General features: G+C 50.3%; 46 protein-coding genes, 1 tRNA gene, 3 rRNA genes and 1 other annotated feature (2 of these 51 only partly in view). Of the genes, 4 read left to right on the top strand and 46 right to left on the bottom strand.

The features are described 5' to 3' along the window. The 25 genes from tuf to MHI42_RS23655 form a co-directional block, all read right to left on the bottom strand. Window positions 1-93, bottom strand: partial view of an elongation factor Tu gene (tuf, locus tag MHI42_RS23775; protein WP_039298612.1) — the beginning only. Its footprint begins 1098 nt before the window's first position; 93 of the gene's 1191 nt are visible here — the first part of the coding sequence; the start codon lies at window positions 91-93; the stop codon falls past the left edge of the window. Between the two features lie 109 nt (window positions 94-202). Continuing rightward, window positions 203-2281 (bottom strand): elongation factor G, encoded by a 2079-nt coding sequence (gene fusA / locus MHI42_RS23770; RefSeq protein ID WP_042140137.1) that lies wholly within the window; start codon window positions 2279-2281, stop codon window positions 203-205. Between the two features lie 47 nt (window positions 2282-2328). Further along, window positions 2329-2799 (bottom strand): 30S ribosomal protein S7, encoded by a 471-nt coding sequence (rpsG, locus tag MHI42_RS23765; protein WP_020427074.1) that lies wholly within the window; start codon window positions 2797-2799, stop codon window positions 2329-2331. Window positions 2800-2844: 45 nt separating this feature from the next. Continuing rightward, window positions 2845-3264 (bottom strand): 30S ribosomal protein S12, encoded by a 420-nt coding sequence (rpsL, locus tag MHI42_RS23760; protein ID WP_020427075.1) that lies wholly within the window; start codon window positions 3262-3264, stop codon window positions 2845-2847. Between the two features lie 134 nt (window positions 3265-3398). Then, window positions 3399-3650: a ribosomal L7Ae/L30e/S12e/Gadd45 family protein gene (locus MHI42_RS23755; protein WP_039298604.1), complete on the bottom strand. Its 252-nt coding sequence runs from the start codon at window positions 3648-3650 to the stop codon at window positions 3399-3401. Window positions 3651-3828: 178 nt separating this feature from the next. Then, entirely contained in the window at window positions 3829-7440 is a 3612-nt protein-coding gene (gene rpoC, locus MHI42_RS23750) for a DNA-directed RNA polymerase subunit beta' (RefSeq protein WP_171720460.1), read from the bottom strand. A gap of 112 nt (window positions 7441-7552) precedes the next feature. Continuing rightward, window positions 7553-11098 carry a DNA-directed RNA polymerase subunit beta gene (gene rpoB, locus MHI42_RS23745; protein ID WP_039298596.1) on the bottom strand — a complete coding sequence of 1182 codons (3546 nt, stop codon included), beginning with the start codon at window positions 11096-11098 and terminating at the stop codon, window positions 7553-7555. A gap of 429 nt (window positions 11099-11527) precedes the next feature. Next, window positions 11528-12124, bottom strand: a complete 597-nt coding sequence (locus MHI42_RS23740) for a class I SAM-dependent methyltransferase (protein WP_039298593.1) — start codon at window positions 12122-12124, stop codon at window positions 11528-11530. Window positions 12125-12257: 133 nt separating this feature from the next. Next, the gene (gene rplL / locus MHI42_RS23735) at window positions 12258-12617 is read right to left on the bottom strand and encodes a 50S ribosomal protein L7/L12 (protein ID WP_039298590.1); all 360 of its coding nucleotides are present in this window, start codon (window positions 12615-12617) and stop codon (window positions 12258-12260) included. 63 nt (window positions 12618-12680) lie between these two features. Further along, window positions 12681-13184, bottom strand: a complete 504-nt coding sequence (gene rplJ / locus MHI42_RS23730) for a 50S ribosomal protein L10 (protein WP_039298586.1) — start codon at window positions 13182-13184, stop codon at window positions 12681-12683. Between the two features lie 64 nt (window positions 13185-13248). Then, window positions 13249-13401, bottom strand: a sequence feature (ribosomal protein L10 leader region). A 68-nt stretch (window positions 13402-13469) separates the two neighbouring features. After that, a complete protein-coding gene (gene rplA, locus MHI42_RS23725) occupies window positions 13470-14162 on the bottom strand; it encodes a 50S ribosomal protein L1 (protein ID WP_039298583.1) in 693 nt (230 codons plus the stop codon). Window positions 14163-14243: 81 nt separating this feature from the next. After that, window positions 14244-14669, bottom strand: a complete 426-nt coding sequence (gene rplK / locus MHI42_RS23720) for a 50S ribosomal protein L11 (protein ID WP_020427083.1) — start codon at window positions 14667-14669, stop codon at window positions 14244-14246. 75 nt (window positions 14670-14744) lie between these two features. Then, window positions 14745-15278 (bottom strand): transcription termination/antitermination protein NusG, encoded by a 534-nt coding sequence (gene nusG / locus MHI42_RS23715; RefSeq protein ID WP_020427084.1) that lies wholly within the window; start codon window positions 15276-15278, stop codon window positions 14745-14747. A 21-nt stretch (window positions 15279-15299) separates the two neighbouring features. Further along, window positions 15300-15491: a preprotein translocase subunit SecE gene (secE, locus tag MHI42_RS23710; RefSeq protein ID WP_020427085.1), complete on the bottom strand. Its 192-nt coding sequence runs from the start codon at window positions 15489-15491 to the stop codon at window positions 15300-15302. Window positions 15492-15511: 20 nt separating this feature from the next. After that, complete coding sequence (rpmG, locus tag MHI42_RS23705) at window positions 15512-15661, bottom strand: 50S ribosomal protein L33 (protein ID WP_074086515.1); 150 nt, start codon at window positions 15659-15661, stop codon at window positions 15512-15514. A 364-nt stretch (window positions 15662-16025) separates the two neighbouring features. Further along, window positions 16026-16670, bottom strand: coding sequence for an RNA polymerase sporulation sigma factor SigH (sigH, locus tag MHI42_RS23700; RefSeq protein ID WP_020427086.1), 645 nt, complete (start codon window positions 16668-16670; stop codon window positions 16026-16028). A gap of 138 nt (window positions 16671-16808) precedes the next feature. Further along, complete coding sequence (locus tag MHI42_RS23695; protein WP_039298569.1) at window positions 16809-17330, bottom strand: NYN domain-containing protein; 522 nt, start codon at window positions 17328-17330, stop codon at window positions 16809-16811. A gap of 2 nt (window positions 17331-17332) precedes the next feature. After that, a complete protein-coding gene (rlmB, locus tag MHI42_RS23690) occupies window positions 17333-18094 on the bottom strand; it encodes a 23S rRNA (guanosine(2251)-2'-O)-methyltransferase RlmB (protein ID WP_171720461.1) in 762 nt (253 codons plus the stop codon). A gap of 60 nt (window positions 18095-18154) precedes the next feature. After that, entirely contained in the window at window positions 18155-18592 is a 438-nt protein-coding gene (locus tag MHI42_RS23685; RefSeq protein ID WP_342420847.1) for a Mini-ribonuclease 3, read from the bottom strand. Continuing rightward, the gene (cysS, locus tag MHI42_RS23680; RefSeq protein ID WP_342420846.1) at window positions 18589-19995 is read right to left on the bottom strand and encodes a cysteine--tRNA ligase; all 1407 of its coding nucleotides are present in this window, start codon (window positions 19993-19995) and stop codon (window positions 18589-18591) included. Before cysS ends, MHI42_RS23685 begins: the two co-directional genes overlap by 4 nt. A 52-nt stretch (window positions 19996-20047) precedes the next feature. Next, window positions 20048-20740 carry a serine O-acetyltransferase gene (cysE, locus tag MHI42_RS23675; protein ID WP_039298562.1) on the bottom strand — a complete coding sequence of 231 codons (693 nt, stop codon included), beginning with the start codon at window positions 20738-20740 and terminating at the stop codon, window positions 20048-20050. A gap of 519 nt (window positions 20741-21259) precedes the next feature. Then, entirely contained in the window at window positions 21260-22723 is a 1464-nt protein-coding gene (gene gltX, locus MHI42_RS23670; RefSeq protein WP_340985158.1) for a glutamate--tRNA ligase, read from the bottom strand. 55 nt (window positions 22724-22778) lie between these two features. Then, window positions 22779-23267, bottom strand: a complete 489-nt coding sequence (gene ispF, locus MHI42_RS23665) for a 2-C-methyl-D-erythritol 2,4-cyclodiphosphate synthase (protein WP_171720466.1) — start codon at window positions 23265-23267, stop codon at window positions 22779-22781. After that, window positions 23264-23962, bottom strand: a complete 699-nt coding sequence (gene ispD / locus MHI42_RS23660) for a 2-C-methyl-D-erythritol 4-phosphate cytidylyltransferase (protein WP_171720467.1) — start codon at window positions 23960-23962, stop codon at window positions 23264-23266. Before ispD ends, ispF begins: the two co-directional genes overlap by 4 nt. 94 nt (window positions 23963-24056) lie before the next feature. After that, window positions 24057-25145, bottom strand: a complete 1089-nt coding sequence (locus tag MHI42_RS23655) for a PIN/TRAM domain-containing protein (RefSeq protein ID WP_171720468.1) — start codon at window positions 25143-25145, stop codon at window positions 24057-24059. 211 nt (window positions 25146-25356) lie between these two features. Here MHI42_RS23655 and MHI42_RS23650 point away from each other — a divergent pair, with 211 nt between their 5' ends. Next, window positions 25357-25752, top strand: coding sequence for a hypothetical protein (locus tag MHI42_RS23650; protein ID WP_039298549.1), 396 nt, complete (start codon window positions 25357-25359; stop codon window positions 25750-25752). A 122-nt stretch (window positions 25753-25874) separates the two neighbouring features. Here MHI42_RS23650 and pssA read toward each other — a convergent pair whose 3' ends face one another. The 12 genes from pssA to MHI42_RS23590 form a co-directional block, all read right to left on the bottom strand. Next, window positions 25875-26615, bottom strand: a complete 741-nt coding sequence (gene pssA / locus MHI42_RS23645) for a CDP-diacylglycerol--serine O-phosphatidyltransferase (protein WP_039298546.1) — start codon at window positions 26613-26615, stop codon at window positions 25875-25877. 65 nt (window positions 26616-26680) lie between these two features. Next, window positions 26681-27757, bottom strand: coding sequence for a DNA integrity scanning diadenylate cyclase DisA (disA, locus tag MHI42_RS23640; protein ID WP_039298543.1), 1077 nt, complete (start codon window positions 27755-27757; stop codon window positions 26681-26683). A gap of 13 nt (window positions 27758-27770) precedes the next feature. Next, window positions 27771-29138 (bottom strand): DNA repair protein RadA, encoded by a 1368-nt coding sequence (gene radA / locus MHI42_RS23635; RefSeq protein ID WP_039298540.1) that lies wholly within the window; start codon window positions 29136-29138, stop codon window positions 27771-27773. 222 nt (window positions 29139-29360) lie between these two features. Next, window positions 29361-31838: an ATP-dependent protease ATP-binding subunit ClpC gene (clpC, locus tag MHI42_RS23630; protein ID WP_171720469.1), complete on the bottom strand. Its 2478-nt coding sequence runs from the start codon at window positions 31836-31838 to the stop codon at window positions 29361-29363. Between the two features lie 36 nt (window positions 31839-31874). Further along, window positions 31875-32939 (bottom strand): protein arginine kinase, encoded by a 1065-nt coding sequence (locus MHI42_RS23625; protein WP_039298534.1) that lies wholly within the window; start codon window positions 32937-32939, stop codon window positions 31875-31877. A gap of 29 nt (window positions 32940-32968) precedes the next feature. After that, on the bottom strand, window positions 32969-33493 hold the full coding sequence (locus tag MHI42_RS23620; RefSeq protein WP_342420845.1) for a UvrB/UvrC motif-containing protein: 525 nt from the start codon (window positions 33491-33493) through the stop codon (window positions 32969-32971). Between the two features lie 30 nt (window positions 33494-33523). Then, window positions 33524-33985 (bottom strand): CtsR family transcriptional regulator, encoded by a 462-nt coding sequence (locus tag MHI42_RS23615; protein WP_039298529.1) that lies wholly within the window; start codon window positions 33983-33985, stop codon window positions 33524-33526. 362 nt (window positions 33986-34347) lie between these two features. Continuing rightward, window positions 34348-35520 carry a GNAT family N-acetyltransferase gene (locus MHI42_RS23610; protein WP_342420844.1) on the bottom strand — a complete coding sequence of 391 codons (1173 nt, stop codon included), beginning with the start codon at window positions 35518-35520 and terminating at the stop codon, window positions 34348-34350. Window positions 35521-35954: 434 nt separating this feature from the next. After that, a 5S ribosomal RNA gene (gene rrf / locus MHI42_RS23605) occupies window positions 35955-36071 on the bottom strand. A gap of 124 nt (window positions 36072-36195) precedes the next feature. Next, window positions 36196-39123 (bottom strand): 23S ribosomal RNA (locus MHI42_RS23600). A 216-nt stretch (window positions 39124-39339) separates the two neighbouring features. Continuing rightward, window positions 39340-39415: transfer RNA gene (locus MHI42_RS23595), tRNA-Ala, on the bottom strand. A 103-nt stretch (window positions 39416-39518) separates the two neighbouring features. After that, window positions 39519-41076, bottom strand: a 16S ribosomal RNA gene (locus MHI42_RS23590). Together the 16S, 23S and 5S rRNA genes with 1 tRNA gene alongside form the textbook arrangement of a ribosomal RNA operon. Window positions 41077-41478: 402 nt before the next feature. Between MHI42_RS23590 and MHI42_RS23585 the strand changes: the two genes are divergently transcribed. The 3 genes from MHI42_RS23585 to MHI42_RS23575 all read left to right on the top strand — a co-directional run bounded on the left by MHI42_RS23585 (window position 41479) and on the right by MHI42_RS23575 (window position 45652). Beyond that, window positions 41479-42729: an MFS transporter gene (locus tag MHI42_RS23585; protein WP_342420843.1), complete on the top strand. Its 1251-nt coding sequence runs from the start codon at window positions 41479-41481 to the stop codon at window positions 42727-42729. Between the two features lie 183 nt (window positions 42730-42912). Next, window positions 42913-44187 carry a molybdopterin-dependent oxidoreductase gene (locus tag MHI42_RS23580; protein WP_342420842.1) on the top strand — a complete coding sequence of 425 codons (1275 nt, stop codon included), beginning with the start codon at window positions 42913-42915 and terminating at the stop codon, window positions 44185-44187. Between the two features lie 193 nt (window positions 44188-44380). Next, window positions 44381-45652 carry an alkaline phosphatase gene (locus MHI42_RS23575; RefSeq protein WP_342420841.1) on the top strand — a complete coding sequence of 424 codons (1272 nt, stop codon included), beginning with the start codon at window positions 44381-44383 and terminating at the stop codon, window positions 45650-45652. A gap of 82 nt (window positions 45653-45734) precedes the next feature. Here the strand turns inward: MHI42_RS23575 and ligA are convergent, their stop codons facing one another. From ligA to rfbB, 9 genes are all read right to left on the bottom strand, one after another. Beyond that, window positions 45735-47747 carry an NAD-dependent DNA ligase LigA gene (gene ligA, locus MHI42_RS23570; protein ID WP_342420840.1) on the bottom strand — a complete coding sequence of 671 codons (2013 nt, stop codon included), beginning with the start codon at window positions 47745-47747 and terminating at the stop codon, window positions 45735-45737. 76 nt (window positions 47748-47823) lie between these two features. After that, complete coding sequence (gene pcrA, locus MHI42_RS23565; RefSeq protein ID WP_342420839.1) at window positions 47824-50187, bottom strand: DNA helicase PcrA; 2364 nt, start codon at window positions 50185-50187, stop codon at window positions 47824-47826. Between the two features lie 249 nt (window positions 50188-50436). Continuing rightward, on the bottom strand, window positions 50437-51147 hold the full coding sequence (locus MHI42_RS23560; protein ID WP_342424794.1) for a heptaprenylglyceryl phosphate synthase: 711 nt from the start codon (window positions 51145-51147) through the stop codon (window positions 50437-50439). A 219-nt stretch (window positions 51148-51366) separates the two neighbouring features. After that, on the bottom strand, window positions 51367-52233 hold the full coding sequence (locus tag MHI42_RS23555) for a phosphatidylinositol-specific phospholipase C/glycerophosphodiester phosphodiesterase family protein (RefSeq protein ID WP_342420838.1): 867 nt from the start codon (window positions 52231-52233) through the stop codon (window positions 51367-51369). Between the two features lie 123 nt (window positions 52234-52356). Next, window positions 52357-53757: an undecaprenyl-phosphate glucose phosphotransferase gene (locus MHI42_RS23550; protein WP_042217960.1), complete on the bottom strand. Its 1401-nt coding sequence runs from the start codon at window positions 53755-53757 to the stop codon at window positions 52357-52359. Next, a complete protein-coding gene (locus MHI42_RS23545; protein WP_039307141.1) occupies window positions 53754-54707 on the bottom strand; it encodes a glycosyltransferase family 2 protein in 954 nt (317 codons plus the stop codon). Before MHI42_RS23545 ends, MHI42_RS23550 begins: the two co-directional genes overlap by 4 nt. 334 nt (window positions 54708-55041) lie before the next feature. Beyond that, entirely contained in the window at window positions 55042-56055 is a 1014-nt protein-coding gene (locus tag MHI42_RS23540; RefSeq protein WP_342420837.1) for a glycosyltransferase family 2 protein, read from the bottom strand. A 435-nt stretch (window positions 56056-56490) separates the two neighbouring features. Then, window positions 56491-57351 (bottom strand): dTDP-4-dehydrorhamnose reductase, encoded by an 861-nt coding sequence (gene rfbD / locus MHI42_RS23535; RefSeq protein WP_342424793.1) that lies wholly within the window; start codon window positions 57349-57351, stop codon window positions 56491-56493. A gap of 8 nt (window positions 57352-57359) precedes the next feature. Then, window positions 57360-57671: the final stretch of a dTDP-glucose 4,6-dehydratase gene (rfbB, locus tag MHI42_RS23530; protein WP_342420836.1), read on the bottom strand. It continues 711 nt past the right edge of the window; the window shows 312 of its 1023 coding nt (coding positions 712-1023); its start codon lies beyond the right edge, outside the window; its stop codon occupies window positions 57360-57362.

Raw genomic sequence — 57671 nt, 5'->3', positions numbered from 1 at the left:
TGCAGCAGTCAGAGTTGTTTTACCATGGTCGACGTGACCAATAGTACCAATGTTAACGTGCGGTTTGTTACGTTCAAACTTTGCCTTTGCCATTTGAACAGTTCCTCCTTAATGTGGGGTTCCTTATATTTGAGCCGCCCGCCTACATGCAATTCTTAGATGACTTATGTGATATACCCGGACGGCAAGTTAAAAATGATGATTATTCTCCGCCTTTGTTCTTGGCTACGATTTCTTCAGCAATGGATTTAGGTACTTCTTCATAGTGAGAAAGTTCCATTGAGAATACGCCGCGTCCTTGAGTACCGGAACGAAGTGTAGTGGAGTATCCGAACATTTCGGAAAGAGGTACCTTTGCACGGATAATTTGCGCACCGCCACGGGAATCCATACCTTCGATCCGTCCGCGTCTGGAGTTCAACATACCCATTACATCGCCCATGTATTCCTCAGGAACAGTTACTTCCACTTTCATGATTGGCTCAAGCAGGACAGGTTTACACTTGTCTTTAGCTGCTTTGAGTGCCATCGAGCCGGCGATTTTGAACGCCATTTCGTTGGAGTCAACATCATGATAGGAACCATCTACGATGGTAGCCTTAACGTCAACAAGCGGGAAGCCTGCAATAACGCCGTTTTTCATTTGCTCTTCAATACCGGCAAGTGCAGGAGCGATGTATTCTCTAGGAACAGAACCACCGACAACTTTACTTTCGAACTTGCTGCCAGTACCCGGCTCGAGAGGTTCAAATTCAACCCATACGTGACCATACTGACCGCGACCGCCGGATTGGCGAACGAATTTACCTTCAACGCGTGCTGGTGCTTTGAATGTTTCACGGTAAGCAACCTGTGGTTTACCCACGTTGGTTTCTACCTTGAATTCGCGGCGCATACGGTCGATGATAATATCCAGGTGAAGCTCACCCATACCTGCCAGGATAGTTTGGCCAGTTTCTTCATCAGTGTGAGCACGAAGAGTAGGATCCTCTTCAGTCAACTTTCCGAGAGCTACGCCGAGCTTATCTTGGTCAGCTTTGGTTTTTGGTTCAACTGCGATTTCGATAACCGGATCAGGGAAGTTCATGGACTCCAGGATAACCGGATGTTTCTCGTCGCAAAGGGTATCGCCGGTACTTGTGTCCTTCAGACCAACGGCTGCCGCGATATCACCGGAATACACAATGGAGATTTCTTGGCGGCTGTTCGCATGCATTTGCAGGATACGGCCGATACGCTCACGTTTGTTCTTGGTAGCGTTAACTACATAAGAACCGGATTCCAGTACACCGGAGTATACGCGGAAGAACGTAAGTTTACCTACATAAGGGTCTGTCATGATTTTAAATGCCAGTGCTGCGAATGGTTCTTCATCCGAAGAGTGACGAACCGCTTCTGTACCGTCATCCAGATGACCTTGAATAGCCGGTACATCCAGTGGGGATGGCAAGTAATCAACAACAGCATCCATCATGAGCTGAACACCTTTGTTACGGTAGGAGGATCCAACAATTACAGGGAAGATTTTAACATCACATACGCCTTTGCGCAATGCTGCCTTAATCTCATCCACTGTGATTTCTTCGCCTTCCAGATACTTCATAGTCAGATCTTCGTCAAGTTCTGCAACCTTCTCGATCAACTCGAGACGCAGTCCTTCAACTTGTTCCAAATAATCAGCAGGAATATCAGTAACTTCGATGTTCTGTCCCAGGTCATCCTTGAACATGTGAGCTTTTTGCTCAACAAGGTCAATGATACCCGTGAAGTCGTTCTCGGCACCAATTGGCAATTGAATTGCAATTGCGTTGGCTTGCAGGCGGTCACGCATGCTGTCGATAACGTTCAGGAAGTCTGCACCGATGATATCCATTTTGTTCACATAAGCGATACGGGGAACGCCGTAACGGTCAGCCTGTCTCCATACGGTTTCAGACTGAGGCTCTACGCCCTCTTTCGCACTAAATACACCAACTGCCCCATCCAATACACGAAGGGAACGTTCAACTTCAACAGTGAAGTCAACGTGCCCAGGGGTATCAATAATATTGATGCGGTGGCCCTTCCATGCAGCGGTCGTAGCAGCGGAAGTAATCGTAATTCCGCGCTCCTGTTCTTGTTCCATCCAGTCCATTGTAGCAGCGCCCTCGTGAACTTCACCGATTTTGTGCGTACGGCCTGTGTAGAAAAGAATCCGCTCAGTAGTGGTAGTTTTACCAGCATCAATATGTGCCATGATCCCGATATTACGTGTATTTTTTAAGGAGAACTCTCTTGACATGAAATGGATCTCCTTTCAAAATAGAAGTTATTTGAACGGCTATAATCCTACCAGCGGTAGTGAGCAAACGCTTTGTTCGCTTCAGCCATTTTGTGCGTGTCTTCACGTTTCTTAACGGAAGCGCCTGTGTTGTTGGAAGCATCGATAATCTCAGCCGCCAAACGTTCTTCCATAGTCTTCTCACCGCGGTTGCGTGAGTAGTTTACAAGCCAACGTAATCCCAAAGCAGTACGTCTTTCAGGTTTAACCTCGATAGGTACCTGGTAGTTAGCACCGCCGACACGACGAGCTTTAACTTCCAATACAGGCATGATGTTCTTGATGGCAGCTTCGAAAACTTCCATCGGTTCTTTACCTGTACGTTCCTGAATCAACTTGAATGAATTGTACAAAATGCTTTGAGCGACACCTCTTTTACCACCCAGCATAATACGGTTGATCAAACGAGTAACCAACTTGCTATTATACAATGGATCTGGCAATACATCTCTCTTAGTAACTGGACCTTTGCGTGGCATGGATATCCCCCTTTCTTAAATGGTTATTATTCGGATATGCTTGTCTTATTTCTTAGCCTTAGGACGTTTCGCACCATATTTGGAGCGAGCTTGCATCCGGTTAGCAACACCTGCAGTATCAAGTGCACCACGAACGATGTGGTAACGAACTCCTGCAAGGTCCTTAACTTTACCTCCGCGCAGCAATACTACACTGTGCTCTTGAAGGTTGTGTCCGATACCCGGAATGTAAGCAGTCACCTCAAGACGGTTCGTCAAACGAACACGGGCATACTTACGAAGTGCTGAGTTTGGTTTACGTGGAGTCATTGTGCCTACACGAGTGCACACACCGCGTTTCTGCGGGGCGCTCAAATTTGTAGCCTCACGCTTGAGGGCGTTGAACCCTTTTTGAAGAGCGGGAGATTTGGATTTTTCGATTTTGGCTTGACGGCCTTTACGAACCAGTTGATTAATAGTTGGCATGTTGTGCCACCCCCTTCCTGAAATGATAGTCAATTTACAAACATTAAGTCCACAGACCCAGGTGGTTCATAAAAAGACAAATGAAAAGTCCTTGCTGCCGAAGTGTACCCCGGTACAAAAACGTTCTCTTGTTGCTATTGTTTTAAGACGGCTGCCATAGCAGCACCAACTTCTATACCGCAGGCCTTGCCCAAATTCAGCATGGTGTCCACATATGTGACCTTCACACCTTGTTTGCCGCAAAGCATAACAATTCTGGAAGTAAGCCGTTGATCTCCGTCCTCCGCCACATAGACTTCTGCGGCTTGGCCCAACTCCACCGCCTTGACGGTTTGTTTGGAACCGATCTTGACCTGAGCATCCTGTAACCCTCTATCATCAGTCATGAAAAACATTACCTCCACTGAACAAGAATGACAAGGCTACTCACGCACCTTAGACATATTAGCATCCTCAGCACACGATGTCAAGAAAAACAGCAATAATTTTATTAATATTCATAACAGACAGCCGCGTCACGCAAGGTTATCACGTGACGCGAATGCTGAATGCGATGATTATTTATTACTCAGCTGGAACCGTTTCTAAAGCGGCTTGCTTGCTTTCTTCATTCGGATCACTAAGCTTAACATTACGGTAACGATTCATACCTGTACCTGCAGGAATCAGCTTACCGATGATAACATTTTCTTTAAGACCGAGCAACTTATCCACTTTACCCTTAATTGCTGCATCCGTCAAGACACGGGTAGTTTCCTGGAAAGAGGCCGCAGACAGGAAGGAGTCTGTTTCCAGAGAGGCTTTGGTAATACCGAGCAGTACCGGTTTGGCAACTGCAGGTTCTTTACCAGACAGGATAGCTTCCTTGTTGGCTGCTTCATATTCATGAATATCCGCAAAAGCACCCGGCAGGAGAGTGGTATCTCCAGCATCGATAATACGGATTTTGCGCAGCATCTGCTTAATCATAACTTCAATGTGCTTATCATTGATTTCAACGCCCTGGTTACGGTATACACGCTGTACTTCTTGCAGAATGTAGTTCTGTACCCCGCGGATCCCTTTGATACGCAGCATTTCTTTAGGGTCGATAGAACCGTCTGTCAATTCATCGCCGGCTTCAATCTCCTGGCCTTCACTGACACGCAGACGGGAACCGTAAGTGATGGAATACGTCTTGGACTCAGCTTCACCCTGGACTTCAATTTCACGACGGTCCTTGGTTTCACGGATTTCCTTAACTACCCCGTCAATTTCACTGATTGTAGCCTGACCTTTAGGGTTACGGGCTTCAAACAACTCCTGGATACGCGGCAGACCTTGCGTGATATCATCTCCGGCAACACCGCCGGTATGGAACGTACGCATGGTAAGCTGTGTTCCTGGTTCACCGATGGATTGTGCGGCAATAATACCGACAGCTTCCCCGATTTCCACGAATTTACCTGTTGCCAGGTTACGTCCGTAGCATTTCTTACAGACACCGTGACGGGCACGGCAGCTCAATACAGAGCGGATCTGGAGCTTCGTAATACCGGAATTCACAATTTCTTCAGCCTTGTCGGAGTCAATCAGATCGTTACGGTGAACGATGATTTCCTTCGTCTCCGGATGACGGACAGTCTCGAAGGAATACCGGCCTTCAATACGGTCGTAGAGATCCTCGATAACTTCCTTCCCATCTTGAATCCGGCTGACGGTGAAGCCTTTATCGGTACCGCAATCTTCTTCACGAACGATTACGTCCTGCGCCACGTCAACGAGACGGCGTGTCAAGTACCCGGAATCCGCTGTACGCAGCGCTGTATCGGCCAGACCTTTACGCGCTCCGTGAGTGGAGATAAAGTACTCGAGGACAGTCAGACCTTCACGGAAGTTCGCTTTGATTGGCAATTCGAAAATCCGGCCCGAAGGTGTAGCCATCAGACCACGCATACCACCAAGCTGAGTAATCTGCGATTTGTTACCACGCGCTTTGGAGTCGACCATGAGCATGATGGAGTTGAAACGGTCCATCGATTTCAGCAGGACGTTCGTAAGTTCATCCTTAGTCTTCGACCAGATCTCGATAACACGGTCATAACGTTCATCATTCGTAATCAGACCACGGCGGTATTGATTCGCAACTACATCAACCTTGGCTTCGGATTCTTTAAGAATTGTAGCTTTTTCCTCTGGCACGATAACGTCTGATACGGCAACCGTAACACCGGAACGTGTAGAGTACGTAAAGCCGAGTTGCTTAATTTTATCCAGAATCACAGAAGTTTTGGTAGTGTGATAGGTTTCGAAGCAGCGGGCAATAATGAGGCCCAGATATTCTTTACCTACAGCACTTGCTTCCGGAGCAGCCATGATCAGTTCGCGGATATTCGCGCCTTTTTCATAGATGAAGTACTTTTCCGGTGTACCCTGCAGCAGGTTTGTTTTGGTAGCTTCGTTGATGTATGGGAAGCTGCTTGGATAGATTTCGTTGAAGATAATCTTACCTACCGTTGTAATCAGCAATGCATTCTGCTGCGCTTCTGTAAAGTTGGTTTTACCCAGTGCCTTAACAGGAATAGCAACACGCGCATGCAGACCAGCGGTTCCGCGTTGGTAAGCTGAAACAGCCTCGTTCACGGTACGCAGAATCATGCCTGTTCCTTTTTCTTCATTGTTATCCATCGTCAGATAGAACGTACCAAGGACCATATCCTGGGAAGGAGTAACAACCGGCTTACCATCTTTAGGGTTCAGGATGTTACCGGACGCCAGCATGAGGATACGGGCTTCAGCTTGAGCTTCAGCGGATAGAGGAACGTGTACCGCCATCTGGTCACCGTCAAAGTCGGCATTGTAAGCCGTACATACGAGCGGGTGAAGACGGATCGCGTGACCTTCTACCAGAATCGGTTCAAACGCCTGTATACCCAGTCTGTGCAGCGTAGGGGCACGGTTCAGCAGAACCGGATGCTCTCTGATTACTTCTTCAAGTACATCCCAGACCTCAGGACTTACGCGCTCAACCTTACGTTTCGCGCTCTTGATGTTGTGGGCAAGGCCCTTGTTAACCAATTCTTTCATTACAAACGGTTTGAAGAGTTCCAGCGCCATCTTCTTCGGAAGACCGCATTGGTACATCTTGAGGTAAGGTCCTACGACGATAACGGAACGTCCGGAATAGTCAACGCGCTTACCGAGCAAGTTCTGGCGGAAACGTCCTTGTTTACCTTTCAGCATATGGCTGAGCGATTTGAGCGGACGGTTACCAGGACCTGTTACAGGACGGCCGCGGCGGCCATTGTCGATCAGGGCATCAACAGCTTCCTGGAGCATCCGTTTCTCATTCTGCACGATAATATCAGGAGCGCCGAGATCCAGCAGTCTCTTCAGACGGTTGTTACGGTTAATTACGCGGCGGTACAGGTCATTAAGGTCAGACGTAGCAAAACGGCCGCCATCGAGCTGAACCATAGGGCGAAGCTCCGGAGGAATAACCGGGAGCACATCCATGATCATCCAGTCTGGCTTGTTGCCGGAGTTGCGGAAAGCCTCAATAACTTCCAGACGTTTGATCGCCCGGTTACGGCGCTGGCCTTGGGCCGTGCGCAGCTCTTCTTTGAGGAATTCCAGTTCTTTATCGATATCGATATCCTGAAGCAGTTTTTTGACGGCTTCAGCACCCATGCCAGCCTGGAACCCGTAGCCGTATTTCTCACGGTAGCTGCGGTATTCTTTTTCAGACAGCAGTTGTTTCTTCTCCAGAGGAGTTTCACCCGGATCGGTTACAACATAAGATGCAAAGTAGATAATCTCTTCGAGCGATCTTGGAGACATATCCAGTGCCAGACCCATACGGCTCGGAATACCTTTGAAATACCAGATATGAGATACCGGAGCTGCCAGCTCGATGTGGCCCATACGTTCGCGGCGGACTTTAGCGCGGGTAACTTCCACGCCGCAGCGGTCGCACACAACACCCTTATAACGGACGCGTTTGTATTTACCACAGTGACATTCCCAGTCCTTTTGCGGTCCAAAGATGCGTTCGCAAAAAAGACCCTCTTTTTCCGGTTTCAAAGTACGATAGTTAATGGTTTCCGGTTTTTTTACTTCTCCGCGGGACCAAGAACGAATTTTTTCCGGGGAAGCGAGCCCGATTTTCATAAATTCAAAATTGTTAACGTCCAACAAGGAGCAACCCTCCTTAACCTATATCCTGATTTAGTACCACAGCCCTCTCTTGACGGTAAGTCAACAGAGGGCGCGGTCCTTTGTGTAATGAAATTAGTTTCTTGCTGGTGAACTACTCTATGCCGACTTCTGCGCCTTCTAAATTGAGGCTCAGCTTGTCGCCTGACGTCTCGTCCTCATCGTCCAGTTCCTTCATCTCGATCTCCTGCTCGTCACCGCTAAGGATTTTGACATCCATACCCAGCGACTGCAGTTCCTTGATCAATACCTTGAACGATTCCGGAACACCCGGTTCTGGAACATTTTCACCTTTGACGATGGATTCATACGTTTTCACACGGCCGACCACGTCATCGGATTTCACGGTCAAAATTTCTTGCAGTGTATACGCCGCGCCGTAAGCTTCAAGCGCCCACACTTCCATTTCCCCGAAACGCTGTCCGCCGAACTGAGCTTTACCGCCCAGTGGCTGCTGTGTAACGAGTGAGTAAGGACCTGTAGAACGGGCATGAATCTTATCGTCAACCATGTGCGCAAGCTTGATCATGTGCATAACGCCGACAGTAACTTCACGCTCGAAGCGCTCGCCTGTACGTCCGTCATACAACACAGTCTTACCGTTACGCTGCATACCGGCTTCTTCCATCGTATCAAACACGTCATACTCACGGGCTCCGTCGAATACAGGAGTAGCTACGTGGATACCCAGACGCAGTGCCGCCATACCGATATGGACTTCCAGCACCTGTCCGATGTTCATACGTGAAGGTACGCCCAGCGGGTTCAGGACAACCTGTACCGGTGTACCGTCCGGAAGGAACGGCATATCTTCTTCTGGCAGAATACGGGCAACGACACCCTTGTTACCGTGACGTCCGGCCATCTTGTCACCTTCAGAAATCTTACGTTTCTGAGCGATGTAGACACGAACCAGCTGATTCACACCAGGAGGCAGCTCATCGCCGTTCTCACGGGTGAACACCTTAACGTCAACGATAATACCATCACTACCATGCGGAACGCGCAAGGAGGTATCGCGGACTTCACGGGCCTTCTCACCAAAGATAGCGTGCAACAGGCGTTCTTCAGCAGTCAGTTCAGTTACACCCTTCGGAGTAACTTTACCTACAAGAATATCGCCAGCGTTGATTTCCGCACCGATACGGATAATTCCGCGCTCATCCAAATTGCGGAGCGCCTCTTCACCAACGTTTGGAATATCACGCGTGATCTCTTCAGGTCCCAGCTTGGTGTCACGGGCTTCGGATTCGTATTCCTCGATATGAATCGAAGTGTATACATCTTCCTTAACCAGCTTCTCACTCAGCAGGATCGCATCCTCGTAGTTGTAACCTTCCCAAGTCATGAACGCAACGACTACGTTACGGCCAAGAGCAAGTTCGCCCATTTCTGTGGAAGGTCCGTCTGCAAGAATGTCACCTTTCTTAACAATATCGCCACGTTTAGCCAGCGGACGCTGATTAATGCAAGTCCCTTGGTTCGAACGCATAAATTTGTGTAATTTATATTTAACGATATCGCCTTTAACTTCCTTGCCTTCAACTGCCTCTACACGGCGCAGCCAGATTTCATTGGCAGAGGAGCGTTCGATAATACCGTCATATTTGGAGACAATACATACGCCCGAATCCTTAGCGGATTTATGTTCCATCCCTGTGCCGACAAGCGGAGCTTTCGGAATCAGAAGCGGAACGGCCTGCCGCTGCATGTTCGATCCCATCAGTGCGCGGTTGGAGTCATCATTCTCAAGGAACGGAATGAGCGCCGTAGCGACCGACACAACCTGCTTAGGTGAAACGTCCATGTAGTCAACACGGTTACTAGGCATTGTAGTAATGTTATCTGAATCTTTGTTGTAACGGACGATAACCATGTCTTCCTTAAATGTACCATGCTCATCAATCTGTACATTCGCCTGGGCAACTACATAGTTATCTTCTTCATCGGCAGTCAGGTAATCGATTTGTTCTGTAACCTTGCCAGTCTTTGGATCCACCCAACGATACGGAGCTTCAATAAAGCCGTATTCATTGATGCGTGCAAAGGTAGACAAGGAGTTGATCAAACCGATATTCGGACCTTCCGGTGTTTCGATAGGACACATACGGCCGTAGTGACTGTGATGTACGTCGCGGACTTCAAAGCCTGCGCGTTCACGTGTCAGACCGCCGGGTCCGAGTGCCGACAAACGACGTTTGTGTGTAAGTTCAGCAAGCGGGTTCGTCTGATCCATAAACTGGGACAGCTGCGAACTACCGAAGAACTCTTTGATGGACGCGATAACCGGACGGATGTTGATCAGTGCCTGCGGTGTAATCGCATTGGCGTCCTGAATCGACATTCTCTCCCGCACCACGCGCTCCATACGGGACAGACCGATACGGAACTGATTCTGCAGCAATTCACCAACAGAACGCAGACGGCGGTTACCCAAGTGGTCGATATCATCTGTATTGCCGATACCGTGCAGCAAATTAATAAAGTAGCTGATTGAGGATATAATATCAGCCTGGGTAATATGCTTGACCGACTTGTCAATGTTGCCATTGGCGATCAGCTTGATAATCCGGCCTTCTTCAATTGGCGAGAATACGTCAATGGTCTGCAGCGGAATATCTTCACTGTCCATAACCCCGCCGGTAACACGGTAGTTCTTGCCAGCTACATTCTTCTCGAAATAAGGAATCAGCTCATCAAGCAGGCGGCGGTCAACCATCTGGCCGGATTCTGCCAGGATTTCTCCTGTAGATTCATCAACCAAAGGCTGTGCCAGACGCTGATTGAACAGACGATTCTTGATATGCAGCTTTTTATTGATTTTGTAACGGCCTACATTGGCCAAATCATAACGTTTCGGATCAAAGAAACGTGCGACCAATAGGCTCTTGGCATTGTCAAGTGTCGGTGGTTCGCCCGGACGCAGACGCTCGTAAATTTCAATAAGCGCCTTCTCCGTGGAGTCCGTGTTGTCTTTATCCAGCGTATTGCGAATATATTCATCATTGCCAAGCAGTTCCAGAATTTCAGCATCACTGCCGAAGCCTAGAGCACGCAGAAGCACGGTTACCGGGATCTTACGGGTCCGGTCGATACGGACATACATGATGTCCTTAGCGTCGGTCTCCAGCTCCAGCCAAGCTCCGCGATTCGGAATTACTGTGGCGGTGTAGGTTTTTTTGCCGTTCTTATCCACTTTTGTGCTGAAATAGACGCTTGGAGAGCGAACCAACTGGCTGACAATAACCCGTTCCGCACCATTGATAATAAAAGTGCCGGTTTCCGTCATCAGCGGGAAATCTCCCATGAACACTTCCTGCTCTTTGACCTCACCGGTCTCCTTATTGATGAGACGCACCTTCACACGCAGAGGAGCCGCATATGTCACGTCCCGCTCTTTAGCGTCGTCAACCGTATACTTCGGTTCACCCAGGCTGTAATCAATGAACTCTAGTACCAAATTCCCTGTGAAATCCTGGATCGGCGAGATGTCCTGGAACATTTCCCGCAATCCTTCCTCCAAAAACCAGTCATAAGATTTTTGTTGGATCTCGATCAGGTTCGGGACCTCGAGTACCTCGTTAATTCTCGCATAGCTCCGCCGAGTGCGTCGACCATACTGAACAAGATGTCCTGCCAACTTTACTCACCCCTCATGTCTACTCACTTAAAAATTGATTGCGAACCCTTGTTTGGACCCGTATAATGGAACCATAACACAAGGATTCAGCCATAAATACAGAAAAGCCCCTTATCGAAATCTTTCGAAAAAAGAGCGCATCTATCCACGGCCAAAATACTCCTTATCCAGTAGATTTGCCCAAAACGTGCGTATTATACGTCACCAAGCAACAGTTTATGCGCTATTATCTATTGTCCCGGCGACCTTCGCCGTGACAGGAACATAGAGAACGGAATTCGCAAAAACCTGCCGTACGGCATGCGCTTACCGGGCGACAATATATCACTTGACATTTCAGCAAACTAAAGACATGGAGCCTAGCTTAATACTGACATTTTATAATAATAACACTATCAACATTGCATGTCAATAAGTATTAATATTTTTTTACTTCTTCGCTCTGATAATGCGATAACCCTTGTCTTTCCCCACTTCTTCCACATCCGAGAACAAGCTTTCCAGCTTGGCGGCGGCCGATGGTGCGCCCTGCTTCTTCTGGATGACTATCCACAGACTTCCACCCTCATTCAAATGCGCATGTGCCTGCTCAAAAATCTCATGAACTACAGCCTTGCCTGCACGAATTGGCGGGTTGGTAAGAATCACATCGAATGTACGCCCCTTCACCGCAGACAATACATCACTTTCCATAACCGTAACATTGCGGATTCCGTTATGCTGCGCATTCTCGCGGGCAAGCTCTACCGCACGGCTGTTGATATCAATCATCGTCACATGTCCCTTGGGAGTGAGGAGTGCTGCACTAATCCCCATAGGGCCGTAACCACAGCCAACATCTAGCACCTCTGCCCCATCCGGAATTTCCATTGCTTCGATCAGAACTCGGCTGCCATGATCAATATCCCCTTTGGAAAAAACACCGGCGTCGCTTGTAAAGCGGAGGCTTTTGCCTCTCAGTACCGTATCGATGCTGCGTCTGTCATGACGTGCTTCCGGCTGCTGCGAGTAATAATGCTGCGACATACAATCCTCCCTTTCACTTGGCTCTAATATACAAAGCATATCTTATAGAGCAACCCCCTTGAACAAGTTCAAGGGGGTTGCAAGAACCGGAAAGAATCACTTCATATCCGGGGCAGTACCAACTTAAATCAAATTATTTTACTTCTACAGAAGCGCCTGCTTCTTCCAATTTCGCTTTAGTAGCTTCTGCTTCTTCTTTGCTTACTTTTTCTTTGATTGCTTTTGGAGCGTTGTCTACAACGTCTTTAGCTTCTTTCAAGCCAAGACCTGTGATTTCGCGAACGATTTTGATAACGTTGATTTTGGAAGCGCCAGCGCCTGTCAAAATTACGTCGAATTCGGATTGTTCTTCTTCAACAGCTGCTACTGCGCCGCCAGCTGCTACTGGAGCTGCTGCAGTTACGCCGAATTCTTCTTCGATTGCTTTAACCAGGTCGTTCAGTTCCAATACGCTCATGCCTTTAATTTCTTCCAAGATTGTTTCTTTGCTCATGATTGAACCTCCATTATATTTGAATTGGTTTGTGGTATTGATTATGAAGCTAGAAGCAAAGGCTTACGCGCTTTGTTCTTCTTTTTCAGCAACAGCTTTAACTGCAAGCGCGAAGTTGCGGATTGGAGCTTGAAGCACGCTAAGCAGCATGGACAGCAAACCATCGCGGGATGGAAGCTCAGCCAGTGCTTTCAGTTGGTCAGCGTCGATAACGCGACCTTCTACAACGCCGCCTTTAAGTTTCAGAGCGTCGTTCTTCTTAGCGAAGTCGTTCAAAATTTTGGCTGCTACTACCGCATCAGTTTCACTGAAAGCGATCGCTGTAGGACCAGTCAGGACAGCGTCCAGATCAGTCAACTCAGCCGCTGCAGTTGCACGGCGAAGCAATGTGTTCTTCAGGACTTGAAAATCAACGCCAGCTTCACGAAGCTGCTTACGCAGTTCAGTCACTTGCGAAACGTTCAATCCGCGGTAGTCCGCAACAACAGTAGAGATACTGTTCTGCAGTTTGCCAGTTACAACATCAACTGCATCCTGTTTAGCTTGGATTACTTTTGCATTTGCCAATTGTATACACCTCCTGAAAATTTATGTGACGGCGATTCTTCCGGAGAATCCGCGCCGTTCCTACGCAGGCATTAGAAAAGCCTCCGCAGATTCACGAAGGCTTGATAAAACGGAAAGCAGTCAGGCGAACCTGTTACTTTTTGTTTCTATCACAACACCTCGGTAGGAAATTAAGCCCTACGGCACCTACTGTCTACGGTAAGCATATTCGAATTCAAGATTGATCACCTTAATGTTCACAACTGTTATAGATTATCAAAGATGACTCAAAGAGTCAACCCTTAATTATCTGAAAGCAGCTGCGTTCACGCGAGCGCTAGGTCCCATTGTGGACGAAATAGCGATGCCTTTAAGGTATACACCTTTAGCAGCAGCCGGTTTCGCACGGTTCAGAGCGTCGATGAGGGATTTAAGGTTCTCGTTCAGTTGTTCAGCGTTGAAAGACACTTTGCCGATTGGCGCGTGAATTTGACCCGCTTTGTCAAGACGATATTCGATTTTACCGGCTTTAATTTCTTGAACAGCCTTGGTAACGTCGAAAGTAACTGTACCTGCTTTAGGGTTAGGCATGAGGCCTTTACCACCGAGCAGACGACCCAGTTTACCGACTTCACTCATCATATCAGGTGTAGCTACGCAGACGTCGAATTCAAACCAGCCCTGTTGAATTTTGTTGATCATATCAGCATCACCAACAAAATCCGCGCCAGCAGCTTCCGCTTCTTTCGCTTTTTCACCTTTTGCAAATACAAGCACGCGTTGAGTTTTGCCTGTGCCGTGAGGCAGGACAACAACACCACGAACAGCTTGGTCTTGTTTACGCGGGTCTACACCCAGACGAACTGCTGCTTCAACGGTTTCGTCGAATTTAGCAGTTGCTGCCTTTTTCACAAGCTCTACAGCTTCTGAAGGCTCGTAAGTTGCTTCGCTGTTGATCAGCTTAGCAGATTCTTGGTATTTCTTACCATGTTTAGCCATGAAAATGTTCCTCCTTTGTGGTGTTAGCGGAAATTCCTCCCACATATTGCGGTCATGAATGACCGGTTCATCGAATACATATTAGTCTTCGATTGTGATACCCATACTGCGGGCAGTACCTTCAACCATACGCATTGCAGCTTCGATAGATGCAGCGTTCAGATCGGGCATTTTTGTTTCAGCAATTTCACGAACCGCTGCGCGGCCGAGTTTTGCTACTTTCTTCTTGTTTGGTTCACCGGATCCCTTTTCTACTTTTGCAGCGATGCGAAGCAGAACAGCAGCCGGAGGAGTTTTAGTGATGAAGGTAAATGAACGGTCTTCAAATACTGTAATTTCAACCGGGATGATCAGGCCAGCCTGGTCGGCAGTACGAGCGTTGAATTCCTTACAGAATGCCATGATGTTGACACCTGCTTGACCTAACGCCGGACCTACTGGAGGCGCTGGATTCGCTTTCCCTGCAGGAATCTGCAGTTTCACCATTTTAATAACTTTTTTAGCCATGAGTGACACCTCCTTGCGTAAATAGTGGTATTCGAATGCTAAACAGCATTCTCCCACAAGAAACCCTTGCGCTTGTTATATCTTCTCCACTTGAGTGAAATCCAACTCGAGCGGGGTTTCCCGTCCAAACATGTTGACATGTACCTTGATCTTGCTTTTGTCTGCCAAAATCTCTTCCACGGAGCCCACAAAATTCGCAAACGGACCGACCATAATACGTACGGATTCCTTAATTTCGAAATCAATCTTCGCTTTAGGTTCAACCATGCCCATATGCTTCAGAATTTGTTCAACCTCTTCAGGGAGCAGAGCGGTAGGCTTGGACCCCGAACCAGTTGAACCGACAAATCCGGTAACGCCCGGCGTATTGCGGACTACATACCAGGAATCATCAGTCTGAACCATTTCGACCAAAACGTAACCAGGGTAAACTTTGCGCATGACAGTTTTTTTCTTGCCATCCTTGTTTACCAGCTCTTCTTCCATAGGAACAAGAACGCGGAATATTTTGTCTTCCATGCCCATGGACTCAACGCGTTTTTCCAAATTGGCCTTGACCTTATTCTCATACCCGGAATAGGTATGAACGACATACCATCTTTTTTCCATATCAAGCCACCTGGGACCTCTCTAAATAATCGCTTCAATCACAGCGGAAATACCGATGTCCAGAACCCAGAAGTAAAGAGCGATAACTACAATTGTACCGAGAACGATCAATGTATAGTTTTTCAGTTCCTTACGGCTAGGCCAGCGAACCTTTTTGAGTTCACTCCAGCTCTCAGTGAAAAAGGAAAACAAAGACTTGAAACTACGTTTCACGCCGACTACACCTCCAAAGACTATCTGGTTTCGCGATGAGGAGTTTGCTCGTTACAAAACTTGCAAAATTTCTTCATCTCCAAGCGGTCGGGGTGATTTCGCTTGTTTTTGGTTGTTGCATAGTTTCTTTGTTTGCAACTTGTACAAGCCAAAGTGATAATTACCCGCATGATATGCACCTCCCGAAGACGTACTTCTAACCGTTAAATTAGAAGACGCAAATATTGATTCAAAAAAAAAGCCGCGAATTTAGGCCTACCTAAAACACTTTAGCATAATATCATTGCCCGTGTCAACGAAAGAATTCCCCCATCGCACTGGGTATTCCGGGTGGTGTAGCTGGTGCCGTACATAATCTTTGGTCTTGAGTATTCCTTCATCACTCGCTGTCTTCACTACCATTATGGATCATTCCGCCATGGTATAAACCTGCAGCCTACTGTTGTCTGAACAAATTACACTTCCATCACGCCGAAATCTTGCGGGACACTAAAAAAAGACTCGAGTTCCGAGCCTTTCTAGTTCATTATATCATTAATTGTCACGCACTTCCAGATATCTTTCCAACTTACGCTTCACTCGCTGCAGAGCATTGTCAATAGACTTCACATGCCGCTTCAAGTCCTCAGCAATTTCCTGATAGGACCGTCCATCCAGATAGAGCATCAGAACCTTGCGTTCCAGATCACTAAGGATCTCCGCCATCTTATCTTCCAGTCCGATGAACTCCTCCTGGTTGATAATCAGTTCTTCAGGATCAAGCACCTGCGTTCCGCAAATCACATCCATCAGCGTCCGGTCGGAATCCTCATCATAGATGGGTTTGTCGAGCGAGACGTATGAATTCAGCGGAATATGCTTCTGGCGGGTCGCCGTCTTAATGGCAGTTATAATCTGTCGGGTGATGCACAGCTCGGCAAACGCCTTGAACGAGGAAAGCTTGTCCCCCTTGAAGTCACGAATTGCCTTATATAAGCCAATCATGCCTTCCTGTACAATATCTTCACGATCTGCCCCGATCAAAAAATAGGAACGAGCCTTGGCACGTACGAAATTACGGTACTTGTTGATTAAATGTTCCAATGCGCCACTGTCGCCACCACGGAAGATCTCGACAATTTCTTCATCACTTATGAAATCATACTCGGATAGCATTAATTCCTTGAGGTCGACACTCACCAAGAATCCCCCCGGCTGCAACGCAAGACACATCGTTACTTCGCGAAATATAGGATCAGTATATATTATGTTACCTTACAACGTCAACCGAAGATTGTCCAAAAACAATCTTCTATAACATATTATGGCATTTCTTAATTACTGTCTGCGCCAGTCTTCGAGACGTTTCCGCGTTTCCGGAGGCAGCTTGTCTTCCAGGGAGTGACGGGTGCTGCTTACACTTCCCGGTTCAATAGCCTTTTTAACCTGTTTATGATTCTCTTCAATCTCCAGCCTCAGTTCTCTTGCCGAGATCCGGAGTGCCCCTTGCGCAAAAACAACATGCTGCTCCACAAAATCGCTGGTCGCCACAGAAATCTGTCTGCGGCGGTGAGTGAATTCTCCCACCAGCCGCTCAATGCACTCATCTGCCGTTTCCTTTTCCTTAGTGAAGAAGACCTGGACTTTCCCCTGTACGAACGACCGTCCAAGTCCCGGCACACGGTATGCATCGAATACGGCTATGACGCGCAGCCCGGAGAATGCCTGATAATCGGCCAGCATATCGAGCAGCCGGTCGCGTGCCCCCTGCATGCCGGTCTGCGACAGCGCCGCAAGTTCCGGCCAGCCGCCGATCATGTTGTATCCGTCCACGAGCAGTATATCGCGCCAGTCTGCCATAGTTATCCCTGTTCTTGCCGGCGGCGGAGCACCTCGTACATAATTACACCGGCTGCCACGGAAGCATTAAGAGAGTTGATTCTTCCCGCCATCGGCAGCTTCAGCAGCACATCGCATTTTTCACGGATAAGGCGGCCCATTCCTTTATTCTCATTGCCGATAACCACTGCTACCGGTCCGGTGAAAATATCAGATCCGAAGAGATTCTGATCCGTATCCACATCGGTTCCAACCACCCACACCCCAAGTTCCTTCAGGCGGTCTATCGTCTGGCCCAGATTGGTTACGCGTGCAACAGGCACATATTCCACTGCACCGGCAGAGGTTTTGGATACCGTTGCTGTAATCTGCGCAGAACGCCGTTTCGGTACAATGACTCCATGCACACCGGTGCAGTCGGCCGTACGCAGAATAGATCCCAGGTTATGAGGGTCCTCAATTTCATCCAGCAAAAGAAGAAAAGGCGGTTCCCCTTTGGCTTCAGCAGCCGCAAGAATATCAGCAACCTCTGAGTAGGCAAACGGTGCCGCCTGCGCAACCACCCCTTGATGCTGAACTCCCGGCGCGAGCTGATCGAGCTTCCGCTTATCTACATGCTGAATTACAATTCCTGCTTTGCGGGCTTCAGCGACGATAGGTGCCGTTAAGTGCTTTTGTGCAGTTTCGGCGATCCATATTTTGTTCAGTGTCCGGCCGGCACGAAGCGCTTCAAGGACTGAATGCTTGCCCGCCAGTATTTCCTCTTCCGTTCTCAATTCTTCCATGTTCATGTCTCCTGTTCTAAGTACCCATATATAACTATAAACTCCGCGGCTTATTTAAACTCACTTGCTCCGGTTCGACATGTATTCGATGCTGCTGTGAACAAGCTCCTGGATTCTCGCCTGCTGTCCTGTATAATACAAATGCCCGATCAGGCATTCAAAAGCAGTCGCGTGGCGGTATTCCAGCACATCTGCGTTTTTGGGAATTGTGCCGGACTTGGCATTGCGCCCTCGTCTTACCACATCCTTCTCTTCCTCCGTGAGCACCGGCTCAAGGTAGGCAAGAATTGTGCTCTGGGCTTTGGCCGAGACCAGTCCCGTTGCCGAGCGGTGCAGATGATTCGGACGCAGATTGGGCAGCGAAATCAGATACTGCCGCACAGCCACTTCATAAATGGCATCTCCTGCATACGCCAGAACAATCGGCGAGAGCAAACGGGCCGGCTTGGACGGTTCGTACGGGAACCATGCGCTGTTCAGATCAAACTGCCCGCTCATTTACGCCGCCACCGCATTCCCTGTGGAGTGTCTTCCAGCAGGATGCCCAGGGCATTCAGCTCATCGCGGATTTCATCGGACCGGCTCCAGTTCTTATTCTTGCGCGCTTCAGCGCGTTCAGCAATGAGACGCTCAACCTCTTCACTGGCAACCTCTTCATCGGCCTCCGGAGTAAGTCGCAGTACTGAATTCATCTCGGCAAAAGCCTTCAGCAGTGCTGCAAAGTCTGCGGAATGAGCGTCATTATCAGCGAGCGTCAAATTGGCCAGGCTTACCCAGTCAAACAGAGCGGTAATCGCATCCGGCGTATTGAAATCATCCTGCATTCTGGCATGGAAATTGCCAACAATAGCTGCCAGGCGTTCCACGATCTGTGGACTTGCCGCTCCCTCTGCCCCGTCCGTATCCAGTTCAAGGCGATGCTTCACATTACCCGCTGCCGTAGTGATGCGCTCCACGCTTTTCTCAGCAGACAGCAGTGCTTCCTCCGAGAAGTTCAGCTGATTGCGGTAATGGCTTGAAAGCATGAAATAACGGATAGTCCCCGCTTTGAAGCGTGCACGAATATCCTTCACAAGCAGACCATTTCCAAGTGATTTCGACATTTTCTCATCACCAATGTTCAAAAATGCGTTGTGCATCCAATACTTCGACAGCGGCTCACCCGTCAGCACTTCTGTTTGCGCGCATTCGCACTCATGGTGCGGGAACTTCAAATCCTCACCGCCGCCATGGATGTCGATCGTTGTACCCAAATATTCGCGGACCATTGCCGAGCACTCAATATGCCAGCCCGGACGCCCTTCTCCCCATGGACTGGACCAGTGTACCTCACCCGGCTTGGCTGCCTTCCAAAGCACAAAATCCTCCTGGTTCTCCTTGCGAGAATCCACCTCAACACGGATACCAAAGCGCAGTTCCTCCAGATTCTGGCCTGACAGCTTGCCATAATTGGCAAACTTGCCGGTCCGGTAGTACACATCTCCGCCGTTCTCGTAAGCATATCCCTTATCCTCAAGCTCCTTAATGAACTCAATGATCTTGTCCATGCTCTCTGTAACGCGCGGATTCATGGTTGCCGGCTTTACACCAAGTCCGGCCAGGTCTTCCTGATAGGCGGAGATGAACATTTCCGCAACCTCAGCTACAGTAATGTTCAACTCTTCCGCTTTGCGGATCATTTTATCATCCACATCGGTAAAGTTCGTCAGATAGCGGACTTCATTGCCAAGGGCCTCCAGGTAGTTGCGGACCATATCAAAAACGATAACCGGTCTGGCATTCCCGATATGCATATAGCCGTAAACGGTTGGACCGCATACATACATTTTTACTTTACCAGGTTCCTGCGGTATGAATTCTTCCTTGCTCCGTGTCATTGTGTTATAAATCTGTACAGCCATTCTGTTCCCAATCCTTTCTGTTCCCCCTGGATTCTCTTGAATCTCCATATGGTTATATTTCATAATCGCCGATATACTGCTGGCTCTCCAGCCGCCGCTGTTCCTTCTTCTGCTTGTCTTCGGACCCCATCTGCTCGCGCAGCTCTTCGATTTCCTTCTGCAGGAAACGCAGGGAATCAATCAGCGGATCCGGCATCTGGGTATGATCCAGCCGGTCGGATACACGTTCCCCGTTGCGCTTAACCACGCGTCCGGGATTTCCTACAACGGTGCTGTTGCTGGGCACTTCGCGCAGAACCACTGAATTGGAGCCGATATTGCAATTATCGCCGATTCTAAACGATCCCAGTACTTTGGCACCGGAGCCGATGACAACATTGTTGCCGACGGTAGGATGGCGTTTGCCCTTTTCTTTCCCTGTCCCTCCAAGTGTGACCCCCTGATAGATAATGACATCGTCACCAATCTCACAGGTTTCACCAATGACTATACCCATTCCATGGTCGATGAACAACCGGCTTCCGACAACCGCACCCGGATGAATCTCCACTCCGGTCATAAATCTGCTCATCTGCGATACGATGCGTGCCAGTGTAAACCAGCGGCGTTTATAAAAAGAGTGGGCAATCCGGTGTGCCCAGATGGCATGAAGTCCGGCGTAGGTGAAGACAACCTCGAACTTGCTGCGGGCAGCGGGATCGTTGTCGAATACTGCCCGAATGTCCGACTTGATATGCTTAAACATCACGGTTCCCCTCTTCTTTGACTTCCCCACCTCCTGTTTACAGGTGCGCAAAGGAAGATAGTGTCTTCAGCCCACTTGCTCTATTCATCTGTATGCTGTGAGCATTCAATCGGTATCCTTATATTTCAACAAAAAACGCCCCTGCAGCATTATGCTGCAGAGACGTTTAACCGTGGTCCCACTCTGCTTGAACATACGCACAATCAGACTGCCGTTAACTTCGCGGCAGGTGCATGCGGTGTTCCTCTTGGCGTCTGTAACGGCAACGTCCCCGACACAGTCTACTGTCCCCTGACAGACAGGGACGCTCAACCGTGCAGCTCACAGGTGCATGTTCAGCGGCAGACAAATGAATAACTCCCAGCCTGCAAGGGAAATCTCCCTCCGCGGTTATTCTCTCTGGCAATTGCCCGTATACGCGTACTTTTCCTGATCACAGCTATTATTAGTTATTATATTCTTCTATCTTAGCGAAAAGCCGCAGGGCTGACAAGGGGTTCTACCCTCATATCCCCCGGTTTATGCGCCTTTGATCTGCGATTTCAGACGTTCAATGACCCGGTCCCGGCCAAGCAGCGCGATGGTCGCATTCAAATCACGGCCATGCATCTGACCGGTCAGAGCGACACGGATCGGCATAAACAGCGCTTTACCTTTGTGTCCGGTTTCTTTCTGGACTTCTTTGATCAGCACAGCCATATTGGCAGCGCTGAAATCGTCAGCAGCTTCCACTTTAGCGAGAAAAGCGGACAGCACTTCAGGAACCTGGGCTTCGGCAAGTACTTGTGCCGCTTCCGTCTCCAGTTCCAGATGGCTGCGGAAGAAGAGCTCGGAGAGCCCCACAATATCCGAAGCGGAGTTCATCTGTTCCTGATACAGCGCAACCAGGCTTTCTGCCCAGATCTGCTGCTCATCACTCAGAACCTCCGGCAGACGTCCCGCCTTCTGCAGATGGGGGATAGCAAGTGCCGCGATCCGCTTAGGATCGGCATGCTTGATATAGTGATTATTGAGATGTGCCAGCTTGTTCGTATCGAATACAGCCGGGCTCTTCGACAGACGGTCGGCAGTGAAGATCGAGATCAGCTGTTCCTTGCTGAAGATCTCCTCCTCACCTTCCGGCGACCAGCCCAGTAATGTGATGAAGTTGAAGAGCGCTTCCGGCAGATAGCCAAGCTGGTCATACTGCTCGATAAACTGAATAATCGATTCATTCCGTTTGCTCAGCTTCTTGTGGTCATCGCCGACAATCAGTGTCATGTGGCCGAACAGCGGCGCTTCCCAGCCAAGAGCTTCATAGATCATGAGCTGACGCGGCGTGTTGGAGATATGGTCTTCCCCGCGCAGCACATGGGAGATGGCCATCAAATGATCATCTACAGCTACAGCGAAGTTATAGGTTGGAATACCATCCTTCTTCACGATGACGAAGTCGCCCATTTCTTTGGTGTTGAACGAAATGCTGCCTTTAACGATATCATTGAAGGTATAAGTACGGTCTTCCGGAACCAGGAAACGGATGCTGGCAATACGGCCTTCCGCCTCATAGGCAAGGCGCTGCTCCTCCGTCAGATTACGGTGTCTGCCGGAATAACGCGGGGTTTCGCCGCGTGCAGTCTGTTCCTCACGCTCTGCTTCCAGCTCCTCTTCCGTACAATAGCAGCGGTAAGCAAGGCCGCGGTCCAGCAGATCCTGCCAGTAGACACGGTACAGATCCAGACGTTCTGTCTGGCGGTAAGGGCCATATTCGCCGCCTACATCTACGCTCTCATCCCAATCCATTCCCAGCCATTTCAAATACTTCAGCTGGCTTTCTTCGCCTTCTGCGATATTACGCTTAAGGTCTGTATCTTCGATCCGGATAATGAATTTGCCGCCCAGATTGCGGGCGAACAGGTAATTAAACAACGCCGTTCTGGCATTTCCGATATGTAAATGTCCCGTAGGGCTCGGTGCGTAACGCACCCGGACTTGATCCGTCATGGGTTTCCCTCCGCTTCATATTGGTTAAAATTAGGCTGTTGTTACTTCAGCCATCTCAAGATGATATCACATCTTGGAGCAGACAGACAATAGATTGTGCGGCAATTCCTTCTCCGCGTCCGGCGAAGCCGAGCTGCTCGGTAGTTGTCGCTTTTACATTGACCTTTGAGAGATCCGCATCCAGTGCACGGGCAATAACCTCGGTCATTTGCGGAATATAAGGCGCCATTTTGGGTTTCTGGGCAATGATGGTCGAATCTATATTTCCCAGCCGGTAGCCCCGTTCACGGGCAAGCGCCCATACATGCTCCAGCAGCTTAAGGCTGTCTGCATCCTTGAAGGCAGGATCGGTATCTGGAAAATGTCTGCCGATATCCCCCAGTCCAAGCGCCCCAAGTATAGCATCGCTAACTGCATGCAGCAGCACATCCGCGTCAGAGTGTCCCAGTAATCCCTTCTCATAGGGAATAGTCACTCCGCCAATAATACACGGCCTTCCTTCCACCAGCTGATGCACGTCAAATCCTTGTCCTACAGCGATCATCTCTGTTCCTCTCCCCTGCTTCTTTCTGTGAATTCAGCGAAATCCAGGTCTTCCGGTGTCGTAATCTTAATATTCCTGTAGCTTCCTTCTACTACAGAAACGGTAATTCCGCTGCGTTCCGCCAGACTGGAGTCATCTGTACCGAGGAAGCCGTCACGCTCTGCCTCGTCATAGGCTGACATCAGTTCGGACAAACGAAAAGTCTGCGGGGTCTGAATCGCCCACAGACTTCGCCGGTCCGGCGTAGACAGCACATTGCCTTCGCCATCCACCTGCTTGATCGTATCCTTAACCGGAACTGCAAGCACAGAGGCTCCGGCAGATCTGGCCCGTTCGTAACAAGCTTCAATCTCACTGCCCTGTACGAAAGGCCGGACACCATCATGTACCATTACCCAGGTGGTCGTAAGTTCTCCCAGTCCCCGGCGTACCGAGTGCTGGCGTTCAGCCCCTCCCGGAATAACAACAGACACCTTGTCCAGCTTGTAGGCCTGTACCCATTGCCGGCAGCGCTGCACATCTGCTTCACCGGTGACAAGCACGATTTCAGAGATGAGTTCGTGCTTCTGGAATACCTCCAGGGTATGCACGATAATCGGTTTGCCCTGAAGCAGCAGATATTGTTTGCTCTCTGCCGTTCCCATTCGTGTCCCTCTGCCTGCCGCCACTATCACGGCGCCCACACTGTTTGACATTCTTTCGGCTCCTGTCTTTCACGTATATCCCCATCATAACGTGTTTGGACGGCATTTCCAAGCCTATAAGACCGCTCCAGGGGCTGATTTACCCTTATTGCGCTTTTTCCAGCAGCTTCGGTTTGGCAAAAATCATCCGGCCTGCGGAAGTCTGTAGCACACTGGTAACCAGAACCTCCATCGTAGTGCCGATATAATCACGGCCGCCTTCCACGACAATCATGGTGCCGTCGTCAAGATAAGCCACGCCTTGTCCATGTTCTTTGCCGTCTTTGATCACCTGCACAATAATTTCCTCACCAGGCAGAACCACCGGCTTCACCGCGTTGGCCAGATCGTTAATATTCAGTACCGATACGCCCTGGAGCTCGCAAACCTTGTTGAGATTGAAGTCATTGGTGACAACCTTGCCATGCAGCACCTTAGCCAGCTTGACCAGCTTGCTGTCCACTTCGGAAATCTCCTCGAAATCACCTTCGTAGATCAGTACTTTGACATCCAGCTCTTTCTGAATCTTGTTTAGGATATCAAGCCCTCTGCGTCCGCGGTTGCGCTTCAGCAGATCTGACGAATCCGCGATATGCTGCAGCTCCTCAAGAACAAACTCGGGAATAACGATGGTTCCTTCAATGAAACCCGTTTTGCAGATATCGGCAATCCGGCCATCGATAATAACACTCGTATCAAGAATCTTATGCTCCTCAGGTCCCCGTCCCTCCGGTTCAGCGGAACGCCCCCAGCGTCCGGTAGTCCATAGCGAAGCCAGCTCTTCCTTCTTCTCCAGCCCGATCCGCAGGCCCATATAACCCAGAGCCAGGGTTGCTGCCACCTGCAGCAGCTCTCCAGCCTTGCCCAGCCAGGCCATGACTGGATACAGCAGCAGTGACAGCAGCAGACCTCCTGTAAGCCCTGCAGCGCCTGCAGCGAGTTCGCTCATCGGTATACGCGAACAATACTGAACCGCCTCCTGCAGTTTTGTACTCGCCCAATCCGCGCATAACGTCCCCGCAAACAAAAAAATAATGGCACCCAGCACCGCAAACAAAATGCTTCCTTCCACGGGCAAGCTATCACCCAGTTTTCCCATGCCCTCCGGGAACCCTCTTTCTGCCGCATGATATAGCGAATAACCGGACCAGGCTCCACATAACCCGGCAAGCGTCAAAATAATCTTTTTCCACATAACCAGCACCTCCTTCTATTCATCCAAAAATGATCTATACCTCACCAGTATGTTCCAATTTTTAGGACGATAATCCGGGGAGCCGTTATTTTTTATGAAGCCATTAATTTCCTGGTCTGCAAAGCCTGCCGTAAACTTCTATTCCTTGTTGAAAACAGGGGAGGCCCTGGCATATAATGAACTCAATTACGAACCCAGGGGTGAATGGAAAATGAGCGCACCAAGTTTACAGGCTTTCCAGGATCAAGTTTCCGAACTGCTGCTCCGTCACCGCAGTCTTCTGGATGTAATGTCCAAGAATGGACAGAGCAGTGCATCCGTCAACCGAGCTGTCGTCAAATCCATTACGGAATGCGGCTGCATTCAGCTTCACGCAACCAAGCAGGTCTTTGAACCGGCTTTGGGACTTGAACAAGCCAAAGAGCTTGCCGGAACCCATCTTGAAGGTGAACTGTGTGAGAACTGCCGGGAGGTCATTGCCTCAGAACTGGGCCGCGAGCTGTTCTATATGTCTGCACTTTGCAATTTGCTCGATATTAATATGGACGAGGTTGTGTCTAAGGAATCGCAAAAATGCGCTACACTCGGATTATTTAACTTGTCCTAGCAAGGCAGCCCGCGCTCTCCTTCATCCGTTACCAATGCAGAAAAGGCTGTGCCTTCTCCTGAGTCAGGGAGGGCACAGCCTTTTTTGTATAGATAAAAAAAGTAATAAGTGCGCAATTAGGACTATCCGTTCTTGGAATGATACACCTTATCTTCCGCATGTCTCTTCCTGCGGCGGCGTTGACGGCGGGCTGTCAAGAGGCCCAGACTCTGTCTGAACCCGTATAGGGCATATAACGCAAGCAAAGCAAAGATCAGCTTAGCAATCTGTTCAGGGAAAACAACAGCAACCGCTACAGCGATCACAATTACTACAGGGGCACCTATAACTGCCTTTTTGGGGAAGCCGATCTTCTTGAAGTTAGGGTACTTCACCGTGCTGACCATCAGGTAAGACAGCAGCAGGGTAGCGACAATCATAAACGGTGCAGATACATCTTTATGAAAAAGTGCCAGCGTGGCCAGAACGCCACCTGCAGCAGGAATCGGCAATCCTACAAAATATCCCGGAATCCCCGGGCGGACATTAAACCGGGCCAGACGCAAAGCTCCAAACACCGGGAAAATCGCTGTAATAGTCCATCCTAATGCAGAGTTTAAATCCTGCAGACTTGTGAGATACATAATCAGCGCTGGTGCAACGCCGAAAGATACTACATCGGATAAGGAATCCAGCTCCTTGCCGAACTCACTCTCACACTTCAGCGCGCGCGCAACACGGCCATCGAGCCCGTCGAGCAACATAGCGATAATCACCATGATAGCGGCCATGCTCAGCTTACCGTCAAACGCCATCATGATACCAAACATTCCAAGCATCAGATTACCGATGGTAAAAAGACTCGGAATTGATTTTTGTATCATTTCTTCACCTCAATTTTCCTACTTTGAACTTCATGGGTTCCCAATATTACGTGATTGTATGTTATTTACATTTGCCTGTCAATAAGAACTTGTTTCTGGAGCCGCTTGAGTCCGTCCTGAATATTGCGTGCGCGGACCTCGCCAATGCCGTCCACCTCATCAAGTTCAGCAATGCTCGCCGTCATCAGATTAGGCAGCATTTCAAAGCGTTCCACCAGATTGTGGATGATCACATTCGGCAGCCGCGGAATTTTGTTGAGCAGACGGTAACCGCGCGGAGTTACGGCTTCCTCAGATGCAATAGCCGTGGAGGAATAGCCCAGCAAGCGGGCAATATGGTTGTCATCCATCAATTCATCGTCACTGCTTCGCTTCAGCCCGGCGATAATTTCGCGGATTTTGTCCTCCTGCTCCTCTCTTGCATAGTCTCTGTACAGAAGCCAGGCTTCTTCCTCTGTATTTCCGACCAGTTCTTCCATCTGCATGCTGATCAGCCGGCCTTCATTGCCGAGTTCGTTAATATAACGCTTAATTTCCATTTTGATCCGCAATACCATTTCTACCCGCTGGATCACGCCGACTACCTCAGCCACCGTCACAAGCCCCTCATATTCGGCAGCAGAAAGGTTAGTCAACCCCTGTGTCAGCACGGCTTTGTACTTCTCTAAGGTCTGAATCGCCTGATTGGCTTTGGCCAGAATCGCGCCGATCTCCTTAAGCGCATAACGGATTGAACCCTGATACAGGGTGATTATATTCCGCCGCTGGGAAATGGAAACAACCAGTTTGCCGGTCTGTTTAGCCACCCGTTCAGCGGTCCGGTGACGGATACCTGTCTCGATGGATGAAATGGAGGAATCGGGGATCAGCTGGGTGTTGGCATACAGAATCCGCTTCAGATCCTCACTCAGGATGATCGCTCCGTCCATTTTGGCCAGCTCGTATAAATAATTGGGTGAAAAATCGCAGTTAATGGAGAATCCGCCATCGACAACTTCCATCACTTCCGGACTGTATCCGACAACAATAAGTGCCCCGGTCTTCGCACGCAGCACATTCTCCAGCCCCTCCCGGAAAGGTGTTCCGGGTGCGGCCATTCTAAGCAGATCATTCATATTATCTAATGGATTGTATTCTTTCATGTCCCTGTGCCCCCTAATCTAACGCGACCGCTAGTGCATCTGCTACGGTGCTGACGCCTATAATCTGGATATCCTGCGGATGCTTCCAGCCTTTCATGCTTTTCTCAGGCATAATTACCCGCCGGAAGCCGAGCTTAGCGGCCTCCTTCACCCGCATCTCTGCGCGTGACACCCCTCTCACCTCGCCGGTAAGTCCTACCTCCCCAAAAAACACATCATACGGCTTGGTCGGAATATCCCGGAAGCTGGAAGCAATACTGATGGCGACCGCCAGATCCACCGCCGGCTCATCCAGCTTAACACCTCCGGCAACATTGAGGTAAGCATCCTGATTCTGCAGGAACATGCCCATCCGCTTCTCCAGAACAGCAATGATCAGCGCCATTCTCTGATGATCCATACCTGTGCACATTCTGCGGGGCGAAGGGAAATGGGTTGCTGCAACCAGCGCCTGTAATTCAACAAGCACCGGTCTTGTACCTTCCATGCTGGCTACAACCGCGGAACCGGCCACTCCGAGCGGCCGTTCAGAAAGGAACAGCTCGGAAGGGTTCTCCACCTCGGTAAGGCCAACCTCACCCATCTCGAAAATACCGATTTCATTGGTTGAGCCAAAGCGGTTCTTCACCGCCCGCAGCAACCGGTACGTATGATGACGTTCTCCTTCGAAATAGAGCACACAATCCACCATATGCTCCAGCATCCGTGGACCGGCAATTGCGCCTTCTTTCGTTACATGTCCTACAAGTACCGTTGCGATTCCACGGATTTTGGCAATCCGCATAAATCTTGTCGTACATTCCCGCACCTGTGTTACACTGCCTGGCGCACTGGTCACTTCAGGCATAAACACGGTCTGGATCGAGTCGATGACCAGAAACTGCGGCTTAATCTGCTCGATTGCTTCTTCAATGCTCTCCATGTTCGTCTCACACAGAACATACAGTTCCGCCGACAACGCCCCGAGGCGGTCAGCCCGAAGCTTGGTCTGGCGCACCGATTCTTCCCCGGAGATATACAGAACGCGGAGCCCCTGGGTTGTAAGGGCGTGAGATGTCTGCAGCAGCAGTGTGGACTTCCCGATTCCGGGGTCGCCACCGACCAGTACCAGCGAGCCGGGTACGATACCGCCGCCAAGCACACGGTTAAGCTCTCCGATGCCTGTCAGGATACGCGGCTCTTTGTCACTTTCTATATTTATGATCGATTGCGCCTTTTCTTTACTCTGAAAAATAGGTGCATTCATGCCTTGGGTTTTGACTACGCTTTCCGTTTCTTCCACCATTGAGTTCCATTCCTGGCAGCCCGGGCATTTCCCGAACCATTTCGGTGATTCGTAACCACATTCGGTGCAGAAAAATTTTGTTTTTGGTTTGGCCATGTGCGCTCCTAACGGTCCGAACTTGCTAAAATTGCGGATAATTTTCTCTTAATCAAAGTTTACCATTTCTGCACACTGAACGAAAGGTCACTTAAGATCTACTTTTCGTTTGCGTCCTCCTTAACCTGCCTGATTCAGGGCAGAATTAATCACTCCGGACATATAAAAGCTCCCGCCCCTCTATACGGAGGAGCGGGAGCTTTGTTTCATATTGCTGGAAAATTATTCGGTTTCGACTTCCTTCTCTTCCTTCTCCAGGACGACCTCAGCCGGCACTTCCACTTTGGTTACTACAAGCTCGCCGTTCACCTCATCAATGTTGAGGGAATCACCTTTCTTAATGTTGCCCTTAAGCAGCTCTTCGGAAAGGCGGTCTTCGATGTGCTTCTGAATCGCCCGGCGGAGCGGGCGGGCACCGAAGGCCGGGTCATAGCCCTCTTTGGCCAGGAACGCCTTGGCGCCGTCGGTAAGCAGGAAGTCTACATCATATTCACGCAGACGCTTGCGCAGCTCCTCGGACATCAGGGTAACGATCTCGGCGATATGCTTCTCATCCAGAGAGTGGAAGACAATAATCTCGTCGATCCGGTTCAGGAACTCAGGGCGGAAGCTCTTCTTCAGCTCTTCCATTACCTTGCCCTTCATATTGCCGTAATCGGCACCGGCATCCTGTACCGCGGTGAAGCCCAGAGTCGAATTCTTGCGGATCGCTTGTGCACCTACGTTAGAGGTCAGGATAATTAAGGTATTGCGGAAATCGACTACACGGCCTTTGGAGTCGGTCAGACGGCCGTCTTCCAGTACCTGCAGCAGAATATTGAATACTTCAGGGTGAGCCTTCTCAATCTCATCCAGCAGGACCACGGAATACGGTTTGCGGCGTACCTTCTCAGTCAGCTGTCCGCCTTCTTCATATCCTACATAGCCTGGAGGCGCTCCGACCAGACGGGAGGTAGAGTGCTTCTCCATGTACTCCGACATATCGATACGGATTACCGCATTCTCGTCACCGAACATGGCTTCGGCAAGTGCCCGTGCCAGCTCGGTTTTACCGACCCCGGTTGGACCGAGGAAGATGAAGGAACCCATTGGACGTTTCGGATCCTTCAGACCCGCACGTGCCCGGCGGAGAGCCCGGCTGACAGCCTTAACGGCTTCGTCCTGGCCGATTACCCGTTCATGCAGTATTGATTCCATATTGAGCAGACGGTCGGTTTCCTCTTCCTTCAGCTTGCTGACCGGAATGCCGGTCCAGCTGGCAACCACCTGTGCGATATCCTCAGGCGTAACCTGGGAGTCCGTACGGCCCTGCTTCTCTTTCCACTGGTTCTTCGTGGTATCGAGCTCTTCACGGATCTTCTGCTCGGTATCGCGCAGCGCTGCAGCCTTCTCAAATTCCTGGCTTTGTACAGCGGAATCCTTCTCCTTGCGGATATCATCCAGACGCATTTCGAGTTCCTTCAGATTCGGCGGGATGGTGTAAGAGTTAAGTCTTACCTTGGAGCCTGCTTCATCAATCAGGTCAATCGCTTTGTCCGGCAGGAACCGGTCAGGGATATAGCGGTCGGACAGCTTCACAGCTTCCACAATAGCTTCATCCGTAATCTTCACCCGGTGATGGGCTTCATAACGGTCCCGAAGACCGAATAAGATCTGTACAGCTTCTGCAGGAGAAGGCTGATCCACCGTAATTGGCTGGAAGCGGCGTTCAAGTGCAGCGTCTTTCTCAATATATTTGCGGTATTCATCAAGCGTTGTGGCACCGATGCACTGCAGTTCACCACGGGCCAGAGCGGGCTTCAGGATGTTGGAGGCATCAATTGCACCTTCCGCACCACCGGCTCCGATCAGGGTATGCAGCTCATCGATGAAGAGCACGATATTGCCTGCCTGGCGAATCTCATCCATGATTTTTTTGAGGCGGTCTTCGAACTCACCGCGGTATTTCGTACCGGCAACTACAGAACCCATATCCAGGGTCATTACGCGTTTGTCGCGCAAGGTTTCCGGAATTTCATTATTGATGATCTTTTGGGCCAGGCCTTCAGCAATTGCTGTTTTACCAACCCCTGGCTCACCGATCAGTACCGGATTATTCTTGGTACGGCGGCTGAGCACCTGAATAACACGTTCAATTTCCTTGCTGCGGCCGATAACCGGGTCGAGGTTGCCGTCCTTGGCATAGGCAGTCAAGTCACGGGCCAGACCATCCAGCGTTGGTGTGCTGACATTAACCGGAGCACCGCTATGGCTGGAAGTGGCTTCACTGCTGCCCAGAAGCTGCAGCACCTGCTGACGGGCCTTATTCAGGCTGATACCGAGATTGTTCAGCACACGGGCAGCTACGCCCTCTCCTTCACGGATGAGTCCGAGCAGGATATGCTCAGTGCCCACATACGTATGACCCAGCTTGCGGGCTTCGTCCATAGACAGCTCGATAACTTTTTTGGCACGAGGAGTATAAGCGATGTTGGTCGGTTGTTCCTGACCTCTGCCAATCAGCGTTTCCACTTCATCCTGAATCTTCTCAAGACCCAGACCGAGTCCGATCAGTGCCTTGGCGGCAATGCCGTCCCCTTCACGAATCAGTCCGAGCAAAATATGTTCTGTCCCAATGTTGTTGTGTCCCAAACGAACGGCTTCTTCCTGCGCCAGCGCCAGCACCTTTTGTGCGCGTTCCGTAAATCTTCCAAACATCATATCTCCTGCACCTCCACGGATAATATATATCTATAATTAATGTTGTGATCCCAGTGTTTCCCGGAGCAGCTTTGCCCGGTACATATCGCGTTCGGTGGACGAAAGCTCGTCGCCGAACAGCTTTTGCAGAAAGCCCGGCTGAGTCTTGACATTCAGCTCATTAAGCACTGAAATCGAAGGCCCTTCCAGTATCCCCAAATCCACACCAAGCCTTAGATCGGAGAGCCGCTGTGCAGACTCTTTAAGCTCCATCACAGCCGCGTAGGCTAGAATCCCGTATGAACGTTTGATGCGGTCGGTAATCCGCAGTGCGGAATCCACAAGCAGGCGTTCACGCGCGTTCCGCTCATGCTCTATAATCTGGGTAACTACGCTGTGTAGATTCTCAATAATCTCATTCTCGGTCTGGCCAAGCGTAATCTGGTTGGAAATCTGAAAGATATTCCCTACTGCTTCGCTGCCTTCACCATAAATTCCTCTAACGGTAAGACCGACCTGATTAACAGCGGATAGAATCCGGTTAATCTGATGGGTCATAACCAGTGCCGGCAGATGAACCATTACCGAGGCTCTGAGCCCGGTTCCCACATTGGTGGGACAACTGGTCAGGTATCCTCTGCGGTCATCAAAAGCGTAATTGACAGCAGCCTCAAAGATATCATCAATGGCTGTTGCCCTTACCCAGGCTTCTCTGACCTGCAGACCCGGAAACAGGCATTGAATGCGGAGATGATCCTCCTCGTTGATCATAATGCTGACTGACTCGTCCTCATTAAGAATGACTGCTCCGCCTTTGGAATCATCAGCCAGATTAGGACTGATCAGATGCTTCTCCACCAGTACTTTTTTATCCAGCTCATCGAGCTCATCCAGCCTCAGCAGCTGAAAGTTGCCGAAATCCGCAGAGGCTTCTCCCTGAAATACAGGAGCAAGCTGCTCCAGCACCTCTTCCGACTGCTGCGCAGACGCCAATAGCGGGAAGGGAAGGTGCTCCAGATTACGGGCGATACGCATACGGCTGCTGATAACAATCTCGGAATGACTCCCGCCGCAGCGCATCCAGTCACTAAGTGCTTGTTCGGTAAACCGGAGACTTGACATGTGGAATCCCCTCCTATATATCAAAGACTTTACTCTTGTGGCATTTCTTTTTCAAGTTTGCGGATCTGATCCCTCAGCGCAGCTGCAGTTTCAAACTCCTCCTGCATAATGCTCTGCTGTAATTCCTGCTTCAGCTCATCAATTTGGCGTTTACACATGATCTGTGCACCCGCCCGTTTGGGAAGCTTGCCCACATGGGCCGTACTTCCGTGTACCCGTCTGAAGAGCGGGTCCAGCGTGCTGTCAAAATATTTGTAGCACGAGCTGCAGCCGAACCGTCCAAGCTTGCTGAACTGTGAATAGGTCATACCGCAGTTCTCACACTGCAGCCCCTGCACAGTCTGTGCGGCCTCTGACTTGCCCTTGCCTGCGCTCTCCAGATCAAGCAGCCCGGAAAGCAAGCTGTGTATGGAGAATCCTCCGGCAGTACCGGGGATGAGCTCCCCCTTTTCCCGCGCACAGCTTTCACAAATATGAAATTCTGTCTTCTCTCCGTTCACGATCTTCGTGAAGTGGAGTGTAGCCGGTTTGACCCCGCATTCCTGGCATAGCATGAGCGGTGTCCCTCCCTCACATTTTGAAAATTATTTGCCTAACAAAGAGATTAGCATGGCCTTCATTAGCTTGGCACGAATCTCATCCCGGTACGGCAGATTAACCGTCAGGCATTCCCGGGAAACAGCGGACCGCATAAGACACGCTTCACGCTTGGAGAGAAAACGGGCCTCCTCCAGCTGATAAATCAGTCCTTCGGCGGAATTCTGGTCAATATCATTCCCTATTGTGGAGTTCAGATGTGCATACAGTGCCACATTCTGAGGCAGCTCGAAGCGCTGAATCCGGATATACCCTCCACCGCCGCGTTTGCTCTCCACTACATATCCCTTTTCCAAAGTAAAGCGTGTACTGATGACGTAATTGATCTGCGACGGGACACAGGAGAACTGGTCCGCCAGATCATTGCGCTGAATTTCCACCGTACCTTCGGGACTTTCATGCAAAATATTCTTCAGATATTGTTCAATAATATCGGAGATATTACGCATCACTCATCCTCCAGTGTGTAAGCCTTGGTTAAGCTTGTGCTGTGTCAACGTCCGCCGTCCATACATAGCTCTAAAGAATTTAACCCGGGGACTGAAGTGCGAATCGGCTGCAACAGCCTTCGTACTTAGCCTGACCACCAACTGTTACAATTCTAAGAACACTGCTGTCGAGCTCGCGTTGACTTTGACTTTCTTTGACTTTTTTCATATTATAACATATTCTCACTGAATTCCAAGTGGTTGCTCTTATTTTTTACTTTTTAGCCGTATTGTATTCCGAATAGCTCACGGATCCCATTGCAAGGGGATATGTATATTAGGCTCTCCTGCTTCTAATGTAAGCGGAAGAGCCTTCAGGTTTGTCAGAAAAAATCAAATAAAGCCGTTTGCGCCTGCGGGATCAGCTTCTCCAGCCAATCTACAGCTTCATGCGTTCCGGATAACTGTCCATACCGGGCCATTTCAACTGGACGTCTGTATCCCATCAAAAGTACGGTAAGTGTACCAATACTGCATATAAGATCAGCGTTTGATCTGTCCCCCTGGATCTGAGTAAATGATACCTCCCCATGTTCAGCTACTGTCCAACGCCACAGGCCGTTATTCCAGGGGGCATGCTCATCTTCAATATAAAGCAGCCGTTCCCGGATACCGCTCAGCGCATGGAAAGACAAATTCTGTATAAAGGCTTGGGCGTTGACAATGCGTGCCATGAAGTACGGATAATTCTCCTGGGCAATCCGCGGGTCGGGAAGCAAATACGGCAGAATGTCATCAGAGGGAACCAGCTTCAATGAAGCTCCGGTGATCATCGAGTCATGGTTAGCCAGAAATGTCCACAGCCCTTGGCGGGCCTTCTCATTCAGATAGACAAATTCATCGATGACCAGTTCTTTGTTCACTATTTTATACAGCACATACCCTTCCGGTTCACCCTGCTGCGAATAAAATACACACTGATGTGTATCTTCATCGAGTACTTTTTCCTTCCACCATTCCTCCGTACGCTGCAGTGTGCCGTTGTACCGGGCTGCAAATGAGACATACAGCTGTTGCAATACTCCAATATCAGCCGCGCCGCGCTTCACAGAGCCCTGTATTTCAGCCTTCCGCGGAAATTTATCCACAGGTATGTTGTATTTCTTATATTCACAATAGATCTCCCAGCCAAATTTACGGTAAAAGGGGATTAAAAACGGGTGCAAAAAAGACAGTGTTTGCCCCGCTTCGTTCATGGTTTGCAGCGTATGGGTCAACAGCTTGGCCACATATCCCTGCCTGCGGTTCTCCGGCCACGTGGCTACACCCGCAATTCCGCCCATAGATACGGGCTTGCCCTGTATGTATGCCTGAAGCGGAAGAAGTACCAGCTTGGCACTTAAACTTGTTCCTTCAAATACTCCCCATATTTGATCCGGTTTGAACTTCGCTCTGGCGTGTTCCCTGTCTTCTCCGGACACCTTGTACTGGAAAGCATATTCAGACAAGCCTAAGCCTTCTTCAAAATCATCTGCATGCAATTGCCTTATTTCCATGCTGCTCACCCCGTTAATGAATTTATAGAGATAGAGTTCAATGGTTGCTCAGATTGAGTATATCAAGCAAATTGTCCAGAAGCTAATGAGGTACAAAAATAGCCCGTGAACAAAAGTTATCCACAGGTTTTGTACAGTAAAACAAAAAACCGGAAAGAGTTTCTTCCCGGCAAAAATTAGTTATCCACGATTCATATTTATCTATCCACAAAATTCACTTTTTATCCACAAAAACAGTGGATTACTTAGGTTTTCTCTTGACTCATTCGCCTGAATATGCGTTTTAGTCCACATTATCACGGAAAAGACTTCTTCCTGAAATTGTATCCACATGTGCGTAAGTTTTCAGCAGTTACTGAAATTTATCCACAGCTTTTCCACAACCCTGCACAAACCAAAAAGCCACTGTCGATTGCTCAACAATGGCTTCATGTGCTTGGCGGCGTCCTACTCTCCCAGGACCCTTCGGTCCAAGTACCATCGGCGCTGGAGGGCTTAACGGTCGTGTTCGGGATGGGTACGCGTGGAACCCCTCCGCTATCGCCACCAAACATGATTTTTCGAAGCTTCCGCTTCTCGAAATCGCTGCAGAAAATATCAAACCATAGGTTTAACATCCTGCCAGGCTTGATCGCCTGAAAACTGAATCCGAAACGAATCTGCGCTCTAAGAAATTTGGATAAGCCCTCGACCGATTAGTATTGGTCAGCTCCATGCATTGCTGCACTTCCACCTCCAACCTATCTACCTCGTCGTCTTCAAGGGGTCTTACTAATTGGGAAATCTCATCTTGAGGGGGCTTCACGCTTAGATGCTTTCAGCGCTTATCCCGTCCGTACGTAGCTACTCAGCCATGCTCCTGGCGGAACAACTGATGCACCAGCGGTACGTCCATCCCGGTCCTCTCGTACTAAGGACAGCTCCTCTCAAATTTCCTGCGCCCACGACAGATAGGGACCGAACTGTCTCACGACGTTCTGAACCCAGCTCGCGTACCGCTTTAATGGGCGAACAGCCCAACCCTTGGGACCTACTTCAGCCCCAGGATGCGATGAGCCGACATCGAGGTGCCAAACCTCCCCGTCGATGTGGACTCTTGGGGGAGATAAGCCTGTTATCCCCAGGGTAGCTTTTATCCGTTGAGCGATGGCCCTTCCATGCGGTACCACCGGATCACTAAGTCCGACTTTCGTCCCTGCTCGACTTGTTGGTCTCGCAGTCAAGCTCCCTTATGCCTTTGCACTCTTCGAATGATTTCCAACCATTCTGAGGGAACCTTTGAACGCCTCCGTTACTCTTTAGGAGGCGACCGCCCCAGTCAAACTGCCCGCCTGACACGGTCCCCGTACCCGATTAGGGCACTAGGTTAGAACCTAGATACGATCAGGGTGGTATCCCAACGGCGCCTCCGCAGAAGCTTGCGCTCCTGCCTCTACGGCTCCCACCTATCCTGTACAGATCGTACCCAAATTCAATATCAAGCTGCAGTAAAGCTCCATGGGGTCTTTCCGTCTTGTCGCGGGTAACCTGCATCTTCACAGGTATTAAAATTTCACCGGATCTCTCGTTGAGACAGCGCCCAAGTCGTTACGCCATTCGTGCGGGTCAGAATTTACCTGACAAGGAATTTCGCTACCTTAGGACCGTTATAGTTACGGCCGCCGTTTACTGGGGCTTCGGTTCACAGCTTCGGATTGCTCCTAACCACTCCCCTTAACCTTCCAGCACCGGGCAGGCGTCAGCCCGTATACTTCGCCTTGCGGCTTCGCACAGACCTGTGTTTTTGCTAAACAGTCGCTTGGGCCTTTTCACTGCGGCCCCCTCGGGCTATTCACCCTACCGAGGCACCTCTTCTCCCGAAGTTACGAGGTCATTTTGCCGAGTTCCTTAACGAGAGTTCTTCCGCGCGCCTTAGAATTCTCTTCTCGCCTACCTGTGTCGGTTTGCGGTACGGGCACCTTCTCCTGGCTAGAGGCTTTTCTTGGCAGTGTGAGATCATGACCTTCGCTACTACAATTTTCGCTCCCCATCACAGCCCAGCCTTATCGATGTGCGGATTTGCCTACACATCAGCCTCACTGCTTAGACGGACACATCCATCAGTCCGTGTCACTACCCTCCTGCGTCACCCCATCGCTCATAGCGGATTACGGTGGTACAGTAATTTCAAACTGTTGTCCTTCGACTACGCCTTTCGGCCTCGCCTTAGGTCCCGACTTACCCTGAGCGGACGAGCCTTCCTCAGGAAACCTTGGGCTTTCGGCGGATCAGATTCTCACTGATCTTTTCGTTACTCATACCGGCATTCTCACTTGTATGCTGTCCAGCGCTCCTTACGGTACACCTTCAACCTACATACAACGCTCCCCTACCCCAGATGCAAAGCATCTAGCCATAGCTTCGGTGGTGTGTTTAGCCCCGTTACATTTTCGGCGCAGAGTCACTCGACCAGTGAGCTATTACGCACTCTTTCAATGGTGGCTGCTTCTAAGCCAACATCCTGGTTGTCTGTGCAACTCCACATCCTTTCCCACTTAACACACACTTGGGGACCTTAGCTGATGGTCTGGGCTGTTTCCCTTTTGACAATGGATCTTAGCACTCACTGTCTGACTCCCGGCAAGAAGTTAATGGCATTCGGAGTTTGACTGAGCTTGGTAACCCTTGCGGGCCCCGCACCCAATCAGTGCTCTACCTCCACCACTCCATTCACCGAGGCTAGCCCTAAAGCTATTTCGGGGAGAACCAGCTATCTCCGAGTTCGATTGGAATTTCTCCGCTACCCCCACCTCATCCCCGCATTTTTCAACATGCGTGGGTTCGGGCCTCCAGTGCGTGTTACCGCACCTTCACCCTGGACAGGGGTAGATCACACGGTTTCGGGTCTACGTCCACATACTAAATCGCCCTATTCAGACTCGCTTTCGCTGCGGCTCCGGCTTCTCACCTTAACCTTGCATGTTAAACGTAACTCGCCGGTTCATTCTACAAAAGGCACGCCATCACCCATAGATCGGGCTCTGACTTTTTGTAAGCACACGGTTTCAGGTTCTATTTCACTCCCCTTCCGGGGTGCTTTTCACCTTTCCCTCACGGTACTGTTTCACTATCGGTCGCCAGGTAGTATTTAGCCTTAGCAGATGGTCCTGCTGGATTCATACGGGGTTTCACGTGCCCCGCACTACTCGGGATCCGTCTCGGAGAGAACACAGTTTAGGCTACAGGGCTTTTACCTCTATCGCGGGCCTTTCCAGACCTCTTCGCCTACCATATTCCTTTATAACTCCATGTGAGACGTCCCACAACCCCAAGAGGCAAGCCCCTTGGTTTAGGCTGTTCCGCGTTCGCTCGCCGCTACTGACGGAATCACTATTGTTTTCTCTTCCTCAGGGTACTTAGATGTTTCAGTTCCCCTGGTCTGCCTCTGCATTTCCTATGTATTCAGAAATGAGTAACTGCGAATTACCACAGCTGGGTTTCCCCATTCGGACACCCCCGGATCAAAGCTTGCTTACAGCTCCCCGAGGCAGTTTCGTTGTTCGCCACGTCCTTCGTCGGCTCCTGGCGCCTAGGCATCCTCCGTGTGCTCTTATTAGCTTAACCAATGCGTTTTCCGTTAGGAAAATCGCTAGCATGACTAATAACTATTTCAACTTGTTTACACAAGTTTCAGCTAAAAGATGTTCTAAAACGCAAATTCGTTTCGGTATCCAGTTTTCAAGGATCAAGATGCTGTAATCACAGGACAAACACGGTTGTGTCGTTCGAAATTACAGACGATATTGAAGTTTTTAGACATAACAAATTGATGAAGTTTGTTGGTGGAGCCAAGCGGGATCGAACCGCTGACCTCCTGCTTGCAAGGCAGGCGCTCTCCCAGCTGAGCTATGGCCCCGCAAATTCCATCAAAACCGAACAAATGGATACGCGTTAAGTATCTTTTGGAAGCTTTAGCTTCCGATTTGAATGTTTCCATTGCAGGAAACGATTCTCCATAGAAAGGAGGTGATCCAGCCGCACCTTCCGATACGGCTACCTTGTTACGACTTCACCCCAATCATCTACCCCACCTTCGGCGGCTGGCTCCCTTGCGGGTTACCCCACCGACTTCGGGTGTTGTAAACTCTCGTGGTGTGACGGGCGGTGTGTACAAGACCCGGGAACGTATTCACCGCGGCATGCTGATCCGCGATTACTAGCAATTCCGACTTCATGCAGGCGAGTTGCAGCCTGCAATCCGAACTGAGACCGGCTTTGCTGGGATTGGCTCCACCTCGCGGTTTCGCTTCCCGTTGTACCGGCCATTGTAGTACGTGTGTAGCCCAGGTCATAAGGGGCATGATGATTTGACGTCATCCCCACCTTCCTCCGGTTTGTCACCGGCAGTCACTCTAGAGTGCCCAGCTTAACCTGCTGGCAACTAAAGTCAAGGGTTGCGCTCGTTGCGGGACTTAACCCAACATCTCACGACACGAGCTGACGACAACCATGCACCACCTGTCTCCGATGCTCCGAAGAGGGGCACTATCTCTAATGCTTTCATCGGGATGTCAAGACCTGGTAAGGTTCTTCGCGTTGCTTCGAATTAAACCACATACTCCACTGCTTGTGCGGGTCCCCGTCAATTCCTTTGAGTTTCAGTCTTGCGACCGTACTCCCCAGGCGGAGTGCTTACTGTGTTAACTTCGGCACCAAGGGTATCGAAACCCCTAACACCTAGCACTCATCGTTTACGGCGTGGACTACCAGGGTATCTAATCCTGTTTGCTCCCCACGCTTTCGCGCCTCAGCGTCAGTTACAGCCCAGAAAGTCGCCTTCGCCACTGGTGTTCCTCCACATATCTACGCATTTCACCGCTACACGTGGAATTCCACTTTCCTCTTCTGTACTCAAGTCACCCAGTTTCCAGTGCGACCCCAGGTTGAGCCCAAGGTTTAAACACCAGACTTAAATGACCGCCTGCGCGCGCTTTACGCCCAATAATTCCGGACAACGCTTGCCCCCTACGTATTACCGCGGCTGCTGGCACGTAGTTAGCCGGGGCTTTCTTCTCAGGTACCGTCACTCCGGTAGCAGTTACTCTACCGGACGTTCTTCCCTGGCAACAGAGCTTTACGATCCGAAAACCTTCATCACTCACGCGGCATTGCTCCGTCAGGCTTTCGCCCATTGCGGAAGATTCCCTACTGCTGCCTCCCGTAGGAGTCTGGGCCGTGTCTCAGTCCCAGTGTGGCCGTTCACCCTCTCAGGTCGGCTACGCATCGTCGCCTTGGTGAGCCGTTACCCCACCAACTAGCTAATGCGCCGCAGGCCCATCCCCAAGTGGCAGATTGCTCCGCCTTTCATTCTCTCTTCAGGAGAGGAAAGAAATTATCCGGTATTAGCTACCGTTTCCGGTAGTTATCCCAGTCTTGAGGGCAGGTTGCCTACGTGTTACTCACCCGTCCGCCGCTAAGTAAGAATAGAAGCAAGCTTCCATTCAAACTCCGCTCGACTTGCATGTATTAGGCATGCCGCCAGCGTTCGTCCTGAGCCAGGATCAAACTCTCCAAATTGGTTTTAGAAAGAGCGATTGCTCATTTTGAAACTGACGATTCATTAAATGAATCTTGTAAAAATTAACGCGTTCCATTTGTTCAGTTTTCAAAGAACTTGCTCCCGGCATTTCAACATTATGTATCTTGCGCAGGAATTAGATCATATCATGTTTCTTTGTTTCATGTCAACTTATTTTTTCTTCGCCGCTTGTTTCAGCGTCGATGTCTCATAAGCACAAGAGATAATATATCATGCCGCCCAGAAGTTTGCAAGCCTTTTTTATAAATAAAACCAGGAACGCATAATTACGCTCTATACCGCACAAATTGATTCCCATAATACATCGCATATGGCTACAATAGGATTTATCTTCATCTTATAGATGCTCTTGCTAATTCCCGTCTCTGAAAGGAGTCCTAATGTCCAACAAGTCTACACCCGCTGCTCCTGCCACCGCTATTGAGGAATCCCGCAATTTACAGCAGGCAACCATTTACCGCATTTTACTCGCAGTCAGTTTTGTTCATCTGTTCAATGATTCCATCCAGGCGCTTATTCCGGCAATGTTTCCTGTACTGAAGGATAACATGCTGCTCTCTTATGCCCAGATTGGCTGGATTGCGTTCGCGCTTAACCTCACCTCCTCGGTGATTCAGCCCATTATCGGCTTTGCCGCTGACCGCAAACCCCGCCCAATTCTGCTTCCTCTGGGGATGTGCTGCACTTTTGCCGGCGTCTTCTTACTCGCTTTTGCCGGGAACTACGTACTTGTCATCGTATCCGTGATGCTCGTGGGCTTTGGTTCAGCCGCCTTTCATCCGGAAGGCATGCGTGTAGCCCATATGGCCGCCGGTCAACGGAAGGGGCTGTCGCAATCTATTTTTCAGGTGGGCGGCAACGCCGGTCAGTCCTTGGGTCCGCTTCTGATGAAATGGGTATTCATCCCCTTCGGGCAGATGGGGGCCCTCGGGTTCACCGTAATCGCTGCTGCCGGGATCGCCGTCCAGACTTATGTGGCCCGCTGGTACCGGGAAATGCTTGATTCCGGGTATACTTTTCGCAAAAAATCAGTGTCCCGCTCCATTGACCCCGCCCGCAGCAAACGTATTCTGATTACAACGGTCATTCTGGTCTTCATTGTGTTCGTACGTTCCTGGTATGGCGCCTCCATCGGCGGCTATTATGCCTTCTACTTAATGGACAAATACGGAATGACACTTGATGATGCCCAGATCTATATTTTCATATACCTCGCGGCTGGTGCAGTCGGGACGTTCTTCGGAGGGCCCCTCGCCGACCGTTTCGGCCGCCGTAATCTCATCCTGGTCTCGATGATCGGGACGGTGCCATTTGCGCTGGCTCTGCCTTTTGTGAATCAGTTCTGGGCGGCAGTGCTGCTGATCATCTCCGGGTTCATCCTATTATCCAGTTTCTCCGTAACTGTGATCTACGCGCAGATGCTGTACCCCGGCAATATCGGTACGGTCTCAGGTCTGATTACCGGACTTGCCTTCGGTCTTGGCGGTATAGGATCTGTCGTAATCGGACATTTAATTGATACGATCGGAATTGCGACGGTGTTCGTGGCATGCGGATTTCTCCCCCTGCTTGGTCTGCTTGCGCTGTTGCTGCCCGGTGACAGGAAGCTTGAGGAATGGGCGGCTGAGTAAACAACTGGACCCGCTATCTCTATATGAGAATAGTCCATCCTTCCCTGAGCGGGAACGATGGGCTATTTTTGTAAAAAACGCGGTGAATCGCAGAGAATTATTCAAGGGACTTTTTTTGCGGTACAATTAGTTTAAACTTGAATTAATTATCGTCAGGCTGAAGGCTCCTAAGGAGGTAGGCACATGAAGAACATACTTACAAAAATCCGCAAAGGCTACGGCAAAAAACTTGTATCTATTCATATGTGGAATGCTTGGCTGGTCCTGTTTCTGGCGCTCAGCGGCCTGATGCTGGTGGGTGGTTTCTGGAGGGAGATGCTGGGCGAAGGCAGAGTGTGGCTGAAATGGGGCCATATTGCGTTTGGACTGGCGCTGCTGATCCCTGTCGTCTATTATCTGCTGCTGGCTGCGAAGCATTGGAAGCGATTGAAGGGCAAAACGGGTCAAAAGGCTAATGTCATCTTCGTGCTCACTCTTCTGATCGGCTGGCTGGTCTCCGGAGTTGTCCTGTGGCAATTCAGACTTGCCGGGCCCAGAGCGGCTAATAGTGCGCTGTTCGTTCATGATCTGCTGACCTGGGTAGGACTCCCGGTGATCATCTACCATTCCGTTACCCGGGTTAAATGGCTGAAGGAGCCTAAGAAGCGCTCTATCATAGCGGAGACGTTACCTGTAGAGAGTAATACTGAACCTACTGTACGGCCACGACCCGCAGCTTCGTCAGAAGCTCAGCCTATGTACACACGCCGCGGCTTCATCAAAGTAGCTGTAGGAGCAGGTCTCGCCGTAACGCTCGGCCCAACCTTTGTACGCTGGATCGGCAAATCCCTGCAGCTTCCGGGTACAGCCGATTATGCGGCCTCCAATGCCAATGCCCTGATTCCCGATCCGGTTCCGCTGGCGGAATCAGCCCCTCCCATCGGCGGGGGAGCCGAAGGCAGCTTCCGTGTATACACCGTCACTGACATTCCCGCCTTCGATAACTCCAACTGGTCTTTTACAATCGACGGTCTGGTGGACAAAAAGTTCACCTGGAGCTGGGAAGAATTCGTCAAGCTGCAGCGCGAGGTGCAGGTCAGTGATTTTCACTGTGTAACCGGCTGGTCGGTCTATAAAAACACATGGGAGGGTCTTCCACTCTATAAGCTGCTGGATATAGCCGGTGTGCAGGATGAAGCTGTCACGGTCAAGCTCTACTCGGGAGACGGTGTCTACACGGACTCTCTAACGCTGGCTCAAGCGCGGATGGAGGATATCATGGTGGCTGTAATGCATGACGGCAAACCTATCCCTAATCAGCTCGGCGGACCTGTACGCCTGGTTACTCCGCAAATGTATGCCTACAAGTCGGTTAAATGGCTCAACCGTATCGAATTGATCGCAGGTGATCATGTCGGCTACTGGGAACAGCGCGGGTATGACATTGATGCCTGGCTGCCTAACGCCAAGCGGGTATAACTTCTCCACTCTACTCTCTATATGCTGTAACTTAAGGCTACTCTTAATCTCTCGCTTCCCTGGATCAGGGGCGGGAGATTTTTATTTTATCGAAACAGCCTCATCTTTACATTATATGTATATTCGAGTAACACTCTCTTAATGAATGCTCTCTAGTATAAGGGTGTAAACCATAGATTATAGGAGGGTAAATATGAAATCAGCTAAAAAGTATGGAGTGAAGACAGCTTTTGCCGCATCTGCAGCCGCTGCGCTGCTCGTCTCAGGTGTAATCACCACAGGATCTTCAAGCAATCAGGCCGACGCGGCAACCTCCAAAACCAAAAATGTAATTCTATTCGTCGGCGACGGCATGGGGACTGCTCAGCGTAATGCCATCCGGTTAGCCACTGTAGGTGAAAAAGGCAACCTTGCTATGGACTCGATGCCATACGTCGGTCTGATTCATACAAGCTCCACGGTTCCGGTAACGGACTCTGCGGCATCCGCAACAGCCTACGCCAGCGGTGTGAAGACTTATAACGGGGCCATCGGCATGGATGCCGACAAGAAATCGGTTGCGACTCTTATGGAATATGCCAAAAAAGCGGGTAAGTCCACCGGAGTGGTGACGACGAGCCAGGTTACTGATGCTACGGGAGCTGCTTTTGGCGCACATGTAGAAGACCGTTCCAAGCAGAGCGATATCGCACTGCAGTTGCTGACCAAGAGCAAGGTAGATGTACTCCTAGGCGGAGGGGAGGATTTCTGGTATCCGGCAGGACAGCCCGGCAAATTCCCGGACGAGCCTGCTGAAGATCCTTCCGAGAAGAGCAAGGGAACCCAGGGGAATCTGGTAGAAAAAGCGAAACAGCTGGGATACAGCTATGTTTCCACTAAGACCGATCTGCAGAAGGCTAAGGGCAGCAAGCTGCTGGGTCTTTTCGCCAATGAGGAAATGTTCCAGCAGAATGAAGAAGGCAAAGGCGATATCTATAAACCGGTAGTGTCTCTGGCTGAGATGACGAAGAAAGCGATTGATACGCTGGACGCCAATTCCAAGGGCTTCTTCCTGATGGTTGAAGAAGAGGGCACGGACGAGTTCGCCCACAAAAACAACGCCAAAATGACGATCAAATCCGGCCAGGAGCTGGACAAATCCGTTCAGGTGGCCAAAGACTATGCGAAGAAAAACCCTGACACTCTGGTACTTGTACTGGCTGACCATGAAACGGGCGGATTCTCGATTGAAGCGGTGGATGCAGAGGATGAGAGCGGAGACAGCATCTCCCAGGAAGATGGTCCTTTTGCCATTGCCAACTCCAAGCTCAACTTTGTAGTCGACTGGACGACTTCGGGACATACCGCTGTTGATATTCCGGTTACGGCTATGGGCAAGAATGCTCAGCTATTCACTGGCGTCTATGAGAACACTCTTATATTTGATAAGCTTCTGCAGTCAATGGGGCTGAACGCAGCGAAGTAATTCAGGCATAGTCTATATTTGAGATAAAAAAAAGTCCCGGTGTCTTTCGCTAAACGCGAGGACCCCGGGACTTTGTGTATGCTTAGCTTTCCAGAAGCCGGATCAGTTCGTCTTCATCTTCAATAACCTGAATGCCGAGTTGCTGCGCTTTGGCCAGCTTGCTGCCTGCCTTCTCGCCGGCAATGACCAGATCGGTCTTCTTGGAGACACTTCCGGAAACTTTGGCTCCGAGAGCCTCCAAACGTTCGGCTGCTTCCTCGCGGGTCATTTTCTGCAGGGAACCGGTCAGGACAACTGTTTTGCCGCTAAAGAAAGTATTGGTACTGACTACACGCGGTGCTTCGGGCGCTTTAGCCTCTACACCCAGCGCCAGCATGCGGTTAATGCTTACAACTACAAACGGGTCGGCAAAATAATTCACGATGCTCTCAGCCACAATCCCGCCGATATCCGGCAGACCGGCCAGCTCCTCCGCCGTAGCGGACATTACAGCGTCCAGACTGCGGTAGTGGTCAGCCAGCATTCGGGTGGTTGCTTTTCCGGTATTCGGGATACCGAGGGCATATAAGAAGGAAGCGAGATCCCGCCCTTTGCTCTCTTCCAGTGCTTGGAGCAGATTATCCGCCTTCTTCTCCCCGAAACGGTCCAGCTTCACCAGCTGCTCGAAGGTCAATTCATAGAGATCGGCCGGCTCACGTACACTAAGCTCTTCATGCAGCTGAGCAGCCGTCTTCTCACTGAATGTCTCAATATCCATGGCATCTCTAGACGCAAAATGCGTAATCCGGCTGACAATCTGCGGCTTGCAGTCCAGCTTGTTATTACAGAACAGATGTGCACCGCGCATCTCCAGCGGGAAGCCGCAGGCCGGACAATTCTCAGGGAAAATAATCTCCCCGCCGTCACTCTCTTCTGTCACTTTGCCCAGAATCTCCGGGATTACATCATTGGAGCGGCGGATGAATACCCGTGTGCCCAGTGCAAACTTCAGATTCTTCCGTTCAATGTCGCCTACGTTGTTGAGCGTGCAATTCTGTACGGTAACACCGGCCAGCTCCACAGCCTCTACCCGTGCCAGCGGTGTCACTTTGCCAGTACGGCCTACGTTCCAGCTGACCGATTCAAGAATCGTCGTGGTTTCTTCCGCTTCGAATTTATAGGCGACCGCCCAGCGCGGGAACTTATCCGTGTAGCCCAGCGCTTCACGAATCCGGAAATCTGTCACCTTGATGACTGCCCCGTCAATCAGATAATCGAGGCCGGAACGGCTCTCTTCGATCTCTGCCAGCTGCTCGGTAACGTCATCGAAATTACTGAAGTAGTTGAGATACGGGTTGACCTTGAACCGGTTGCTACGCAGGAAATCCATCATTTCCTGGTGATCGGCAAACTGCACGCCCTCCGAGTACCCCACATTATAAAAGAAGGCATTCAGTCTGCGGTCTGCAGTCATCTTCGGATTCAGGTTGCGCAGCGCACCGGCTGCACCGTTGCGCGCATTCTTCAGCGGCTCCGCCGCACGTGTATTATAGTCAGCCAGTACAGACAGGTTCATGATCCCCTCGCCCTGCACTTCGATCAGACCTTCCTTGAACGGGATGTTCAAAGGAACGGATTTGATCGTCTTCACCTGAGCAAGGATACCTTCGCCTGTTACGCCGTTGCCCCGTGTTGCCGCCTGGATAAGTACGCCGTCACGGTAGGTCAGGTTCAGTGTTAAGCCGTCAAACTTCAGCTCCACCGCATAACACGGGTCAGGCAGAGGATTCTCCGGATTCTTGGTGTTGTAGTCATTCACCAGCTTCAGCACACGGGCGTTCCAGGTCCGCAGCTGTTCAATATTCTGCGCCTTGTCGAGACTCCACAATGGTGCCAGATGGCGGTGTGGCGTGAAGCCCTTCAGCAGCTCTCCGCCCACCCGCTGGGTTGGAGAATGCGGCAGTACAATTCCGCTCTCCGCTTCCAGCGCCACCAGCTTGTCGTAGAGCGCATCATATTCCTTATCGCTGATCTGCGGCGCATCCATTGTATAGTAATGATAGTTATATTGATTCAGCTCGGCTACGAGCTCTTCCATCGTGAACATAATATCCATCCGGCACATCCCTCCGTCAAATAGGTTTCCTACGGTTAGCGTGATACAAAAACACAATCGTTAATCGCAGCTTGCTTTATTCAACTTTGGTGATCGGTGCAAAGCCGGCCAGCAGCCGCTTCACGCCCACCGGCGCCGGGAAGGCAATCTGCAGCTCCGTATCGTTGCCGCTGCCCTTCACGGCCACAACGGTGCCTATGCCCCATTTGCCGTGGGCGACCTTGTCGCCCGCCTTGAAGCCGGCGGACGCTGCGGCCCCTGCTCCCGGAGCGCTCTGCGCGCCTCCGGTCGTCACAACGACACGGCCCGCGCCCGGCACCGCGCTCGCCGAGCTGCCGCTGCCGAAGCTGGCGGCCCCGCCGCCTGCCGGCGCATTCCCGGCAGCAGCGGTGCGGCTGCCGAAGTTCCCCCGGCTGCCTCCGCCTCCGCCGAAGCCGCGGCCGCCGTAAGCACCGCCAACCTCCGCGCCTCCGCGCCGGAAGCGGTCCGATTCCTTCACGGTGTCTTCCTTCAGCTCCTCCGGAATCTCCTCCAGGAAGCGGGACGGCGCATTCGCGGTCGTCCGCCCGAACAGCGTGCGCATCCGTGCACAGCTGAGGAACAGCTGCTTCTCCGCACGGGTAATGCCCACATACGCCAGCCGGCGTTCCTCTTCCAGTTCGTCATTGTCCTGGAAGGCACGGCTGTGCGGGAACACGCCCTCTTCCATCCCGATGATGAAGACGGTCGGGAACTCCAGCCCCTTCGCGCTGTGCATTGTCATCAGCACGACAGCATCGCTGCGCTCTTCTTCGTCATTCACGCTGTCTATGTCAGCGATCAGCGCCAGATCCGTCAGGAAGGAGACCAGCGACTTATCCTCGTTGTTCTTCTCGAATTCCATCGTTACGGACAGGAATTCATCGATATTTTCCAGCCGGGAACGGGATTCAAGAGTATTCTCATTCTGCAGCTCCAGTCGGTACTGGGACAGTTCAAGAATCTTCTCTGTCAGCTCGGTCACCGAGAGGAATTCCACCATGCGGTGCAGGGCTTCGATCATATCATAGAACTCCACCAGCGTATTACGCGTCCGGCCGGCAAAACCCAGGTCATCCACCGTCTGCAGCGCCCGGAAGATTGATACTCCCTGGGAAGCCGCTGCTGCCGCCAATTTACCGACAGTCGTATCCCCGAGGCCACGCTTGGGAACATTGATAATCCGCGTCAGGCTGATATCATCATCAGGATTGGAGAGCAGGCGCAGATACGCCAGCAGATCCTTGATTTCTTTGCGGTCATAGAACTTGATCCCGCCGACAATCTGGTAAGGAATATCCGACTTGATCAGAATTTCTTCTATTACACGGGACTGGGCGTTCGTACGGTACAGAATTGCATGGTTCTGGTACGCCTGGCCCTGCTTCACATTCTTGCTGATCTCTCCGGTGACGAAGTATCCTTCATCATGCTCGGAGTCCCCGCGGAACACCTTGATCTTCGCGCCTTCATCCGAATCGGTCCACAGCTTCTTCGGCTTGCGTCCGGTATTGAGTGCGATAACACCATTGGCTGCGTTCAGAATATTGGAGGTTGAACGGTAATTCTGCTCCAGCAGAATGGTTTTGGCTTCCGGGTAGTCTTCTTCGAAATTAAGGATGTTCGAAATATCCGCCCCGCGCCAGCGGTAGATCGACTGGTCACTGTCCCCGACAACGCAGATCCGGTGATGACCCTCGGCCAGCATCTTGCAGAGCATATACTGCGCCCGGTTCGTATCCTGATACTCATCGACATGAATGTATTTGAACTTCTTCTGGTAGAAATCCAATACCTCAGGAACTTCCTTGAACAATTGGATCGTCTTCATGATGAGGTCATCAAAATCCAGTGAGTTATTGCTTCTCAGCCGTTGCTGGTACTTGGTATACACTTTGGCCACAAGGCCTTCGAAATAATCGCCAATCTTCTGCTCATACTGCGCCGGTGTAATCAGCTCATTCTTGTTCGTACTGATCACAGCCTGAATGGCCTTCGGCTCGAATTTCTTGGTATCAATGTCCAGATCCTTCATACAATTGCGGATAACGGATAACTGGTCCGTCGAATCCAGAATGGAGAAGTTCGAAGTGAAGCCGATTCGCTCAATATCCTTCCGCAGGATCCGCACACACATCGAGTGGAAGGTGGATACCCAAATATCCCGGCCCTCCGTCCCTACCAGCTTGGAGACACGATCCTGCATCTCCCGGGCGGCCTTGTTCGTAAAAGTAATCGCCAGAATCGCCCAAGGCGGTGCCTTGCGGTTCGCAATCAGCCAGGCGATCCGGTGGGTAAGCACGCGGGTCTTACCGCTGCCCGCTCCGGCCATAATCAATAAAGGCCCTTCGGTAGCTTCTACAGCCTGACGCTGCGGGGGGTTCAGCCGGCTTACGGCGTCTTGTATGTTAACAAGTTGCATGTGTGACATGCTCCTTTCTGATTATAAGCTTGTATAAACTTAGCCTTAGTCGTCACTGCGGTGAATATTTGGACTTCCGGCCGCTGTTGTCCCCAGATTTCTTGATTGAATACCGCTTATTGCGGTTGAAATCCGGTGACAAAGGCGGTCGCTACCGCTCCTACAGTTCCAAATTCCCCCTCCGTTCCTTTCGGCTTTTGGTATTTTCCATTCTGTTTATAGTTGTCATGAATACTTCATCTACAGCCACTATAATCGGTCTAGCTGCGGCGTATTTCTCACTGCCTGAACGGTCAGCAGCGCCTGCTCCACATCATAATAAATAATATTGCCGACCACTACTGTATCACATAGAGCAGCTGCCTGCATGGCTTCTTCCTCACCTGTAATACCGCCTCCATAAAAAAGCTGGCTGTGCTCGACCATTGCCCTGACCTCACGCACAGTCTCCATATCTCCGAACCTTCCGCTGTACTCCAGATAAACCACCGGCAGATTCATCAGCTTGTCCGCAATCTGTGCATAAGCCGCTGCCCCGTCTGCGCTAAGCGAGTGGTCTGCCCCTGTAAGCCGCGCTACGGATGAATCGCCATTGAGCACAATATAGCCCTCAGTCAGCAGCAATTCCCATGGAATCAGACTGCCGAACCGTTCAATTGCCCGGCGGTGATGGCCAAGAATCCATGAAGTATCGGCAGTGTTGAGCACCATGGGAATCATATACAGATCAAAACCGGGCACAGCGGCTTCGAGATCCGACACCTCCAGGGCACAAGGCAGATCATACTGCCGGATTCTCGCGAGCAGACTCACCGTATTCTCATAAGTAACACCAGTGGAGCCGCCCACCAGTATCGCATCGGTTCCCGAGAGACAGACAGCAGCGAGTTCCTCGTCACCAAGCTCACGGTCCGGGTCCAGCTTGAACACATGCCGCCACGGCTTGATCATTTGCCGCATTCCATTCATCATCGTCCATCCTCATTGTTCATCTAAGTAAATACTCTATTTCCCAGTATTTCAAAACAACAAATATACTCCTGCACACGCAAAAGCCGTATCTCTAGTCTAAGTCAGTACGAAGGCGGGTGTCAATTTAAAGCGAACAAAAATGCGAACATTTTTTCGTATTTTTAGAGTATAAGCTTTTGGATGTACAGAAGCCTGCACGTTCAACTGCTAGCGGACACCCTTGATCCGGCTTAAGTCGTCCTCAGAGACAAAATCGGTATAGAATCCGTCGACTCCCATCCGGGACAGCTCCGAAATTTCCTTCTCGTCATTCACCGTATGCACATAGACTCTTGCCCCGGCATTCTTCAGCTTCCTTACGAAGCTTTTGGTAGCTCTTACCGTCGGCATTGTGATATCCACTCCGGTTTGACTAGCGAAATCAATGACCACTTCATCACTGTCCTGTGTCTGATACAGCGTAAAGATCACTTCAGGAAAAGCGTACACCCGGTTCACCACATCCAGCATATCCCGGCTGTAAATCTGCGGAACAATCCGCTGCAGCAGGGCAGGCTCCTTCCTCTCGGCCGCTTCCACAATCAGCTGAAATTGTTTCGTTACCCGCTCCGGTTCGAGCTCTTTCGTGTCCGTTACAATATAAGCATCCGGGTAGATCACCAACAGGTCCATAATCTTCTCAATATCCAGCGGGGAGTAGAGTTCAAGAACCGGGCTGCTCATGACATCCTCATAGTTCAGCACAGCCCCTTGCTTCGCCGCGGGAAGAACATTCTGCTGGCCCAGCAGCTTGCTCATATTGGCAGTCCATTCATGGCGGGCCACCAGCTTGTCATCACTTGTCAGCAGCAGGTCCGCCTCAAAAACCCGGGTTCCCTGCTCATAGTTAGCGATAAAAGCATCCAGTGTATTCGTATACGTATAGTTATGAATCCCTCCCATAGCGTGAGCTACAATTCTATGGGCTGCAAAGCCGGTAGCGGGCTGTTTCTCTTTTTCCCCAAGTGTGAGTACAAGCAGGAGTGCAATAGCTCCGATCATAATGACGGAGGCGATAATCTTTTTCTTATCCATGATGGCAGGTTCCTTTGCAAGTGTTAGAGTAGTTGGCCTGAAAACAAGAAGAAACGGCTGTGTCTTCCTCCGGGGAGGGTCGGCAACCGTTTCTATGGAATAATATAGTATGAGACCGGTCCATTAATAAGCGTTCTTGAAGCCGTTGCGGATGGTTTTGGCGATGATCCGGATGTCGAACAATAGTGACCAGTTCTCGATATAGAAAATGTCATGTTTGATCCGGTCCTCAATCGACGTGTCCCCGCGCAGACCGTTACTCTGAGCCCAGCCGGTAATCCCCGGACGCACATGGTGCTTCACCATATACTTCGGAATCTCACCGCGGAACTGCTCTACAAAGTACGGGCGCTCCGGACGAGGACCGACCACACTCATCTGGCCAAACAGCACATTGAAAAATTGCGGCAGCTCATCCAGACTGGTCCGGCGGATAAATGTCCCAAAACGTGTGCGGCGCGGATCTTCACGCGTACTCCATCCCGTATCCACTTCACCGTCTGTCTGCATCTTCATCGAACGGAACTTGTACATCATGAAGTTACGGCGGTTAAGTCCTACACGCTCCTGCTTGAAAATAATAGGTCCAGGCGAAGTTAGGCGCACACCCAGCGCTACAATCAGCATTACAGGAGACAACATAATAATGGCGAACAGGGAAAATACCAGATCAAACGCCCGCTTAGCCATTTTGTTGCCGGCCATATCCAGCGGAATGTCGCGTACGTTAATCATCGGCATCCCGGCGAAGTTATCGAAGTAAGGACGGGCCGGCAGGTAGTCGAAGAAGTCAGGGATAATCAGTGTCCGTACACCCGCCTTCTCGCAGGTAGCGATAATGGTCGGATATTTCGAATGGGCATCCAGCGGAAGGGCCAGAATGACCTCATCGACCGGCAGCATCTCCAGCATACCTTCCAGCTGATCCACGGTTCCCAGAATCGGCTTATAGCGTTGTTCCTCAATACCATCCCATTCGTGGAAGTCATCCAGGAACCCGATAGCCTCATATCCCAGCTCAGGATACTGCTCAAGATTGTTATAGAATCTTTTGCCCAGCGTACCTGCACCGAGAATCAGCACAAACTGGCGGTTAAAGCCTTTTTCACGCAGCGATTTCAGCATCTTCTTCAGCACATAACGGTACAGCATAATGGAAAGAATATTGAAGCCCATATATATAGCAAGATATTGACGGGAAACGTCAATTTCCTTCAGGAAAAACATCAGGCCGAGCAGAATGAAAATACCCATGGCGTGAACCTGAAAGATTTTGATGAATTCGTCAATGAACCGTTTCTTGCGCTTCGGCAAATACAATTGAAGCACAATTCCGATCAGAATAGCGATGGCTCCGTAGATAATACTCCAGTAAGCATAAGACTCTACAGGAAGGGTCCTGTAGGATTCCAGCAAACCGCTTTTGAACTTCAGCCACCAGGCAGCCAGAAAGGCCACTTGAATGACCAGGAAATCGGCAACCATATATAACTGTGTTAGAAACTTTTGATTACGGCGGATCATAATCTCACCTCAGCATTCGATTCATTGCGTAAACCGGCTTCCCCGGGGACTGTCAGACTCTGGGCTGGTGTTGGAACCTTGCGTGGAGCAATCAGCGCATTGCGCAGCAGCGAAAGCGTGAACTTGACGCCGACTCCCGCATACACCGCTCCGTTTATCATACTGTTGTACCGCCTGCTATAATGCTTCTTATGGAATAAAATCATCGCCCGGTGAAATTCGTACACGATCTTGAACGGTCTGCGGCGCGCACTGCCACCTTTGAGATGCACGATCGATGTCTGCGGATAGTAATAAATCCCCCAGCCGGCTGCTTTGATCCGGTAACACCAATCCAGATCCTCTCCATACATAAAGAACGTCTCATCCAGGCCGCCCACCTGCTCGATGGTCTCCCGCCGCAGCAGCATGAACGCTCCAACCAGACAATCTACCGGGTAAGAGTCATCCGGGTCCAGATAACCCAGCTGATAGCCGTTGAACCTTGGACGGTCCGGAAACAGCTTACTGAAGCCAAAAGCATAATAGAAGGAAGCGGATGGTGTCGGGAATCCTCTTTTACAGGCCTTATCCAGCGAACCATCCGGCAGTATCACCTTACAGCCAGAAGCCCCCAGATCCGGACGGCTGTCCATAAAAGCAACCATCGTCTCCAGCGTATCCTTACGGACCACTGTATCTGAGTTCAGCAATAATACATATCGCCCTGAGGCAGCTTCCATCCCCTGATTATTACCCTTGGCAAACCCTACATTCTCCGAATTGGCAATCAGCAGCACATCCGGGAATTCCTTGCTTATCGTCTCTACCGAGTGATCATGGGAGTTATTATCTATTAAAATAATTTCATAGGAGTATCGGGTCTCGGAGTCATATACCGACCTCAGACAGTCCATCGTCAGGCGGCATGTGTTGTAATTTAGAATGATTATACTAACATCTACATTCACTGCTATACTCTCCTGACAAATATAGTAATCTATCGACAATTATTATAACACAAAAACCTCCATGATAGGCGCAGCCTGTTCAGGGAGGTTTTTACAACCCAGACTTCTTGATTGATACCACCTTTAGCAGTGGAAATCCGGTGACTGGGTATGCTTCAGATGCAGCTTTCCTACGGAAACTTTCAGGCGGTTGCTATCGCTCCTACAGTTTCACCCCCCCTCCGATCCTGCTCATTTTTTGTTTTTTACTTGTATTCATCTTATATAGCTGGCGGAATCAGAAGAACAGGTAAGTCCATTTCACAATATGCAGAGCTGTTACTCTCATTTCTCTTCATGATCCCTGGCGCTTAGCCTTCTCCTGAATATAGCGGCGCTTACGCTTCAGAGCAGTCCTCTGTTCGAAGAAGGATGACCAGGCTCCCATTAACTTAGGTTCCTTCAATAACGAGTAGCCATGTGCGGCGATCTCGTAAGGCAAGGAATATAACAGGGTAAGCAACATCCTGCGGGAGGACTCGTTCTTATAGATCATTTTATAACGGTTGATATATGAGATCCGCTTGATGAACATCGCCTTGCTGCTCCGTCCGGATGTTTTCCAGCCCCGTTCGTGGTAGCCTATAGCTTCCGCATCATAGTAGGCCTGCCACCCAAACAACCCGGCGCGCCAGGCTACATCCACATCTTCCTTATAGGCAAAAAAGTCCGCATCAAAAAACTCACCGTCAACGCTGATATCCTCAATCATCCGCCGGGAGTACATCGCTGCTGCACCGGATACACCGAATACAACCCCTGACTCCTTCCACAGGTCTGAAGACTCTCCGGCTCCACGGTCAAACGCCCGGCGGGCTTTATTCATCCGCAGTCCCGTGCTGTCAACGAGTGAATGATCCGCCTTCAGCAGCAGTTTACCTGTGGCACTGCCGATCTGAGGGTTGGCTTCCATGTGCTTAACGAGTCTGGATATATAGTCCGGAGCCAACGTGAGATCGGGATTCAGCACCAGTACATAATCTGTATTAGTACCGGCAATAGCCTGATTGTGTGCGGGGGCAAAGCCGGTGTTGTGTTCATTATCAAGAAGGACGAGTGATGGCGTCCGGGTAATGCTGCCTGCAGAGTTGGGTGCCCCCTGACCCGTTGTAGTTCCTTGATTCGAGTTCGAGTTAAGCCCGTGGTAGAACGCTCTGACCTTATCCGCCGAACCATCCGTTGAAGCGTTGTCCACTATGACAATTTTTTTGACCGGATAATCCTGAGCTAATACAGCCGACAAGCATTCAATGATGTCATCCGCGCTGTTATAGGTAACGATATGTACACTGACTGTTTTAGGGTTCATAGGTGACCTCGAATTCCTGGTTCTTTATTGGGAAATCTATATCTATTATAGCGAAAAGAAGGTTGACAGGCTATGTTAAGCACAATAGAAGGTAATGTTAGTTACATAGCTATTGTGGTTCACCCCTATTGCCATATTGTCCAGACAACTAATGAAACTCCTTACCGCATAAGCGATCAGGAGTTTCATTAGTTGCTATATAAGACTCACTTTTAATTTGAACTTGAAGCCTAGTCGTCACTGCGGTGAACATTTGGACTTCCGGCCGCTGTTGTCCCATATTTCTTGATCCGCTATTCGCGGTAGAAATCCGGTGACAAAGGCGGTCGCTACCGCTCCTACAGTTCCAAATTTGTCCTCCGCTTCTTTCGCTTTTTGTTTATTTTTTAATGCGGCTTATATAGTTAGTTATTTATGCAAATCCCGCGCCAATGGTTACTTCAGCTCCAGCAAAAAGTCTCTCAGACCTTCCCGCCATGGGCGGATGTCCTGGAACCCGTTGGTACGGATGGCCAGATGCTCCATCACCGAGTTGCGCGGACGCGGCGCTGGACGTGGAAACTGTTCGGTAGCACACGGCTCAAGCTTCGCTGTGAACTTCAGCCCCAGAATATCTTCTGCTTCCGCAAAGATGGCCTGGGTGAATTCATACCATGTACAAGACTCTGTGTTCGAGGCATGGTACACTCCATACTTTTCAGTCTGGATAAGCTCAAGCAAGAATCTTGCCAGGTCCACCGTATAGGTAGGCGAGCCCTTCTGGTCATCTACAACCTGCAGCAACGGCTTTTCCTGCCCTAGCTTCAGCATGGTTTTCACAAAGTTATTGCCGTATTTGCCATAAACCCAAGAGGTACGTACGATAAAGAATTTAGACGATAAAGACTGGACCAGGATCTCTCCAGCCCGTTTAGACTTACCGTAGATACTCTTAGGATCTGTATTATCATATTCATGGTAAGGCTGAACCCCCATGCCATCGAACACATAATCCGTGCTGATATAGACCAGCTTGGCGCCCGCCTTTTCTGCAGCAAGAGCCACATTCCGGCTTCCGGTAGCATTAATTAGGTACGCTGCGTCAACATCGGTCTCTGCCGCATCAACCGCGGTATGGGCCGCACAATGAATGACAGCATCAGGAGCAAACGCGCCGATAACCTCCAGGCACTGGTCCAGATCAGTAATATCCATCTCCTGACGGTCACAGCCCAGAACCTCATAACCCTGACCTTGAAGCAAGAGCATAAGATCTTGCCCCAGCTGTCCGCCTGAACCTGTAACGAACACTTTCATCTTCGCCATTACAGTGAATCCCCCAGACGGCTGCCGTACTGGAGTGCGGCATACTTCTGGTATTCTCCAGACTGAATGCGGGTCCACCATTCTTTGTTATTCAGATACCACTGAATGGTTTCCTTAATGCCCGTTTCAAACGTATGCTTCGGCTTCCATCCCAGCTCGTTCGTGATCTTAGTCGGATCTATACCGTAACGGCGGTCATGTCCAGGACGGTCCTGAACATACGTAATCAGCGAGTCCGGTTTACCTAGCTCCTGCAGTACCGTATTTACAATATGCACATTCGTCCGCTCATTATTGCCACCAATGTTATA

The sequence above is a fragment of the Paenibacillus sp. FSL E2-0178 genome, from assembly GCF_038593005.1.
Taxonomy (GTDB): domain Bacteria; phylum Bacillota; class Bacilli; order Paenibacillales; family Paenibacillaceae; genus Paenibacillus_AQ; species Paenibacillus_AQ phytohabitans.
Note: the sequence above shows the minus strand (reverse complement) of the source record. Positions and strands in the feature narration are given on the sequence as shown.

Excerpts from the sequence above, each read along its gene's own strand:
- fusA (WP_042140137.1), bottom strand. The coding sequence starts at position 2,281 with ATGTCAAGAGAGTTCTCCTTAAAAAATACACGTAATATCGGGATCATG.
- rpsG (WP_020427074.1), bottom strand. The coding sequence starts at position 2,799 with ATGCCACGCAAAGGTCCAGTTACTAAGAGAGATGTATTGCCAGATCCA.
- rpsL (WP_020427075.1), bottom strand. The coding sequence starts at position 3,264 with ATGCCAACTATTAATCAACTGGTTCGTAAAGGCCGTCAAGCCAAAATC.
- MHI42_RS23755 (WP_039298604.1), bottom strand. The coding sequence starts at position 3,650 with ATGACTGATGATAGAGGGTTACAGGATGCTCAGGTCAAGATCGGTTCC.
- MHI42_RS23740 (WP_039298593.1), bottom strand. The coding sequence starts at position 12,124 with ATGTCGCAGCATTATTACTCGCAGCAGCCGGAAGCACGTCATGACAGA.
- rplL (WP_039298590.1), bottom strand. The coding sequence starts at position 12,617 with ATGAGCAAAGAAACAATCTTGGAAGAAATTAAAGGCATGAGCGTATTG.
- rplA (WP_039298583.1), bottom strand. The coding sequence starts at position 14,162 with ATGGCTAAACATGGTAAGAAATACCAAGAATCTGCTAAGCTGATCAAC.
- rplK (WP_020427083.1), bottom strand. The coding sequence starts at position 14,669 with ATGGCTAAAAAAGTTATTAAAATGGTGAAACTGCAGATTCCTGCAGGG.
- nusG (WP_020427084.1), bottom strand. The coding sequence starts at position 15,278 with ATGGAAAAAAGATGGTATGTCGTTCATACCTATTCCGGGTATGAGAAT.
- rpmG (WP_074086515.1), bottom strand. The coding sequence starts at position 15,661 with ATGCGGGTAATTATCACTTTGGCTTGTACAAGTTGCAAACAAAGAAAC.
- MHI42_RS23695 (WP_039298569.1), bottom strand. The coding sequence starts at position 17,330 with ATGGCAGACTGGCGCGATATACTGCTCGTGGACGGATACAACATGATC.
- rlmB (WP_171720461.1), bottom strand. The coding sequence starts at position 18,094 with ATGGAAGAATTGAGAACGGAAGAGGAAATACTGGCGGGCAAGCATTCA.
- MHI42_RS23685 (WP_342420847.1), bottom strand. The coding sequence starts at position 18,592 with ATGAGCGGGCAGTTTGATCTGAACAGCGCATGGTTCCCGTACGAACCG.
- cysS (WP_342420846.1), bottom strand. The coding sequence starts at position 19,995 with ATGGCTGTACAGATTTATAACACAATGACACGGAGCAAGGAAGAATTC.
- cysE (WP_039298562.1), bottom strand. The coding sequence starts at position 20,740 with ATGTTTAAGCATATCAAGTCGGACATTCGGGCAGTATTCGACAACGAT.
- gltX (WP_340985158.1), bottom strand. The coding sequence starts at position 22,723 with ATGACGGATCAAGTCCGGGTGCGTTACGCACCGAGCCCTACGGGACAT.
- ispF (WP_171720466.1), bottom strand. The coding sequence starts at position 23,267 with ATGATCGCTGTAGGACAAGGATTTGACGTGCATCAGCTGGTGGAAGGA.
- ispD (WP_171720467.1), bottom strand. The coding sequence starts at position 23,962 with ATGTCAAACAGTGTGGGCGCCGTGATAGTGGCGGCAGGCAGAGGGACA.
- MHI42_RS23655 (WP_171720468.1), bottom strand. The coding sequence starts at position 25,145 with ATGTGGAAAAAGATTATTTTGACGCTTGCCGGGTTATGTGGAGCCTGG.
- MHI42_RS23650 (WP_039298549.1), top strand. The coding sequence starts at position 25,357 with ATGAGCGCACCAAGTTTACAGGCTTTCCAGGATCAAGTTTCCGAACTG.
- pssA (WP_039298546.1), bottom strand. The coding sequence starts at position 26,615 with ATGATACAAAAATCAATTCCGAGTCTTTTTACCATCGGTAATCTGATG.
- disA (WP_039298543.1), bottom strand. The coding sequence starts at position 27,757 with ATGAAAGAATACAATCCATTAGATAATATGAATGATCTGCTTAGAATG.
- radA (WP_039298540.1), bottom strand. The coding sequence starts at position 29,138 with ATGGCCAAACCAAAAACAAAATTTTTCTGCACCGAATGTGGTTACGAA.
- clpC (WP_171720469.1), bottom strand. The coding sequence starts at position 31,838 with ATGATGTTTGGAAGATTTACGGAACGCGCACAAAAGGTGCTGGCGCTG.
- MHI42_RS23625 (WP_039298534.1), bottom strand. The coding sequence starts at position 32,939 with ATGTCAAGTCTCCGGTTTACCGAACAAGCACTTAGTGACTGGATGCGC.
- MHI42_RS23620 (WP_342420845.1), bottom strand. The coding sequence starts at position 33,493 with ATGCTATGCCAGGAATGCGGGGTCAAACCGGCTACACTCCACTTCACG.
- MHI42_RS23615 (WP_039298529.1), bottom strand. The coding sequence starts at position 33,985 with ATGCGTAATATCTCCGATATTATTGAACAATATCTGAAGAATATTTTG.
- MHI42_RS23610 (WP_342420844.1), bottom strand. The coding sequence starts at position 35,520 with ATGGAAATAAGGCAATTGCATGCAGATGATTTTGAAGAAGGCTTAGGC.
- MHI42_RS23585 (WP_342420843.1), top strand. The coding sequence starts at position 41,479 with ATGTCCAACAAGTCTACACCCGCTGCTCCTGCCACCGCTATTGAGGAA.
- MHI42_RS23580 (WP_342420842.1), top strand. The coding sequence starts at position 42,913 with ATGAAGAACATACTTACAAAAATCCGCAAAGGCTACGGCAAAAAACTT.
- MHI42_RS23575 (WP_342420841.1), top strand. The coding sequence starts at position 44,381 with ATGAAATCAGCTAAAAAGTATGGAGTGAAGACAGCTTTTGCCGCATCT.
- ligA (WP_342420840.1), bottom strand. The coding sequence starts at position 47,747 with ATGGATATTATGTTCACGATGGAAGAGCTCGTAGCCGAGCTGAATCAA.
- pcrA (WP_342420839.1), bottom strand. The coding sequence starts at position 50,187 with ATGCAACTTGTTAACATACAAGACGCCGTAAGCCGGCTGAACCCCCCG.
- MHI42_RS23560 (WP_342424794.1), bottom strand. The coding sequence starts at position 51,147 with ATGCGGCAAATGATCAAGCCGTGGCGGCATGTGTTCAAGCTGGACCCG.
- MHI42_RS23555 (WP_342420838.1), bottom strand. The coding sequence starts at position 52,233 with ATGGATAAGAAAAAGATTATCGCCTCCGTCATTATGATCGGAGCTATT.
- MHI42_RS23550 (WP_042217960.1), bottom strand. The coding sequence starts at position 53,757 with ATGATCCGCCGTAATCAAAAGTTTCTAACACAGTTATATATGGTTGCC.
- MHI42_RS23540 (WP_342420837.1), bottom strand. The coding sequence starts at position 56,055 with ATGAACCCTAAAACAGTCAGTGTACATATCGTTACCTATAACAGCGCG.
- rfbD (WP_342424793.1), bottom strand. The coding sequence starts at position 57,351 with ATGAAAGTGTTCGTTACAGGTTCAGGCGGACAGCTGGGGCAAGATCTT.